Origin of the sequence: Streptomyces sp. NPDC048441 (assembly GCF_043200235.1) — a bacterium.
GTDB lineage: Bacteria > Actinomycetota > Actinomycetes > Streptomycetales > Streptomycetaceae > Streptomyces.
This window is the reverse complement of sequence record NZ_JBICXM010000018.1, coordinates 1-55,654: the sequence shown is the minus strand read 5'-3', so window position 1 is coordinate 55,654 and position 55,654 is coordinate 1. Positions and strand designations below refer to the sequence as shown.

Annotated in this window: 54 protein-coding genes and 2 pseudogenes (1 of these 56 cut by a window edge); 36 read left to right on the top strand and 20 right to left on the bottom strand. The window is 70.9% G+C overall.

From position 1 onward, the window contains the following. The 5 genes from ACGFSB_RS33395 to ACGFSB_RS33375 all read left to right on the top strand — a co-directional run. Positions 1-1,112 carry the 3' portion of a M81 family metallopeptidase gene (locus ACGFSB_RS33395; protein WP_393407147.1) on the top strand. The gene continues 454 nt to the left of window position 1, outside the view, so only the last 1,112 of its 1,566 coding nucleotides appear in the window; its start codon lies off the left edge, out of view; the stop codon is at positions 1,110-1,112. A 98-nt stretch (positions 1,113-1,210) separates the two neighbouring features. Continuing rightward, entirely contained in the window at positions 1,211-2,041 is an 831-nt protein-coding gene (locus tag ACGFSB_RS33390) for a transporter substrate-binding domain-containing protein (protein WP_393407144.1), read from the top strand. Between the two features lie 83 nt (positions 2,042-2,124). Further along, a complete protein-coding gene (locus tag ACGFSB_RS33385; protein ID WP_393407141.1) occupies positions 2,125-3,630 on the top strand; it encodes a hypothetical protein in 1,506 nt (501 codons plus the stop codon). Positions 3,631-3,677: 47 nt separating this feature from the next. After that, positions 3,678-4,742, top strand: coding sequence for a caspase family protein (locus ACGFSB_RS33380; RefSeq protein WP_393407138.1), 1,065 nt, complete (start codon positions 3,678-3,680; stop codon positions 4,740-4,742). A gap of 58 nt (positions 4,743-4,800) precedes the next feature. Next, positions 4,801-6,159, top strand: a complete 1,359-nt coding sequence (locus ACGFSB_RS33375) for a hypothetical protein (RefSeq protein ID WP_393407135.1) — start codon at positions 4,801-4,803, stop codon at positions 6,157-6,159. A gap of 126 nt (positions 6,160-6,285) precedes the next feature. Here ACGFSB_RS33375 and ACGFSB_RS33370 read toward each other — a convergent pair whose 3' ends face one another. The 3 genes from ACGFSB_RS33370 to ACGFSB_RS33360 form a co-directional block, all read right to left on the bottom strand. Further along, positions 6,286-7,137 (bottom strand): BTAD domain-containing putative transcriptional regulator, encoded by an 852-nt coding sequence (locus tag ACGFSB_RS33370; protein ID WP_393407132.1) that lies wholly within the window; start codon positions 7,135-7,137, stop codon positions 6,286-6,288. A 125-nt stretch (positions 7,138-7,262) separates the two neighbouring features. Then, positions 7,263-10,097: an AAA family ATPase gene (locus ACGFSB_RS33365; protein ID WP_393407129.1), complete on the bottom strand. Its 2,835-nt coding sequence runs from the start codon at positions 10,095-10,097 to the stop codon at positions 7,263-7,265. A 155-nt stretch (positions 10,098-10,252) separates the two neighbouring features. After that, a complete protein-coding gene (locus ACGFSB_RS33360) occupies positions 10,253-10,453 on the bottom strand; it encodes a hypothetical protein (RefSeq protein WP_393407126.1) in 201 nt (66 codons plus the stop codon). Positions 10,454-10,654: 201 nt separating this feature from the next. Here ACGFSB_RS33360 and ACGFSB_RS33355 point away from each other — a divergent pair, with 201 nt between their 5' ends. Both ACGFSB_RS33355 and ACGFSB_RS33350 read left to right on the top strand, forming a co-directional pair. After that, on the top strand, positions 10,655-11,638 hold the full coding sequence (locus ACGFSB_RS33355) for a GlxA family transcriptional regulator (protein ID WP_393407123.1): 984 nt from the start codon (positions 10,655-10,657) through the stop codon (positions 11,636-11,638). Between the two features lie 23 nt (positions 11,639-11,661). Next, complete coding sequence (locus ACGFSB_RS33350) at positions 11,662-12,264, top strand: isochorismatase family protein (protein WP_393407121.1); 603 nt, start codon at positions 11,662-11,664, stop codon at positions 12,262-12,264. 6 nt (positions 12,265-12,270) lie between these two features. On the opposite strand, the gene argG is transcribed toward ACGFSB_RS33350, so the two are convergent. Continuing rightward, positions 12,271-13,731: an argininosuccinate synthase gene (argG, locus tag ACGFSB_RS33345; protein ID WP_393407118.1), complete on the bottom strand. Its 1,461-nt coding sequence runs from the start codon at positions 13,729-13,731 to the stop codon at positions 12,271-12,273. Positions 13,732-14,015: 284 nt separating this feature from the next. Next, positions 14,016-15,374: an FAD-dependent oxidoreductase gene (locus ACGFSB_RS33340; protein ID WP_393407115.1), complete on the bottom strand. Its 1,359-nt coding sequence runs from the start codon at positions 15,372-15,374 to the stop codon at positions 14,016-14,018. A gap of 195 nt (positions 15,375-15,569) precedes the next feature. On the opposite strand from ACGFSB_RS33340, the pseudogene ACGFSB_RS33335 reads away from it, so the two are divergent. After that, positions 15,570-15,866: pseudogene (locus tag ACGFSB_RS33335) on the top strand (DUF6214 family protein); the annotation flags it as partial. 72 nt (positions 15,867-15,938) lie between these two features. Here ACGFSB_RS33335 and ACGFSB_RS33330 read toward each other — a convergent pair. Next, a complete protein-coding gene (locus ACGFSB_RS33330) occupies positions 15,939-16,592 on the bottom strand; it encodes a DUF305 domain-containing protein (protein ID WP_393407112.1) in 654 nt (217 codons plus the stop codon). Positions 16,593-16,768: 176 nt separating this feature from the next. Between ACGFSB_RS33330 and ACGFSB_RS33325 the strand changes: the two genes are divergently transcribed. Beyond that, positions 16,769-18,271 (top strand): LVIVD repeat-containing protein, encoded by a 1,503-nt coding sequence (locus ACGFSB_RS33325; RefSeq protein WP_393407110.1) that lies wholly within the window; start codon positions 16,769-16,771, stop codon positions 18,269-18,271. Here the strand turns inward: ACGFSB_RS33325 and ACGFSB_RS33320 are convergent. Next, positions 18,237-18,902, bottom strand: a complete 666-nt coding sequence (locus tag ACGFSB_RS33320; RefSeq protein ID WP_393407108.1) for a TetR/AcrR family transcriptional regulator — start codon at positions 18,900-18,902, stop codon at positions 18,237-18,239. The genes ACGFSB_RS33325 and ACGFSB_RS33320 overlap by 35 nt on opposite strands. A 194-nt stretch (positions 18,903-19,096) precedes the next feature. On the opposite strand from ACGFSB_RS33320, the gene ACGFSB_RS33315 reads away from it, so the two are divergent. Both ACGFSB_RS33315 and ACGFSB_RS33310 read left to right on the top strand, forming a co-directional pair. Further along, on the top strand, positions 19,097-19,342 hold the full coding sequence (locus ACGFSB_RS33315) for a DUF2630 family protein (protein ID WP_393407106.1): 246 nt from the start codon (positions 19,097-19,099) through the stop codon (positions 19,340-19,342). Positions 19,343-19,378: 36 nt separating this feature from the next. Beyond that, positions 19,379-19,825: a (4Fe-4S)-binding protein gene (locus ACGFSB_RS33310; protein ID WP_393407103.1), complete on the top strand. Its 447-nt coding sequence runs from the start codon at positions 19,379-19,381 to the stop codon at positions 19,823-19,825. Between the two features lie 4 nt (positions 19,826-19,829). Here the strand turns inward: ACGFSB_RS33310 and ACGFSB_RS33305 are convergent, their stop codons facing one another. The 4 genes from ACGFSB_RS33305 to ACGFSB_RS33290 all read right to left on the bottom strand — a co-directional run bounded on the left by ACGFSB_RS33305 (position 19,830) and on the right by ACGFSB_RS33290 (position 23,099). Next, complete coding sequence (locus ACGFSB_RS33305; protein WP_393407101.1) at positions 19,830-20,540, bottom strand: HAD family hydrolase; 711 nt, start codon at positions 20,538-20,540, stop codon at positions 19,830-19,832. A gap of 58 nt (positions 20,541-20,598) precedes the next feature. Continuing rightward, positions 20,599-21,306, bottom strand: a complete 708-nt coding sequence (locus ACGFSB_RS33300; RefSeq protein WP_393407098.1) for a phosphatase PAP2 family protein — start codon at positions 21,304-21,306, stop codon at positions 20,599-20,601. Between the two features lie 102 nt (positions 21,307-21,408). Continuing rightward, positions 21,409-22,344 (bottom strand): M56 family metallopeptidase, encoded by a 936-nt coding sequence (locus tag ACGFSB_RS33295; RefSeq protein WP_393407095.1) that lies wholly within the window; start codon positions 22,342-22,344, stop codon positions 21,409-21,411. A 173-nt stretch (positions 22,345-22,517) separates the two neighbouring features. Beyond that, the gene (locus tag ACGFSB_RS33290; RefSeq protein ID WP_393407092.1) at positions 22,518-23,099 is read right to left on the bottom strand and encodes a DUF5134 domain-containing protein; all 582 of its coding nucleotides are present in this window, start codon (positions 23,097-23,099) and stop codon (positions 22,518-22,520) included. A gap of 193 nt (positions 23,100-23,292) precedes the next feature. On the opposite strand from ACGFSB_RS33290, the gene ACGFSB_RS33285 reads away from it, so the two are divergent. After that, a complete protein-coding gene (locus ACGFSB_RS33285; RefSeq protein ID WP_393407090.1) occupies positions 23,293-24,996 on the top strand; it encodes an FUSC family protein in 1,704 nt (567 codons plus the stop codon). A 36-nt stretch (positions 24,997-25,032) separates the two neighbouring features. Further along, positions 25,033-25,626 carry a MarR family winged helix-turn-helix transcriptional regulator gene (locus tag ACGFSB_RS33280; RefSeq protein WP_393407088.1) on the top strand — a complete coding sequence of 198 codons (594 nt, stop codon included), beginning with the start codon at positions 25,033-25,035 and terminating at the stop codon, positions 25,624-25,626. Between the two features lie 18 nt (positions 25,627-25,644). Here the strand turns inward: ACGFSB_RS33280 and ACGFSB_RS33275 are convergent, their stop codons facing one another. Then, positions 25,645-26,421, bottom strand: coding sequence for a FadR/GntR family transcriptional regulator (locus tag ACGFSB_RS33275; protein WP_393407086.1), 777 nt, complete (start codon positions 26,419-26,421; stop codon positions 25,645-25,647). Between the two features lie 168 nt (positions 26,422-26,589). Between ACGFSB_RS33275 and ACGFSB_RS33270 the strand changes: the two genes are divergently transcribed. The 7 genes from ACGFSB_RS33270 (at position 26,590) to ACGFSB_RS33240 (ending at position 32,743) form a co-directional block, all read left to right on the top strand. Further along, positions 26,590-27,840, top strand: coding sequence for a M20 family metallopeptidase (locus ACGFSB_RS33270; RefSeq protein ID WP_393407084.1), 1,251 nt, complete (start codon positions 26,590-26,592; stop codon positions 27,838-27,840). Further along, positions 27,837-29,279, top strand: a complete 1,443-nt coding sequence (locus tag ACGFSB_RS33265) for an aldehyde dehydrogenase family protein (RefSeq protein ID WP_393407082.1) — start codon at positions 27,837-27,839, stop codon at positions 29,277-29,279. The genes ACGFSB_RS33270 and ACGFSB_RS33265 overlap by 4 nt, the downstream gene beginning before the upstream one ends. An 86-nt stretch (positions 29,280-29,365) precedes the next feature. Continuing rightward, positions 29,366-30,169 carry an SDR family NAD(P)-dependent oxidoreductase gene (locus tag ACGFSB_RS33260; protein ID WP_393407080.1) on the top strand — a complete coding sequence of 268 codons (804 nt, stop codon included), beginning with the start codon at positions 29,366-29,368 and terminating at the stop codon, positions 30,167-30,169. 30 nt (positions 30,170-30,199) lie between these two features. Next, complete coding sequence (locus ACGFSB_RS33255; RefSeq protein ID WP_393407077.1) at positions 30,200-30,532, top strand: DUF3311 domain-containing protein; 333 nt, start codon at positions 30,200-30,202, stop codon at positions 30,530-30,532. Beyond that, a complete protein-coding gene (locus ACGFSB_RS33250; protein WP_393407074.1) occupies positions 30,529-32,073 on the top strand; it encodes a sodium:solute symporter in 1,545 nt (514 codons plus the stop codon). The genes ACGFSB_RS33255 and ACGFSB_RS33250 overlap by 4 nt, the downstream gene beginning before the upstream one ends. Further along, positions 32,070-32,546, top strand: coding sequence for a penicillin acylase family protein (locus ACGFSB_RS33245; RefSeq protein WP_393407072.1), 477 nt, complete (start codon positions 32,070-32,072; stop codon positions 32,544-32,546). The genes ACGFSB_RS33250 and ACGFSB_RS33245 overlap by 4 nt, the downstream gene beginning before the upstream one ends. Then, complete coding sequence (locus tag ACGFSB_RS33240) at positions 32,507-32,743, top strand: penicillin acylase family protein (protein ID WP_393407070.1); 237 nt, start codon at positions 32,507-32,509, stop codon at positions 32,741-32,743. Before ACGFSB_RS33245 ends, ACGFSB_RS33240 begins: the two co-directional genes overlap by 40 nt. Here the strand turns inward: ACGFSB_RS33240 and ACGFSB_RS33235 are convergent. From ACGFSB_RS33235 to ACGFSB_RS33225, 3 genes are all read right to left on the bottom strand, one after another. After that, a complete protein-coding gene (locus ACGFSB_RS33235) occupies positions 32,704-33,792 on the bottom strand; it encodes a DUF917 domain-containing protein (RefSeq protein ID WP_393407067.1) in 1,089 nt (362 codons plus the stop codon). The genes ACGFSB_RS33240 and ACGFSB_RS33235 overlap by 40 nt on opposite strands. Next, positions 33,785-35,365 (bottom strand): hydantoinase/oxoprolinase N-terminal domain-containing protein, encoded by a 1,581-nt coding sequence (locus tag ACGFSB_RS33230; RefSeq protein ID WP_393407064.1) that lies wholly within the window; start codon positions 35,363-35,365, stop codon positions 33,785-33,787. Before ACGFSB_RS33230 ends, ACGFSB_RS33235 begins: the two co-directional genes overlap by 8 nt. Positions 35,366-35,653: 288 nt before the next feature. Next, a complete protein-coding gene (locus ACGFSB_RS33225) occupies positions 35,654-37,045 on the bottom strand; it encodes an NAD(P)/FAD-dependent oxidoreductase (protein WP_393407061.1) in 1,392 nt (463 codons plus the stop codon). A 270-nt stretch (positions 37,046-37,315) separates the two neighbouring features. Between ACGFSB_RS33225 and ACGFSB_RS33220 the strand changes: the two genes are divergently transcribed. Continuing rightward, complete coding sequence (locus ACGFSB_RS33220; protein WP_393407058.1) at positions 37,316-37,957, top strand: hypothetical protein; 642 nt, start codon at positions 37,316-37,318, stop codon at positions 37,955-37,957. Positions 37,958-37,971: 14 nt separating this feature from the next. On the opposite strand, the gene ACGFSB_RS33215 is transcribed toward ACGFSB_RS33220, so the two are convergent. After that, a complete protein-coding gene (locus ACGFSB_RS33215; protein WP_393407055.1) occupies positions 37,972-38,358 on the bottom strand; it encodes a VOC family protein in 387 nt (128 codons plus the stop codon). A gap of 92 nt (positions 38,359-38,450) precedes the next feature. On the opposite strand from ACGFSB_RS33215, the gene ACGFSB_RS33210 reads away from it, so the two are divergent. Further along, positions 38,451-39,002, top strand: coding sequence for a GNAT family N-acetyltransferase (locus ACGFSB_RS33210; protein WP_393407052.1), 552 nt, complete (start codon positions 38,451-38,453; stop codon positions 39,000-39,002). 22 nt (positions 39,003-39,024) lie between these two features. Here ACGFSB_RS33210 and ACGFSB_RS33205 read toward each other — a convergent pair whose 3' ends face one another. The 3 genes from ACGFSB_RS33205 to ACGFSB_RS33195 all read right to left on the bottom strand — a co-directional run bounded on the left by ACGFSB_RS33205 (position 39,025) and on the right by ACGFSB_RS33195 (position 40,673). Next, the gene (locus tag ACGFSB_RS33205; RefSeq protein WP_393407049.1) at positions 39,025-39,708 is read right to left on the bottom strand and encodes a glycerophosphodiester phosphodiesterase; all 684 of its coding nucleotides are present in this window, start codon (positions 39,706-39,708) and stop codon (positions 39,025-39,027) included. A 75-nt stretch (positions 39,709-39,783) separates the two neighbouring features. Next, positions 39,784-39,918, bottom strand: coding sequence for a hypothetical protein (locus ACGFSB_RS33200; RefSeq protein ID WP_393407046.1), 135 nt, complete (start codon positions 39,916-39,918; stop codon positions 39,784-39,786). 77 nt (positions 39,919-39,995) lie between these two features. Continuing rightward, entirely contained in the window at positions 39,996-40,673 is a 678-nt protein-coding gene (locus ACGFSB_RS33195; protein ID WP_393407043.1) for a helix-turn-helix transcriptional regulator, read from the bottom strand. 79 nt (positions 40,674-40,752) lie between these two features. Between ACGFSB_RS33195 and ACGFSB_RS33190 the strand changes: the two genes are divergently transcribed. The 11 genes from ACGFSB_RS33190 to ACGFSB_RS33140 all read left to right on the top strand — a co-directional run bounded on the left by ACGFSB_RS33190 (position 40,753) and on the right by ACGFSB_RS33140 (position 53,230). Next, positions 40,753-42,276 carry a bifunctional phosphatase PAP2/diacylglycerol kinase family protein gene (locus ACGFSB_RS33190; RefSeq protein ID WP_393407041.1) on the top strand — a complete coding sequence of 508 codons (1,524 nt, stop codon included), beginning with the start codon at positions 40,753-40,755 and terminating at the stop codon, positions 42,274-42,276. Between the two features lie 70 nt (positions 42,277-42,346). Beyond that, positions 42,347-43,066, top strand: a complete 720-nt coding sequence (locus ACGFSB_RS33185; protein WP_393407038.1) for a M23 family metallopeptidase — start codon at positions 42,347-42,349, stop codon at positions 43,064-43,066. Continuing rightward, positions 43,066-44,877 (top strand): glycoside hydrolase family 15 protein, encoded by a 1,812-nt coding sequence (locus ACGFSB_RS33180; RefSeq protein ID WP_393407035.1) that lies wholly within the window; start codon positions 43,066-43,068, stop codon positions 44,875-44,877. Before ACGFSB_RS33185 ends, ACGFSB_RS33180 begins: the two co-directional genes overlap by 1 nt. Positions 44,878-44,991: 114 nt before the next feature. Then, a complete protein-coding gene (locus ACGFSB_RS33175; protein ID WP_393407033.1) occupies positions 44,992-46,128 on the top strand; it encodes a PQQ-dependent sugar dehydrogenase in 1,137 nt (378 codons plus the stop codon). A gap of 139 nt (positions 46,129-46,267) precedes the next feature. Then, positions 46,268-47,437: an LLM class flavin-dependent oxidoreductase gene (locus ACGFSB_RS33170; RefSeq protein WP_393407030.1), complete on the top strand. Its 1,170-nt coding sequence runs from the start codon at positions 46,268-46,270 to the stop codon at positions 47,435-47,437. Then, positions 47,434-48,438, top strand: a complete 1,005-nt coding sequence (locus ACGFSB_RS33165; protein WP_393407027.1) for an alpha/beta hydrolase — start codon at positions 47,434-47,436, stop codon at positions 48,436-48,438. The genes ACGFSB_RS33170 and ACGFSB_RS33165 overlap by 4 nt, the downstream gene beginning before the upstream one ends. A gap of 81 nt (positions 48,439-48,519) precedes the next feature. Next, positions 48,520-49,935 (top strand): DUF6421 family protein, encoded by a 1,416-nt coding sequence (locus ACGFSB_RS33160; protein WP_393407025.1) that lies wholly within the window; start codon positions 48,520-48,522, stop codon positions 49,933-49,935. A gap of 26 nt (positions 49,936-49,961) precedes the next feature. Continuing rightward, the gene (locus ACGFSB_RS33155) at positions 49,962-50,702 is read left to right on the top strand and encodes an SDR family NAD(P)-dependent oxidoreductase (RefSeq protein WP_393407022.1); all 741 of its coding nucleotides are present in this window, start codon (positions 49,962-49,964) and stop codon (positions 50,700-50,702) included. 29 nt (positions 50,703-50,731) lie between these two features. Then, entirely contained in the window at positions 50,732-51,802 is a 1,071-nt protein-coding gene (locus ACGFSB_RS33150; RefSeq protein WP_393407020.1) for a threonine aldolase family protein, read from the top strand. Between the two features lie 86 nt (positions 51,803-51,888). Beyond that, positions 51,889-52,482, top strand: a complete 594-nt coding sequence (locus tag ACGFSB_RS33145) for a transglutaminase domain-containing protein (protein WP_393407017.1) — start codon at positions 51,889-51,891, stop codon at positions 52,480-52,482. Between the two features lie 61 nt (positions 52,483-52,543). Continuing rightward, positions 52,544-53,230 carry a B3/4 domain-containing protein gene (locus ACGFSB_RS33140; protein ID WP_393407015.1) on the top strand — a complete coding sequence of 229 codons (687 nt, stop codon included), beginning with the start codon at positions 52,544-52,546 and terminating at the stop codon, positions 53,228-53,230. A gap of 5 nt (positions 53,231-53,235) precedes the next feature. On the opposite strand, the gene ACGFSB_RS33135 is transcribed toward ACGFSB_RS33140, so the two are convergent. After that, entirely contained in the window at positions 53,236-53,964 is a 729-nt protein-coding gene (locus ACGFSB_RS33135; protein WP_393407012.1) for a lysophospholipid acyltransferase family protein, read from the bottom strand. A 200-nt stretch (positions 53,965-54,164) separates the two neighbouring features. Between ACGFSB_RS33135 and ACGFSB_RS33130 the strand changes: the two genes are divergently transcribed. The 3 genes and pseudogenes from ACGFSB_RS33130 to ACGFSB_RS33120 all read left to right on the top strand — a co-directional run. Further along, entirely contained in the window at positions 54,165-54,551 is a 387-nt protein-coding gene (locus tag ACGFSB_RS33130) for a TlpA family protein disulfide reductase (protein ID WP_393407010.1), read from the top strand. 283 nt (positions 54,552-54,834) lie between these two features. Continuing rightward, positions 54,835-55,344, top strand: a complete 510-nt coding sequence (locus ACGFSB_RS33125; protein WP_393407007.1) for a flavin reductase family protein — start codon at positions 54,835-54,837, stop codon at positions 55,342-55,344. 229 nt (positions 55,345-55,573) lie between these two features. Next, positions 55,574-55,654: pseudogene (locus ACGFSB_RS33120) on the top strand (electron transfer flavoprotein subunit beta); the annotation flags it as partial.

The following is a 55,654-nucleotide window of genomic DNA, read 5'->3' as shown; positions in this document are numbered from 1 at the left end:
GGTTCGCCGAGCCGATCGACCTGCTCACGGCCCACCGCCTCGCCCCGCACGAGGACGCCTGGGAGACCCGCGAGCGCGCCGCGCGCAATCTCGTACGCTGCCTGCGCGAGGGCACCCGGCCGCACCGCGCCTGGGTGCAGGTGCCGGTCCTGCTGCCCGGCGAGAAGACCAGCACCCGCCTGGAGCCCGCCAAGTCCCTGTACGCCTCGCTCGCCGACATCGAGAAGCTGCCCGGCATCCTCGACGCCGCGCTGTGGGTCGGCTACGCCTGGGCGGACGAGCCGCGCTGCAAGGCCGCGATCGTCGTCACCGGGGACGACGCCGAACTGGCCGCGGCCGAGGCCGAGAAGCTCGCACACCGCTACTGGGACGCGCGCCGCGACTTCGTTTTCGTCGGCCCGACCGGCGGCGCCGAGGAGTGCGTCGAGCAGGCGGTGGCCTCGACGAAGCGCCCCTTCCTGATCAGCGACTCCGGCGACAACCCCACGGCGGGCGGCGCGGGCGACCTGGCGTACATGCTGGGCAAGCTCCTGGAGAACGAGGAGATCCGCTCCGGGAAGGTCACCGCGGTCCACCCCGGCATCACCGACCCAGTCGCCGTCGCCCGCTGCTTCGACGCCGGAGTGGGCGCCGATGTCACCCTGAGCGTGGGCGGCAAGGTCGACGCGAACCACGGCGGTCCGTACGAACTCACCGGCACCGTCGTGGCGTTGCAGCGCGCCGCTGAGCAGAAGGACCGGGCGGAGGGCGGCGCGTACGACCGGGGTGTCGACATGGCGGCGGTGCGGACCGGCGGCGTGACCGTGATCCTGGTCGAGCGCCGCAAACCCTTCCACACTCTCGCGGACTTCATGGGCCCGGCGGACGGCGGCCTCGGCATCGACCCGCGCACCTTCGACCTGGTGGTCGTGAAGATCGGCTACCTGGAGCCCGAGCTCTATGACATGGCCGCCGACTGGCTGCTCGCCCTCACCCCGGGCGGTGTCGACCAGGACCTGCCGCGGCTCGGCCACCACCGGGTGGAGCGCCCGCTCTACCCGTTCGACGAGGGCGCGTACGACACCGGTGCGGGCCCCGATCTGACCGCGGCTCAGCTGGCGCCGCTCGCCTGATGAGCCCGGTGATCGCCTGATGAGAAGGGGCTTCACCTGCCAGAACGGTTCTGCGAAGGTGATCCCTTCGAGTCGCGAACCCGTCCGGAGGAGCCCCCGTGAAGCGTGCCGTCACCCTGTCCGCCCTGGTCTGTCTCCTTGCTGTCACCGCTGCCGCACCCGCGTCGCCAGACACGGGGCGCGGCAAGGACCGCCACCACGGCAGCCTGCTGGACTCCGTGCCGAAGGCGGGCGTACTGAAGGTGTGCACGACGGGCGACTACCGCCCGTTCACCCACCTGGACCCCGCCGAAGGAACGTACAGCGGAGTGGACATCAAGATGGCGGAGGACCTCGCCAAGAGCCTCGATGCCAAGCCCTCGTACGTCGCCACCACGTGGGCGAACCTGACCAAGGACGTCGCGGCGGGCCGCTGCGACATCGCGGTGGGCGGCGTCTCCATCACCCTGCCGCGCGCCCGCCAGGTCTACTTCAGCGAGCCGACCCGCGAGGACGGCAAGACGCCGATCGTGCGCTGCGCGGACAAGGACAAGTTCGGCGACGGCACGCTCAAGGACATCGACAAGCCGGGCACCACCGTGATCGTCAATCCCGGTGGCACGAACGAGCAGTTCGCCCGCGCCAACATCAAGCAGGCCACCATCAAGGAGCACCCGGAGAACACCACGATCTTCCAGGAGATCATCGAGGGCCGCGCGGACGTGATGATGACGGACGCCAGTGAGACCCGCTACCAGTCCAAGATCCACCCCGAACTCTGCTCCCTGCACCCCGAGAAGCCGTTCACCTTCTCCGAGAAGGCGTACGCCCTGCCGCGCGGGGACGAGCAGTTCAAGGAGTACGTCGACCAGTTCACGCATCTGGCGACGCACGACGGGACGTACGCGGCGTACGAGGCGGAGTGGATGGGCGCCACCTCGGATTCCTAGTGGTTCCTGGTCCTTCCTAGTCAGGGTTATCCCTGAGCTGGTCCCGGAGGCCGAGGCGGCGGGGCCGTCCTACCTTCCTGGGCATGGCTTCCTTCCGTGAGCGGTGCATCCACAGCCGGCAGGGTGGTCGGCTCGCCTCGACCACCACCGCGGACATCGACGAGCTCGTGGCCCGTCTCAAGGACCGCCCGCGCGTCGTGCTGCACTTCCACGGCGGACTCATCGACGACACGCTGGGGTTCGCCACCGCCGAGCGGCTCATGCCGCTGTACGAGGCGGCCGGTGCCGATCCCGTCTTCTTCGTGTGGAGCAGCGGCCTGCTCGATACCTTGCGGGGCAACCTCCCGCAGATCCTGAACGAGAGCGTCTTCCGTACGCTCCTGAACAGGGTCACCCGGTATGCCACCGGCGTCGTGTTCAAGCAGCCCGGTCAGCGGGCCCTCGGGGTGGTGACCACCCCTACCTCGAGGGCTGTCGGTGCCGAACTCGCCCAGGTACGGGACGGGTTGGAGCCGTACGCGCGGCTGACCGCCCCGCCGGACGTGCTGCCGCTGAGCGAGTCCGAGCAGCAGCAGATCGCCACCGGGCTCGCGGCGGACACCGAACTGGCCGAGCGCACCCGGGAGATCGTGAACTCGGCGCTCCCGCCGACCACAGAGCCGGCCGCCGCGGCGCGAGACGTCATCGGGGGGCGTGCCGCGGCGGCCACACTGATGTCACCGGACGTGGTGGCCGAGCTGGCCGCCAGGTCCGGTGGCCAAGGTGATCGCGCGCTGGTCAGCACGGCGCTCCTGGTGCGCAAGACCGTGCGTGTCGTGGGCGCCGTCGTCGGCCGCTACCGGCAGCGCACCGACCACGGGCTCTATCCGACAGTCGTCGAGGAGATCCTCCGCGAGTTCTACCTCGCCAATGTGGGGGCGGCCATCTGGGACGCCATGAAGCGGCAGACCGACGAGACCTTCACCGCCGCGGCCGACAACGAGGTCCGCGCGGGACGCTACTTCCTCGACCGGTTCGCCGAGCTGCTCGCCACGGGCACCCGCCCCGAGGTGACCGTCGTCGGCCACAGCGCGGGGGCCGTCTTCATCAGCAACCTCCTCGACGACCTCGCGTGCAGGCGCGACGCGGACGACGATCCCCTGCCTCAGGACTTCCGGATCCGTGACGTGGTGCTCCTCGCGCCCGCCTGCACGGTGAACAAGCTCGTGCCCGTCGTGCGCCGCCAGGCCGAACTCTTCGACCGGTTCCGGATGTTCACCATGTCCGACCAGGCGGAGCAGGCCGACCACCTTCTGTCGTTCCTCTACCCCAGGTCGCTGCTCTACTTCATCTCCGGAGTCCTTGAGCGCGGTCCGGAGAACCAGTCCGCCGTCACGCCGATCGCGGGCATGCAGCACTGGTACCTCGACGCGGCAGCCGTCGGGCCCGACTCCGAGGATCTGCGCGGCTTCCTGCGGGCGGACCCCGCACGCACCGTGTGGTCGCCCGGCGACGGCGGCCCCGGACTGCGCGCGGGGGCCCGCAGCCACACCGCGTTCGACGACGACCCGCAGGTCCTCGCCAGCGTGGCCGACATGCTCGCCGACTGACGGCGCGATGACTGACGGCGCGTGGACCGACAGAGGGGGAGAGCACGATGAACGACCTGCACTACGCCGTGGTCGTCGGCATCAACCGATACCCGGCCATCGTCGACCTGCAAGGGGCGCGGGGCGACGCGGGCCGGTTCCGCGAGTGGCTCGTCGATCCCGCGGGCGGAGCCGTGCCGGAGGCCAACGTCCGGCTCGTGACCGCCACCAAGGAGGACGAGCTCACCGCCGACGTCATGAGCGCCGTACCGACCAGGGAGAACGTCAACCACGCGCTCTACCACTCGCTGCGCGCGGTCAGGCACGCGGTCGCGGACCGGCCCGAGGGGGAACAGCTCACGGCATGGCGCCGCACCCGCCTCTATGTCTTCCTCGCGGGGCACGGGATCGCGCCGTTCGGCGGTGACGCCGCGCTGCTCATGGCCAACGCCGCGATGGACCTGCTGGGCAATCACATCGCCGTACGCCAGTACCTGAACTGGTACGAGTCGGCCTCCCCGTTCCACGAGGTGGTCTTCTTCGCCGACTGCTGCCGTACCCGCTTCGGCGGCGTGGCCGCGTTCGGGCCGCCCTTCACCGACACCACAGAGGCGCCCGAGGAAGTCGACTGTCTCGTCGGGTTCGCCACCTCGCTCGGCGACCCGGCGTACGAGGAGCAGAACCCCGACCCCGACCTGGCACGCGGGCACTTCACCACCGCGGTCCTCGAAGGTCTTCGAGGGGCGGGCGCGACACCCGAGGGCACGGTCACATCCGACAGCCTCGCCGACTACGTCGTACGGCACGTCGTGGACCGTACGCAGGGACTGATCCCCCAGGAGGCGAGGTTCATCAGGGGCACCAGCGCGCCCATGGTCTTCGCGCGGGGTCTGGAGACAGGCATGTTCCCCGTGACGCTGCGGTTCCCCGACGGGTTCCGCGGCTGGGTGCAGCTGCGGGGCGGCAATCCCGGCGGGGTGCCGCTCAGGCTGCACATCGACGCGGGGGAGAGCGTCGAGAAGCTCAAGCCCGGGTTGTACCGCGCCACTCCGGAGAGTGTGAACGCGGCGGATTTCAGGGACGGCGGATTCTTCGAGGTAGTGACGGGCGGTGGGAATGGTGTCCAGCTTTGAAGAGGGGCGACGCTCACGAGGAGAGGGGCGACGCTCACGAGAGGACGCGGCGGAGCGGGTGCCGTTCGTCGTCATACCGGACACCCATTCGGTCCTTGTCACCGTCACGGACTCCGCGTTCCGCGAGGTGGCCCACGCGATGGGCACCATCGACACCACGCTGCCGCCCGGCATCTACCGCATAGAGCAGCGGTTCGGCGGTGAGGTGGAGAGCCGGCTGGTCGAGGTCGGCACCGAGGCGTTCACGGAACGGCTCGCACTGCCCCGTATGCCCACGCCCACCCCCGTCGAAGGCACGCCCACGACCCGCGAAGACCATCGCGAGGCCGCCACGCGCTGGAGCACCCGGTCGACGCACGGCGAAGGCCCGCCGACCCTGATGGTCCTGATCCGCAATCTGCGCCGGGGCTGGCAGCTCGACCCGTTCGCCCTGGAGATCGCCGACGGGACCGGTGCGGCCGTGGACGGCGGCGCTGGCGGCTGGGAGCCGGCCGGTGGCCAGGAGTGGTCCGCCTGGAGCTGCCAACTGCCGCCCGGCGGCTACCGGTTGAGGCTGCGCAGGCAGCCCGCCGACGGATTGCCGCTCGCGCAGGCACTGCACGTCCTCGACGGGTGGACCACCCTGGTGTTCGTGAGCAACGGACCGCAGGGCCCGCAGCCGCAGTTCGCCTCGATCCAGATGGTCCGCCAGGGCGTCGGCTGGCAGCCGACGGACCGCACGCACGACCTCGCCATGGAAGCCGCGCTCTCGGGTCTTCGGCAGGGGATCGACCTCGTCTCGACGCGGCAGCTGCTGCGGCTTTTCGACTCCAGGAGCGTCTCCGGGAGCGTCAATCCCTTCGTCGGCACCATCGGCGTCCACGCCCTGCTGCTGCACCCGGCCCCGGATCTGGAGCGGATCGGCAGCATCCTGGAGCATCTCGTCCCCTACGCGCCCTTCCATCCGGACATCGCCGCGCTGTGCACCCTGCTCGACGAGCCGGTGCCGCCCGTCACGTCGCCGCCCATGCTCGCCGCCTCCTGCCGCCTCCTGGTCAGGGCGGACGCGGCCGACCACGGGATCCTCCAGGACGGTTCGGTGGCGGAGAGCGCGGCGGCGCACCTCGTCGGGCGCGGCGTCTGGACCACCTGGCTCGAGCAGGAGAGGCGGCAGGGCGCGGCCCGCGGCGGCCCCGTCCCGCGGGCCGCGGGGGAGGCGGGGGACGCGGGCGGTACGAGGCGATCATCCCGGGCGGCGGCAGCCGATCCGGCCGACCGGGTCAAGCGCTATGTGAGGGAGATCGCGAGCGTCGAGGACAAGAGCGTCGACGACGTACTGAGCAGCATGGAACCGAAGGACCTGTGCCGCAGGACCGGTCTGCCGCACAAGGCGGTGGACCAGGCCATCGAGGAACTCAGGAGCCCACAGGGGGAGTGAGGCGGCGCCCGCAGGGGGCGTGCGGCAGCGGCGGCCGGGAGGTGTTCCCTCCCGGCCGCCGCTGTTTCCCCGTCCTCATGGCGTTCCGCCGCGCTCGACACCCCCGTGCCCGAGCGTGGCGGAACGTCACGGGGCCTGCCGGCCGCGTCCCCCAACACGGCCGGCAGGGGCGGATGGGACGACGACCTGCGGCCCGTGCACCCCCGAGCGCGCGCGGACAGGCAGGCCGGCGCGCGTCAGCGCGTGCCGCACCATCGTGCAGAACTGCTCCGAGGGTTCGATGCCGAGCTCCGTGCGGAGCAGGCCGCGGAACGCCTTGAAATGGCGTACCGCCTCCGCGAGATTGTTCTCGGCGAGGTGCACCGTCACGACGGCCCGGTGCGCGCTCTCGCGCAGCGGGTCGACGCGGGTGCTCTCCAGCGCGGCATCGAGCGCGGGAGCATACTGCTCCCGCACGACGAGCCCCGCCGACAGCGCTTCGAGCGCGTGCAGCCGCAGCTGGTGCAGCCGCTCACGCTCGAACACCACCCAGTCCTGGTACCAGCCGGGCAGTAGCTCACCCATCCCCATGAGTGAGGCGCACGCGGCCCCGGTCCCCTCTGCCGAGGTCGCGAGTATGTGGTGTGCGGTGACGGTGAAGTCCTGGATGTCCAGCCGGACGTACCCGCTTAAGCCGAGCGCCCCGGTCCGGGTGTCGCAGATGGCCGAACCCGCGCCGTTCAGGCGCCAGATGGCGGTACGGAGGCAGGCCCGCGCCCGCTCCTCCGTGACGTCCGGCCACAGCGTCCCGGCGAGCATCGAGCGGGTGGCGGGGCCGCGGAGGCCGAGCAGGGCGAGCAACTGCTGCCCACTGGCGGACACGTCGACATGACTGCCGCCGTCGCCCTCGCCGCGGCTGAGGTGGAACCCCCCGAGCAACCGCAGACGCAGGGCCGGTGGCGCGTCGTCGCATACCGCCGGACATTCCGTGACAGCCATCTGTGCACCCCCAGTTGTGCGGCCCGTCCCCTGACCTGGCAAGAACTTACGCCGGGCACCGGCTGGGGTGCCTCAGGGAACCGCCCAGGGATAACCCCGGTGTGCGGGGGTCCGGCCAGGGGTGGCTACGACGACCTTCGTCGGTCCTGCGGGGCGAAGTAGGTCACGAGCCCGATACGGGAGGTGATGCCGAGCTTCGTGTACGTGTGGCCCAAGTGGTACTCGATGGTCTTGACGCTCAGCGCGAGCGCGGTGGCGATCTGCCGGTTGGTGAAGCCCTGCGACGCGAGGCGCGCCACGGCGAGCTCCTGCGGCGTAAGTCCCTCGGCGGCGGAGTCCACATCCGCCGGATCGTGCGCGGGCCGCGGGGGTGCCGCACGCCCGCAGGCGTCCAACTCCCTTTCGCACCGCGCGAGATAGGGGGCCGCGTCCAGTTCCCTCATCGTCGTGTACGCCGATTGGAGCTGGGTCACGGCGACCGAGCGGCGGCCGATCCTGCGCAGGAACGAGCCGTGGTCGAGCTCCACGCGGGCGCGGGCGAAGGGGGAGGGGACCTGCGCCGCCTGGTTGTGGGCGCGCAGGAACGACGCCTGCGCGCGGTCCGTCTCCCGGCGCGCCGCGTGCAGATTGCCGCGCACCCGCGCCGCCGCGGAGAGCGCCGAGTGCTGCCCGCGCGCCGAGGCCCGCTCCTCGTAGGGCCGGAGCACCTCCTCCGCCTCGTCGAGTTCGCCGAGCTGGATCAGTGCGTCGACAAGGAGTTCACGCCAGGCCACCACGCCCGGTTCGTTCACCCCGTCGTGCGAGGCGAAGTCGAGCAGTGGACGCAGTGCCTCGACGACCCGCTCCGGCTCCGCGCGGGCCTCGGCGAAGTGCCCGTGCGCGGACGCCGCGTACGCGAACGCGAGCGCGCTCTCGTCGCAGCCGGGAGCGTCCAGGGCGAGCCGCAGATGCACCGAAGCGCGGTCCCAGGTGCCGCGCGCCGCGAGGATCCAGCTGGCGATGGCGTGCGTGACGGGCTTCAGCCACGACTGCTCGCTGTCGTCGGCGATCGACGCGGACGCCTCGGCGTGGATCAGGGCCTCGTCCCAGTCCCCGAGCCGGTGCAGGGTCTGGGCGAGCGCGGAGGCCGAGAGAAGCCGCAACGGCACAGTGCCCCTACGGCAGTTGGCCACAGCGCCCAGCAAGTCGGCACGTGCGCCCGGCAGATCGTCCGACCAAAGCCGCAACTGCCCGCGTGCAAGCAGCAGATCGATGCTCGCAGGCGGTACGAGGAGAGGGTCGGGGAGATCTCCGGCGAGCTCGATGCCTTTCTTGGCGAAGCCGCTGAGGCCAAGCGCGAGGAGATGGTTGAAGCGCAGCATCCGGCTCGGCCCCTGGAGGGTGGAGAGCCGCTGCGCACGCTCCGCCCACCGGGCGGCGTCGGCGGACCGCCCGCGCATCACGGCGGCGTAGCTCAACTGCTCGGCCGCCCGCGCGGCCAGCGAGGGATCGCTCTCGTGATCGCACTGGTCCCAGGCGTCGACGAGCAGCGTCTGTGCCTGCTCCATCCGCCCCTGCACCCGCGCCACATATCCGCGTACGTAGCCGCGCAACGCCGGATCGGAGCTCTCCGGCAACCCGGCCGCGAGCTCGGCCGACTCGTGCACACGGCCGTCGAGCAGCAGCGCCTCGACCGCCTCGACGGCGAGCCTGTCGCGCTCCAGGTCGGTCGTCGCCACCCGCGACGCATGACGCAGATGCGTACCGGCGACCGCCCACTGCCCGGTGGCCGCCTCACGCCTGGCACATGCCGCCAGGGCGGCGGCGAGGTGTTCGTCGGGGCCCGTGGCGGCGAGCACCCGGTGTCGCAGGCTCGCGTAGTCGTCCTCGACCAGCGCGGCGGCCCGCGTGTGCAGGGCGGCCCGGTGCGCGGGTCCGATGTCCTGGTAGACCGCGGCATGGACCAGCGGATGGGGGAACGCGATCTCGGGCGCGGCGCCGGGGTGTGTCTCCCTCAACAGGCCTGCCTTGACGGCCCGTTCGAGGGCGGGCAGTGGCGCGGGAACACGCGCGAGCGAGGCGGCCACACTCAGGGGGCAGGAGAGTCCGAGCACACTGACCGCCTGGACGAGCCGCAGCGCCTGGGACCCGCACTCCGCGAGGTTGGCGAGCACCAGCATGGCGTACGAACGGGGCGCGGGCAGCGGCGTGGCGACGTCCCGCAGGACGTGCGCGGGCACCTGGTCGAGGAGGGCGCGGGCGTGCAGTGGATTGCCGTGCGTATGGTCGTGAAGGCGTACGGACGCGGAGCGGGGGAGCAGGTCGGCCCCCAACTGGGCGCTGAGGGACCGTAGTTCATCAGGATTCAGCCCGTAGAGCGGGATCCGTCGGGTGCGGACGTCGGTGAGCAGCCTGCGGATGCCTTCCGGCAGTTGGGGCGCCTGCGGGTCGCGTGCCGTCACGATCGCCAGGACCTTGTCGACGCGCAGCCGCCGCAGCGCGAACGTCAGGGCGTTCAGGGAGGCGGAGTCCGCCCAGTGGGCGTCGTCGAGCACGAGGATCACAGGCCCCTTGTCCTGCAACTCGCTCAGCAGGTCGAGCAGCCCGAAGCCGGCCGCGAGCGGCGGCAGGGTGCCGGGCGCCGAGCGGGGGACGCGGACCAGCGAACCCAGGCAGTCGGGCAGCGGGATCGGGCTCTGCCCCACGAACTGGGCCAGCACCCCGCAGGGCAGCGCGCTCTCGTTCTCCTCGCCGCTCGCCTGTAGCACGCAGGCCTCGTCGCCCGACGTGTCCAGGAACCTGCGCACCAGCGCGGTCTTGCCGATGCCGCCGGGCCCGTCGATCAGGACGAGGCGCGGAACACCGTCACATGCCTGCCCGAACTCCTCCTGGAGCGCGGCGAGTTCGCGCGTGCGCCCGGAGAACGCCTCAGGGGGCGCCGGGGTGTGGATATGGCCGTTCACCGTGCCGCCGGACGTCATCACCGCCCCCATATGTCGGCACCCGGCACGGGCGCCAGGACTGTGACGGCTGCCCGTGCCGGGCACATGGCCCGGAACGTCCACGATGATGCCGAAACCGCTCTCGATACAAGCAGATTCCCGACACCTGAAGAGCCATTTCCCACGCGGTCGGATCAGGCGTCACAGGAGTCGCCGTCCGCCGCATGGGAGGAGCCCGTCGCCGGGTCCTCCTGGGGCGGCTCGAGGAGCGAGAGCAGTTCGAGCCAGCCGTGAAACGGTGTACAGGGACCCGGGTCCTCGTTCCCACCACCCTCGTCCACGACGTTCCCGTGCACGCCGTCAGGCGAGCGGTACACCTCGATGACGTAGCGCACAACGCCCTCCCGCGGGCCGGTAGTGGCCCGGAACCGTGATCCATCGCGACAGCGCCAACGTACGAACTCCTGTACGGCCCCCGCTTCGGGGACTTACCTGGGGATGTCCCCAGTCCTCGACCCTGGGGGTGCCCGCCCCATGGCCGGATGTGACAGACAACCGTCATTGCGGTCATCGACTGCTGCCGTGACGATGGACCCATGCCCACTCCCCACCGTGTCGTCATCGCGGTCTTCCCGGATGTCGACCTGCTCGACGTCACAGGACCGGCCGAGGTCTTCGCCCTGGCCAACCGGGAGACCGGCGGCCGTGCGGGCTACGAGGTCCGCCTCGCGGGACCCGACGCGGGGCCGGTCGTCACGTCGGCCGGGGTGCGCCTGGTGGCGGACCTGACCTTCGTCGACGTGGGCGCCGCGGTGGACACACTCCTGGTGCCCGGCGCGGTGGACATGCGGCCGGAAGGTCCGGTGGCCCGGGTCGACGAGGCCGTGGTCGAGTGGGTGAAGGCCACCGCGCCGCACGCGCGGCGGATCGCCTCGGTGTGCGTGGGCGCGCACCTGCTCGCGGCGGCCGGACTCCTCGACGGGCGGCGGGCGACCACACACTGGTCGACCGCGGCGCAGCTCGCGGCCGAGCACCCACGGGTGAGGGTCGACGCCGACCCGATCTTCGTGCGCTCGGGCCGGGTGTGGACCGGCGCGGGCATCAGCACCTGCATGGACCTGGCGCTCGCCCTGGTGGCGGAGGATCACGGCGAGGATCTCGCGCTCGCCGTGGCCAGGCAGTTGGTGATGTACCTCAGGCGGCAGGGCGGCCAGAGCCAGTTCAGCGTGCCGCTGAGCCGGCCCGCCGCGGCCCGCAGGGACATGGATGAGCTGCGGGTGTTCATCACCGAGCACCTCGACGGCGATCTGTCGGCGTCCGCGCTTGCCGGGCACGTGTGCCTGAGCGAGCGCCACTTCGCCCGGGTCTTCCGCCAGGAGACCGGCACGAGCCCGGCCGTCTATGTGGAGGCTGCCAGGGTCGAGGCGGCCCGCCGCCTCCTGGAGACCACGGACGCGACGCTGGAGCAGATCGCGGAGACCACCGGGATGGGCTCGGTGGAGACGCTGCACCGGGCCTTCCGTAAGCAGATCAACACCACGCCGGCGTCTTATCGCCGACGCTTCCGCACTACTTCTTGATACGGGAAAGGCACCTTTTACCCATGAATGCTGCTAAGACCTTGCGCGACGTCATAGGCCTCGACAACACGCTGCCCCGCCTCGCTGACGCCACCCTGATCATGATCGATTTCCAGAACACCTACCGCTCCGGCGTCATGACCCTCGACGGCGCCGAGCCCGCCCTGGCCGCGGGGACCCGCCTGCTCGCCGCCGCCCGCGCGGCGGGCACACCGGTCATCCACATCATCAACGACGGGGGCGAGGGCACCCCCTACGACATCCGCGCCGAGATCGGCGCCATCAGCCCCGAAGTGGCGCCTGCCGAAGGCGAGCCGGTGGTGGTCAAGCAGTTCCCCGACTCTTTCCACGGGACCGACCTGGAGAAGACGCTGCGCGACCTGGACGCCGGACCCGACCTGGTGCTCGCCGGGTTCATGACCCACATGTGCGTCACCTTCACCGCCCAGGGCGCCTTCAACCTGGGCTATCGGCCCACGGTCGTCGCCGAAGCCACCGCCACCCGCTCGCTGCCCGCGCCGGACGGTGGCACCGTGCCTGCCGCGACGCTCCAGACGGGAAGTCTGACCACCATCGCGGACCTCTTCGGCACGGTGGCACCGACGGTCGGGCACCTCACCGGCTGACCGGTCTCAGTCGGTGCCGGACTCCATCGCGGCACGGTCCAGCATCGACTCCTCGGCCGTGGCCTCGCCACGCGATGCGATCGCCTCGGCGCCGCCCTGGTCCATGGCGCCGATCAGGCCGGTCGATGCCGCCTGCGCGGCACCGATCGGCGTCGCGTGGCCCCCGCCGGCACCACCGCCGACCAGGCCCATGCCCGCGTACTGCTCGAGCCGCGCGCGGGAGTCGGCGATGTCCAGGTTCCGCATGGTGAGCTGGCCGATCCGGTCCACCGGGCCGAACGCCGAGTCCTCGGTCCGCTCCATGGAGAGCTTGTCCGGGTGGTAGCTGAACGCGGGGCCCTGGGTGTCGAGGACCGAGTAGTCCTCGCCGCGCCGCAGCCGCAGAGTCACCTCGCCGGTGATCGCCGCGCCGACCCAGCGCTGCAGCGACTCGCGCACCATCAGTGCCTGCGGGTCAAGCCAGCGGCCTTCGTACATGAGGCGGCCCAGGCGCCGGCCCTCGTTGTGGTACGCGGCCACGGTGTCCTCGTTGTGGATCGCGTTGACGAGACGCTCGTAGACGATGTGGAGGAGGGCCATGCCGGGCGCTTCGTAGATGCCGCGGCTCTTGGCCTCGATGATCCGGTTCTCGATCTGGTCGGACATGCCGAGGCCGTGCCGACCGCCGATCGCGTTGGCCTCCATCACCAGGTCGACGGCGGAGGCGAACTCCTTGCCGTTGATGGTGACCGGGCGGCCCTGCTCGAAGCCGATCGTCACGTCCTCGGTGTCGATCTCCACCGCGGGGTCCCAGAACTTCACACCCATGATCGGGTCGACCGTCTCCAGGCCGGTGTCGAGGTGCTCAAGGGTCTTGGCCTCGTGGGTGGCGCCCCAGATGTTGGCGTCGGTGGAGTACGCCTTCTCCGTCGAGTCCCGATAGGGCAGCCCGTGCGCGACGAGCCACTCCGACATCTCCTTGCGGCCGCCGAGCTCGGTGACGAAGTCCGCGTCGAGCCAGGGCTTGTAGATCCGCAGGTGCGGGTTGGCGAGCAGCCCGTACCGGTAGAACCGCTCGATGTCGTTGCCCTTGAACGTGGAGCCGTCGCCCCAGATCTGCACACCGTCCTCGCGCATGGCCCGCACCAGGAGCGTGCCGGTCACGGCACGGCCCAGGGGCGTGGTGTTGAAGTACGTGCGCCCGCCCGACTTGATGTGGAACGCGCCGCAGGCCAGCGCCGCGAGCCCTTCCTCGACCAGCGCGGCACGGCAGTCGACGAGCCGGGTGATCTCGGCGCCGTACGCGGAGGCACGGCCGGGCACGGAGGCGATGTCGGGCTCGTCGTACTGGCCGATGTCGGCGGTGTACGTGCACGGGACGGCGCCCTTGTCGCGCATCCAGGCGACGGCGACAGAGGTGTCGAGACCGCCGGAGAAGGCAATGCCGACGCGCTCGCCGGAGGGGAGTGAGGTGAGGACCTTGGACATAGCAATAGTATGCATCACGACGCATGGTCATGCAATGCCGCAGGGGGAGCGCCTCGTAGGGAGCGCCCCGTAGGGGGCGCGCGGGCCAGTAGCCGCACACGAGCATGGGTGCCCCGCAGGGGCGCGGGGAACTGCGCGCTCAGCCCCCACAGGCGCGCGGGCTGAGCGCGGTGACGGCCCACGGCCCAGAAGAGGCGCGTGGGCACCCTGCAAGGGGCGCGGGGAGCCGCGCGGCCCGCCCCAACGGCCCGCAGACCCCTCACCGCACCGTCCCCGGTGAAACGCTAGGCGCCCCGAGCCGCGGCAAGCAGCCCAGCCCAGTCCGGAATCTTCACTACCCCCCGGCCGAGCGCCGCGCCCAGCTCCGCCTCCGCACGCTCGATCGACAGCCAGCCCTGCCACTCCACAGGGCGCAGCCCAGCGTCGCGCAGCGCGGAAAGCGGGTCATCGGGCACATCCCTCTGTACGAGGGCGGGGGCGTCGTCCAGCAAGGACTGCACCGTCTCCTTGGCGCAAGGACGGTTGGTTCCGATGACGCCGGTCGGGCCCCGCTTGATCCACCCCGCCACGTACTCGCCGGGCGACGCGGCCCCCGCCCGCAGCACCCGCCCCGTCAGATGCGGCACCGTGCCGAGCCCGGCGTCGAACGGCAGCCCGTCGATCGGCACTCCCCGGTAGCCCACCGAGCGCAGGACCAGCTGCGCCGGGATGTCCTCGTACTGTCCGGAGCCCGTCACCCCGCCCCGCCCGTCCGGCAGCGTCCGCTCGAACCGCACCCCTCCGACGCGCCCCACCGCATCCGACACGGCCACGGGGCGGAGGAAGAAACGGAGCCGGATGCGGCGCGGCAGGTGCTGCGCGGGACGCTCGGCCCAGCCGCGCATGACCTCGACATTGCGGCGGCCCGCCGCGGGCAGCCCTGAGGGGTCGGCGTACGCGGGATCGAGCGCCAACTCAGCGGGATCCACGATGACTTCGGTGTCCGGCAGCGAGCCGAGCTCACGCAGCTCCTTGGTGGTGAAGCGCGCCTGCGAAGGTCCGCGCCGCCCCACCATGTGGACTTCGCGGACCCGGCTCTCGGCCAGTACCCCGAGCGCCGCCTGCGGCATGTCGGTGGGCCGCAGTTCGTCCACGCCGCGGGCCAGCATCCGCGCGACGTCCACCGCGACGTTCCCGACGCCGATGACCACGGCGGACTCCACGCCGCCGACGAAGCCGCTGCCCACGAAACCGTCGGCCGCCGCGTCCGGGTGCGCGCTGTACCAGGACACGAACTCCGTGGCCGAGTGGCTGCCCGGCAGGTCCTCGCCCGGCACGCCCAGCTTGCGGTCGGCCGCCGCGCCCACGCAGTAGACCACCGCGTGGTAGAGGCCGAGAAGCCGCGCGACGGGGAAGCCGCCGGGGCCGATGTCGATACCGCCGAGGAAGCGGACACGGTCGTGCTCCAGGACCGTACGCAGATTGTTCTGGAGGGACTTGATCTTCTCGTGGTCGGGTGCGACGCCGTAACGGACGAGGCCGTAGGGGCAGGGCAGCCGGTCGATGACGTCGACGCGCACCCCCGGCACGCGGTCCTGCTGGACGAGGGACTGCGCGGTGTAGACCCCGCTCGGGCCCGATCCGACGACGGCGACCTGCAGCACGGCGGTGCTCCTTCCGCGAGGCGGCCTCGGGGGATGCATTCAGCATCGCACTCCGGTGCGTCGAGGGGGAGATGCGGTGAGGGGCGCGTTGATCCGGGGGCAGCTCCAGGGGGGGGGCGGCCCGAACCACCTCAGAGCTGCGCGTCGCGCGGCCTTGTGTGCCGTTCGTGACCTTGTGCGATCGCACGGCTACCTTTGATTGCGCTCGAGAGCCCCTTTCTCGGTGTTTCCGCGACGCGCGGGCCGTGGTGTCGGAAGGGCGGATCGCCCTGGAGGGCCTGCACACCGAGCCGCCGCACGAGCCGGGCGACGCGCCCGCCCCCCCCGTGGCCGCGCGGGCGTGAGGGGCGGCTGGCGGCGGCCCGGGAGTACCGCACGGCGCAGGTCGAGGGCCGGGATCCCGCGCTCGCCGTGATGCACGCGACCGGCCACGGCCGCCGCGGATCCCTCAAGCTCATCGCGTCGGCCCGAGACGCCGACGCACTGCCTCCACGCCACAACCACTGCCAGCCCGTGCCCGGTGCGCTGATCGCCGCACCGGCCACCCCACCCCGCTGCCGCACCTCACATCTTGCGCATCCGGCTGATCTCCGCCGTCTGCTGCGCGATCACGTCGTTCGCCATCTCCTCGGCCTGGATGTTGTTGCCGTCGGAGAGCAGGTCCGTCGCCATCGTGACCGCGCCGTTGTGGTGAGTGATCATCAGCTTCAGGAAGAGCTCGTCGAACGACTTCCCCTTCGCGGCGCGCAACTGCTTCAACTGCCCGTCCGTGGCCATACCCGGCATCGTCCCGTGGTCGTGCCCCGGCTGCTTCTTTGCTCCGCCGTGGCTCTTGAGCCAGCCCTTCATGGCGCCGATCTCCGGGCGCTGCGACGCCGCGATACGGTCGGCGAGGCGCTTGACCTTCGTGGACTCGGCGCGCTTCGGGGCGAGTTCGGTCATCTTCAGGGCCTGGCCGTGGTGCGTGATCATCATCTGGGCGTAGGTGAAGTCCGCCGAGTTGGGGGTGTCGTCGTCGGTTCTCTTCTTGGCCGCGTCCTCGGCGGACATGGTGGCGGCCGTCTCGCCGGGCTTTCCCGGTGCGATCACGGACGGGCCGGGGGCGGCCTTCTTGCCCGGCTCCGAACCGGCGTCGGAACCGCCTGAGTCGCAGGCGCCGAGCGCCAGAACGGCGGCCGTGAGGAACACGGCGACGGCGGGCGTACGACGATGGTGCACGGCTGCCTCCTGTGGCGCGCGGGGGAGTTGGGGACCGTCCTAGCACGCTTACGCGCGAGAGCGATCAATAACTTTCATTACAGGTGCGTTGCCATCTGTTGATCTGTGCATGATGAGCACGATACTGCGGGTGTCCGTGAACCGTTCGACTACGAACGGCGACTAGGGAGGACGCAGTGACCCTGTTGAACAATCCCCGAACACGGCGCAGACGCTTCGGCGTCGGCGCGGCCGCGCTCGGTCTGATCGCCGCGCTGTTCAGCGCGGCGCCCGCCGGAGCGACGCCCGACCCGGGCGACTCGCCCGCCGCGCCCAAGAGCGTGTCGAAGAGCGACGCCGCCGACGCGAGGGCGGCCGTCAAGAGCGGCGAGATACCCGCGCCTGACGAGATCGTGCACTCGGACAACATCAAACATCTCGCCAACATCCCCAAGGACGCGTTGCCGGGGTTCAACACCGACCTCGCCTTCCAGGGGAAGTACGCCTTCGCGGGCAATTACGACGGCTTCCGCATCTATGACATCAGCAACCCGAAGAAGCCGCGGACCGTCTCCCAAGTCCTGTGTCCCGGTTCGCAGAACGACGTTTCTGTCTCCGGGAATCTGCTCTTCCTCTCCACCGACTCCTCGCGCAGCGACAGCTCCTGCAACAGCACCACGCAGCCCGCGACCGAGAAGTCCTCGTGGGAGGGCATGAAGGTCTTCGACATCAGCGACAAGGCCAACCCGAAGTACGTCTCCGCCGTCGAGACCGCCTGCGGCTCGCACACGCACACCCTGGTGCCGGAGAAGAAGAACGTCTACGTGTACGTCTCCTCGTACTCTCCGAGCGCGACGTTCCCGGACTGCCAGCCTCCGCACGACGGCATCTCCATCATCAAGGTGCCCCGCAAGGCCCCGCAGAAGGCGGCCGTCATCGACTTCCCCGTGCTGTTCCCGGGGGAAGGCCCCGACGGCGGCGGCAACCCGGGCGGGCCCACCAACCCGGGTGTCTCCAAGACCACCGGCTGCCACGACATCACCGTGCTGCCCTCCAAGGACCTCGCGGCGGGCGCCTGCATGGGCGACGGGATTCTCTTCTCCATCGAGAACCCCGAGAAGCCCAAGGTCATCGACCAGGTCCAGGACAACAAGAACTTCGCGTTCTGGCACTCGGCGACCTTCAACCAGAAGGCCGACAAGGTCGTCTTCACCGATGAGCTCGGCGGCGGTGGCGCCGCCACCTGTGACGAGGCGACAGGACCGGAGCGCGGCGCCAACGGCATCTACGACGTCACCGGCAAGGGCGATGACCGCAAGCTCGTCTTCAAGAGCTACTACAAGATCCCGCGCCACCAGGCCGCGACCGAGAACTGCGTTGCCCACAACGGCTCGCTGATCCCGGTCAAGGGCAAGGACCTGATGGTCCAGGCGTGGTACCAAGGCGGCGTCTCCGTCTGGGACTTCACGAACTCCTCGAAGCCGAAGGAGATCGGCTACTTCGAGCGTGGCCCTCTCTCCACCGACGCGATCCAGACGGGCGGTTCCTGGTCGGCGTACTACTACAACGGCTATGTCTTCTCGAACGACATCGCCAAGGGCTTCGACGTCCTGAAGATCGACGACAAGCGGACTGATCCCGCCGAGCGGGTCCGCGTCCGTGAGCTCAACGTCCAGAGTCAGCCGGACTACTTCGACTGACCGGATCCACTCGTGCATGTGTCCCGCCGGGCGGCTCGTCGCCCGGCGGGACCCCGAGCTCCCACGCGAGCCCGTACCGCTGGAAAAGCTCCGCCCGCAGTCTGCCCGCCGGCATCGGCGCCCCCGGCAGCAGCACCGCGAAGACCGCGCCCATCAACAGGGCGCGCAGCAGCGGATAGTCGGTGTCCACATCGAGCTTCCCATGGCGTACGACGGTCTCGCGGAGCAGCTCAGCGAGACGCTGCTGCTCCGGGCATTGCACGAACCCGTCCGCCTGGAGGATCCCCGCCATGTGGGTGCGCATGAGGACGGGCTGATCCCTGGCCAGGCCCAGGATCGCGTCGATGGCACGGGCGAGGCGCTCCTGCCCGTCATCGGAGCACGGCTCCCGCTCGAGAGCGGCCTCCAGCGTGCGGTGCATCAGGCGGTGCACCGCCGACTGCAATAGCTGCCGCTTGCCGGGGAAGTAATAGGAGACCAGGCCGCGCGCGGAGCCCGCCCGTCCTGCGATGTCGGCGAGGGTCGTCGTTTCGTAACCGTGCTCGCCCACCAGCTCGACCGTGGCCTGTAGGAGCCGCTCGCGAGAACGCCTTCGCAACTCTTCATTGACCGACGGACTACGCGGGGACATCCCGTAACTCCTGCGTTGACTGGCTTTGAGCCAGTATACTCGGGGCGTCTCGGACCAAGGTCCTCCAGTGGGCCTTGCACGGTCCGGCGCAGCCTGGGGCAGGCAGCACCGCGGGGGAGTGTTGCCTGCCCACGGTGCCGATCGGCCGAACCCTCCTTACAGTGGGCCGCAGGGGGCCGAGGAGGCGTACTGAGATGGATCAAGAGCAGATTCTGTCCCGGATCGCGTCGATGGTCGACGACGAGCGGACCCTGCGGGATTCCCTGGCCACGGGAGCGATCGACGAGACCACGGAGCGCGCGAGGCTCGGTGTGATCGAAAGCGAACTCGACCGGTGCTGGGACCTGCTGCGCCAGCGGCGCGCGAAGTCCGAGTTCGGTGAGAACCCGGACGACGCGCGGGCGAGGCCGACCGCCGAGGTCGAGGGCTACCAGTCGTGAGCAGCGATGAGCAGCCATGAGCCCGGGAAGTGAGCCATGAGCAGCCATGAGCCCGGAGCTGAGCGGGGCAAGCCCTACCGAGGCGACCTCATCACCGTGACCTTCGACGCCCGGCGGTGTCTGCACGCCGCAGAGTGCGTACGACGGCTGCCGCAGGTCTTCGACACCGGGCGCCGCCCCTGGATCTCCCCCGACGCGGCCCCCGCGGACGAGGTCGCAGAGGTGGTGCGCCGCTGCCCGTCAGGGGCGTTGCAGTACGAGCCGGCCGACGGGACTGCGGAGCTGCCGACCGCCCCCACCACCGTGGAGCGGCGCGGCGACGGCACGCTCGTGCTGCGCGGCGATCTGCTGATCATGGCGGCGGACGGCGGGGACGTGCGGGACGTGCGGGAGACGCGCGTGATGCTGTGCGGCTGTGGCGCGAGCGGCAACCAGCCGTACTGCGATCACTCGGGTCCGTGCGGAGTGGTCGGCGAGGCCTGACCTCTCATCCCAGGTCGCCTCCGTCGACGAGGCCGAGCACGGGACGAAGGCCGTCCGGGCGCCGGTCCACCGGCAGGTGGTCCACGAAGTGCACGGCGCAGCCGAGCGTGGCCGCGCCGCCGTCCGCGTGCCGGTCGTCGCCGACCATCAGGACGTCTCCCGGATCGACGCCGATCGCCTCGCAGGCACGTGCGAACAGGCGAACGTCCGGCTTCTGGATCTCGTGCTCGTACGACAGGACGTACGCGTCGACGTACGGGTCCAGGCCGTGAGCGCGGAAGACGGGGCGCAGATCCCACCCGATGTTGCTGACCACGGCGACCCGAATGCCCCGCGCGCGGAGCCCGCTGAGGACCTCGGCCGCATCGGCGTAGGGGTGCCAGGCCTCCGGCGTCATCTGGCGGTCGTACAGGGCGTCGTGCAGGCGCGGATCGGGGAGCGTGACCTCGTGGGACAGGCCCGTGTACGCGGCCCGGTGCTGCTCGGCGCTGCTGTCGCGCCGGGCCCACAGCTCGGTGAGATGGCCGGGCACGGCGACCGGACTCGCCCCGCCCGCCAAGGCCCCCGCCTGCTCCAGTTCGGCGGCGAGGCGCTCCAACTCCGGGTCGGGAAGCGAGAGCCGAGCCTCCTGGAGCACCGCACGCAGCCATGTCCCGGTGGGCTCGATGCGGAACAGCGTCCCGGAGAAGTCGAAGAGCGCGCCCTTGATCGTCATGGGACGGATCCTCCGGGACCGGCGGACGGGCGGTCAAGCGCGGTCGGCCGCAGGCGGGTTATGTGGTGGTGTCCATACGCGAACTTGTGCGGGCGCCCGGCCGGTAGGCGTACGTCGCGATCGCGAGCGCCACCAGCAGCGCGCCGAGCAGCCAGCCGCCGACGACGTCCGACGGCCAGTGCACGCCGTTCCAGATCCGGGTCACGCCGACCCCGACGACGGAGACCACGGCGATGGTCAGGCCCGTGCGCCACACGGCCGGCCCGACGCCGTACACACGGAGCAGCCACAGGAGGAGCCCGCAGACCACCGTCGCCGTCATGGCGTGCCCCGAGGGGAAGGCCGTGTACCGCGCGGAGTCCACCGGGTCGGGCCACGCGGGGCGCGGACGGTCGATCGCCGCCTTGAGCGCCTGCTGCACCACTGTGCCGATCGCGGAGGTGGCCGCGAGCCACAGTGCGAGCCACCATGCCTGGCGGAACGCGAGCCACACCACGGCCACGGTGCACAGCGCGCGCATCGTCCACGGGTCCCACACCCAGTCGGTGAGGATGCGGCTCGCATGGGTGAGGCCGTCGTGCGCGACGGCCCAGCGGTGCGTGGTGCGCGCGATGTCGCCGTCGAGGGTGAGAAGCGGACGCCACTCCAGCTCGACCAGGAGGATCAGCAGGGCCGATGGGACGCACAGCAGCGCGGCGGTGAGTGCGGCCCGGGAGCCGGGCGGGCGGGGTGGGCTCGGCGGTGAGGCGAGTGGGACGGGGTGCATGGGGTGATCCTTGCCGACGGGCGGCGCCGATGGCCATCCTGGGGGCGCTGTCCTGGGGTGCGTCCTGGCGGCTGCTCCTGACGGGGGAGCCGACGCTGCGGGCTATCCCAGCGCCCGCAGCCCCGGCACGAACGTCACCAGGAGCGGAACAACAGGAACCAGTGCCGCGGCGGCCGTCAGGCGCAGCCTGCGGCTCGCAGTGAGCCGTGGCCGTGCGGACAGGAGCCGGTGCACCCGCTGCGGCACATGCGCCTGCGGGGTCGGGCAGGGGCCGAACACGCCCCGTTCCTCGTTGAGTTCGACCAGGGCGAGGGCGATCGTCAGACGGCCGAAGCGCCGCGATGCCACGTCGTCGGCGGCCAGTTCGATCAGGCGGTGCATCTCACCCTGGAACGCGGCGAAGACCGGCACCTGCGGGAACCCCGCGGCCAGGGCGCCCGAGCAGTGCAGCAGCCAGTCGTGCCGCGCCTGCGCGTGCCCCTGCTCATGGGCGAGCACGGCATCCAGCTGACGCCCCTTCAGGCGGCGCAACGCGGCGGTGGTGATGACCAGTTGAGGCGCGGCACCCGGCAGCCACCAGGCGTCGGGGCGCTCGCCCTCCAGGACGACGAGACGGTCGGCGCCGGGCTCCTCGCCGGGCAACTGCGGGGCGCGCAGAAGAAGTTCGGCACGCCGCTTGCGACGCCGGGTCCGTGCTCGCGCGATCTCCCGGGTCAGCATCGCCGCGGTCCACGCACCGCCGAGTGCCAGTGTCACGGCTGTCGCGGGTGCCCATGAGCCTCCGGCCCCGAGTGCGTACGCCTCGACCACATCGCGCGGCGCGGGCGCGAAGACGTGGCCGCGCACGGCCTGCCACGCGGCGGCGGCGCTCAGGGTCATCGACAAGGCGCAGCACATCAGGACACCCGCCACGACGCACTGCCACACCCACAGCGCGACCACCGGTTCGCGCTCCGGCCAGTCCGCCCGTGCGAGGAGGCGCGGGGCGACGACGGCGGTGAGGGCGCCCAGCAGCAACAGCGCAACGGGGAGCAACATGCGTCAAGACTATGAGGGTGGCGCCGTCGGAGGGTATGGACTATCGCCTCAAGTGACGCACGCCACGGTCCGCAGAGGGCGGGTGCGGCGCGGATACCAGCGGATACCAGCAGGTATTGCGGGCGTCAGCGGGTATCGCGGGTGTCAGCGGGTATCGCGGGTATCAGGGGTCATCACAAGGTCAGCAGCATCGCGATCATGGCGATCCCCATGGACAGACGGCACGCCATCGCCAGCTCCGGCCGGTCGGCCCACCCCACGACAGGACCACCGCCACCGCCGACGCTGCCGCCACCCCCTTCCGCCGTCGCGAGCGTCGCCGCGGGCAGGAGGCGGACCCCCGCCCCGAGCACGTACGCGGCGAAGTACAGCAGCAGCGCACCGGTGAGCGCCGGTGTGCCCCCGCCGCCGTGGCCCGCGTGCACGGCGGGTGTCGCGGCCATGGCCACCGCCATATAGACCATGGCGCAGGCGCCGACCAGATGGTGCAGATGGTGCGGATCCCGTCGCGCGGCCCAGAGCGCGCGGAGCGCTGCCGCGCCGAACACGGACGCATAGCCGAGCCAGGCCCACCGCGGCGGAGTCAGTACGACGGCGGGCAGGGCCATCAGCGCCATCCCGAACCCCATGAGCGCCTCGCCGCCCGCCGACCGGCGCTGTTCCTCGATCCTGCTGCGCGTCCGCAGCAGACAGTAGGACCCGGTCGCCGCGCACAGCACGACGAGCAGCCAGCCGGCCTGCGCCGGTCCGTGCACCGCACACCTCCCCGATCGACGGCGTCGTCGGGTCGATGCCCTCGCACAGGGAGGTGTATGCGAGCGCACGGGGGTACGCCGGGGGCGCGGTAGGGGAGTGGGCGGCCCGTCCGCCGTCCGGAACGGTCGCCGCCCGGCCGCACCAAGTCTCACTAAATCGTTTTCGAGTAAAACACTTGCTAATGTTCTAGGCATGAGCAGTACGCCGCCCCCCTCCTCGCACCCGTCCTCGCCCCCCTCGATCCCGTCTCCGTCCCGTCCCTCCCGTGTCCGCAGGCTCCCGCTGGCCGGTGTGCTGCGTCCTGGCAAGCCGTCCGACATCTGGTTCAAGCCCGCGTCGAGCGTCGTCGTCGCCACCGCGATACCGAATCTGACGCTCCTCGCCATCGGCCGCCTCGACCTCGTGATGTACACGATGGCCGGATCGTTCTGCGCCCTCTACGCGCACAACCTCCCCTACGCCGCCCGTGCCCGCGCCCTGGTCTGGGTCGTCATCGGGATGCTCGCGAGCGTCGGCACCGCCATGGTCGCCGCCTCGCTCACCACGTCCCCGGCGGTGCTCGTGGCCGTTGGCGCGCTGCTCGCCGCCGCTCAGAAGACCCTCTGCGACGCGACCCGCATCGGCCCGCCCGGCCACCTCATCTTCACGTTCATCAGCTCCGCCACGCTGTTCGCACCGCAGGCCATCGGCCAGGTCCCCGGTCACCTCGCCCTGACGCTCGGCGCGGGCGCCGTGGCCTGGCTCGTCGGCATGGCCCCCGCCCTGGTGCGACCGCACGGCCCCGAGCGCCGGGCCACCGCGCGGGCCCTGTATGCGGCAGCCGCGTACGCCGATGCGGCGGGCCCCGGCCGGGAGCGGGCACGACCGGCGGCGGCCGCGGCCGTCCACGCGGCCTGGCAGTCACTGCTCGCCACCGGCTCCCGCACGGCGGCGCGCCGCGCCCTGGAGCGCCTGGTGATCCGCGCCGAGGACGCCCTGGCGGAGCCGTCGGCGGCGGACCCCGCCCTGCTGCGCTCCTGGGCGGCGGGCCTGCGCGGCACGAGCGCGGTGCCGCGCCCCGGCGACGTACGGCCCGAAGCGGACGACGAACTCCTCGGAGTAGAGGCCGAGTTGGCGTCCGCACCCAAGCCCGTATCTCTGTGGCGTCGCCTCGGCCCCGGATCGCCGCTGCTGCCCATCGCGCTGCGGACTGCCCTCGGCTGCGCGCTCGCGGGGTACGCGTCCCTGGCCCTCGGCGTCGGCCGCCCCTACTGGGCCCTCGTCACGGCGGCCTCGCTCTACCAGGCCAACGTCACGCTCACCTGGAACAGGGGAGTGCAGCGGGTCGTCGGCAACCTCATCGGTGTGCTCGCCTTCGCCGCGATCGTCCCGCTGGCCCACTTCAACCAGGCCGCGCTCATCGTCTGCTGCCTGGCACTCGCCTTCGGGGCGGAGGCCCTGATGGCCCGCAACTACTGGCTCGGCAGTGTGTGTGTCACGCCGATGGCGCTCCTCGTCACCGAGTTCGCCAGGTTCCAGCAGCCCGGAGGGCTGATCCTCGACCGGGTCGTGGACACCGTCGTGGGCGCACTGCTCGGCATCGTCGCGGCGATCGCGGTCACCAACCGCCGCGCCGCCGACCACATCGAGCTGGCCATCGACGCCACCGACCGGGCCCGCGCCCACGCCGAGCGGACCCTCGCCGCCCCGACCCGCACACCGGGCACCCTGCGGCAGGACCGCCGCAGCCTGACGGCGGCGCTTGTCGACCTGCGCACCGCGCACGACGCGGCGGCGGGCGAATGGTGGCAGCGCGCCCTGCCGGAGCAGCGGGTGATGGTCGCCGAGCAGGCAGGACACCGTACGCTCGCGGCGACGGTACGTGGCATGGAGTCGGGCGAGCGCGCACGCGTGTGACGAGCCGGGCGACGCGGAAGGGCGAGGACGGGAAGCATGAGGAAAGGGAACGAAGGCGGCGCCGCTGGTGCGCAGAGCGATGGCTCAGGAGTGCGCTCGGGAGTTCGCTCCGGAGCGCCCAGCGACACCGTCGCCGCCGTCGTGCGGCAGTGGCAGACGGTGCGGCCGGACATCGACACCGCTCCGATGGAGGTCATCGGCCGCATCAACCGCTGCGCCGCCCTCCTGCAACAGGCCGAGGACGCACCGCTGCGCCGCGTGGGCCTGACCCGCCCCGAATTCGACCTCCTCGGCGCGCTGCGCCGCACCGGCCACGAACTGACCCCCAGCGAGCTGGCCCGCGAGACCTTCTCATCGGGCGCCGCCGTCACCAAGCGCCTCAAGCAGCTCCAGGAGCGCACCCTGGTCGACCGCCGCGTCGACTCCCGGGACCGCAGGGTCTCGCACGTCCGCCTGACCGACGCGGGCCGGGACCTGGTCGACTCGCTCCTGCCCGACCAGCTCGCGTACGAGACGGTGGTCCTCGCAGGTCTCGACGAGAGTGGGCAGGGTCAACTCAGCGCACTGCTCGGGGAGTTGCTGGGGCAGTTGGAGGGGCGGCTCGGGCTTTCTCCGGGGCTCCGGGGCTGACGGGGGCGCCCGGAGTCGTCAGTGGTCCTCGACCGACGCCGCGAGCAACTCCCGTGTCTGAGGCTCCACATGCTCCGCGTAGTACTCGTGCAGCGCCGTGCGGCCCAGGCGGCCCGCGAGGGGGCCGTCGCCCGCGCTGATCGCCGCGAGGACCTCGCGGTGATGGGCTATGGAGCGTTCCATCCAGGCCGTGCTGTCGGTGACTCCGGCGATCTTCTTCTCGATGACCTCGACCACCGCCTCGTGCACGGCGCGTGCGCACAGGCCGAGGAGGGAATTGCCGCTCGCCTCGGCGATCGCGCGGTGGAACAGCGCGTCGGCCTCGCTGAACGCATGCAGGGACGCGGGGCCGCGGCCGGTGAGGGATTCCATGCGGGTGATCTGTTCGCGCATACGAGTGAGGTCGGCCTCGGTGTGAAGACGGGCGGCAAGGCGGTTGCTCTCGGCGTCGAGCACCATGCGGAACTGCACCAGTTCGCCGAGTGTCGCCACGCTGGAGCGGGTGAGGCGGCCCAGGGCCTGGCTGAGGTTGTCGGGTGTGACGCCGAGGACCTCGGCGCCCAGCGGGTCGCCGGGGCGTGAGCGGATCAGGCCCGCCGACTGAAGGACGCGCAGCGCCTCGCGGACCGTGGAGCGGCCGACGCCGAAGCGGTTGACAAGATCGCGCTCGGCGGGCAGCCGGGAGCCGGGCGGCAGATCGCCGTTGAGGATGCGCTCCTCGATCTGCTCCGCCACCCGCTGATAGGCGCGGACCGGTGTGACCGGCCGGAACAGGTCGGTGTCGTCGGCGGCCATCGGCCCGCCCCCTCCACGGTGTGTAGCTGATGTGCAGCTGATACGGGACGTCGGCGCGGAAAACCAAGATCTGGTGGTTGACCCGGCCGTGAACGTGGAGGCAGAGTACGGGAACTCAACTGGTCTGACCAGTCGACTGGCCTCGTGTCCGGCCGACTTGGAGGTTCCATGCATTCCAGCTCAAGCGCGTCCGCCGGCTCAAGCGCGACCGTCGCCGTCTCGGAGTCCGACTCCGCCGCCGCCGTCGCCTTCACCCAGGATCTGGTCCGGCTGCGTACCGTCAACGCGGCCGGAGCCACCGAGGTCGAGCGGCCCGCCGCCGAGCTCGTCGCCCGGCTCTTCACCGAGTTCGGCTGGACGTACGACGTGGTGGAGGTCGCGCCAGGACGGCCCAACACCGTCGCCGTCATCGAGGGCGGGGGCGGCCAGGGGCCGACCCTGATGTTCGAAGGCCATATCGACGTCGTCACGGAGGGGGATCCCGCGGACTGGAGTGTCGATCCCTACGGGGCCGAGATCTGGGACGGCAAGCTGTGGGGGCGCGGCTCCGCCGATATGAAGTCCGGCGTCGCGGCGATGATCTACGGGGTACGGGCACTTCAGCTCGCGGGGCCCTTCCCCGGCCGCGTCGTCGTAGGCGTGCTGTGCGACGAGGAAGGGCTGATGCTCGGTGCGAAGGCGTTCGCGGCCACGCCCCTCGCCCGTGAGGTGGACGGTGTCATCGTCTGCGAGCCGGAGGGGTACGAGGTCTGCACATCGGCCCGCGGCGGCATCCGGCTGCGGCTCGATCTCGACGGGGTGATGGCCCATGGAGCTATGCCCCAGGAGGCCAAGAGCCCGATCGTCGCCGGTGCACGCATCGTCGAGGCGCTCGCCCGCGTCCAGGCCTGGGCCGAAGAGCGGTACGGCACCCACCCGCACGCCGGGAGCGTGACGGTCACGCCGACCGTCCTGCACGGCGGGGACCCCGACCAGCTCAACGTCATCCCCGCGCACGGGCTCGTCGGCATCGACGTACGGACGATTCCCGGCACCGATCACGCCGAACTCATCGAGCGGGTGCGGGAGTTCGCGGTCGAGGCGGCCGGGACCGTGGGCGTGGGCGTCGGGCTCACCGTCGTCGACGACCGGCCCGCCATCGAGCTGCCCGAGGACCATCCGGTGGTCGCCGCCCTCGTCGAAGGGCATCGCCAAGTGCACGGCGGACCACCGCCGTTCGGAGCCGTGCCCGGCACCACGGACGGGACCATCCTCACCCGCGACGCCGGTCTGCCGACCGTCGTCTACGGCCCCGGCGGGAAGTGGATCGCGCACCAGAAGGACGAGTTCGTGGAGGTGCACGAGATCATCGAGTACACACGGGTGTACGCCGCCGCGGCCCACGCGTTCCTGAACGGTGCCACCGGGGGTGCGCGATGAGGTCGTGTCCCGAAGGGCTGCCGATCGGGGACGGTTGGGTGACCGCGCCTCGCAGCGAGGCTGTCCGATTCCCGTACGACGGCACCGAGATCGCCGTGGCTCCGGTCGGTGACGAAGACCTCGCCGCGCGGGCCGTCGACCATGCCGCGTCGGTGCGGGTACAGGTGGGCGGGCTGACCGCCGGGGTGCGGCGGCAGGTGCTCACCGGCGTCGCCGCGGCGCTTGCCGACGCGCTGCCCGACCTGGTGGACCTGCTGATCCTGGAGACCGGGAAGCCGCGGGTCGACTGCGGGGTCGAGATGCGGCGGGCCGTGGCCACCTGGCAGGCCGCCGCGGACGAGGTGGCTCATCTGCACGGGGAGACCGTGCCGTTGGACCTCCAGGCGTCCGGGGAGGGCCTGTTCGGCTTCTGGACGCGGCGCCCCGTCGGCGTGGTCGTCGGCATCGCGGGCTTCAACTACCCGGTCCTGCTGGCCTCCCACAAGATCGCCCCGGCCCTGGCCGCGGGGTGCCCGGTGATCGTCAAGCCCGCACCGGCGACCCCGCTCGCCACCTTGCGGCTCGTCCATCTCGTACGGGAGCAGCTCGTGGCGGCGGGCGCGCCCGCCGGAGCGGTGCAACTCGTCACGGGCGACGCGGAAGTCGGCCGTACGCTGACCACGCATCCGGAGGTCGCTGCGGTCTCCTTCACCGGGTCCGCGGCCGTCGGCCACCGCATCGCGCGCGACGCGGCACCCCGCAAAACAGTCCTCGAACTCGGCTCCAACGCGGCGCTCGTCGTGGCCGCCGACGCCGATCTCGACGCGGCGGCCGACGCGGTGGTGCGGGGCGGGTTCTACGCGTCGGGGCAGGCCTGCATCTCCGTACAGCGGGTCGTCGTCGTGGCCGCGGTCGCCGAGGAGTTCGAGAAGCGGCTCGCGGAACGGCTGCCGGATGTGGTGGTCGCCGACCCCCGGGACCCGGAGACCCGCGTCTCGGCGCTCATCGACGAGACGGCGACGGAGCGGGTCCTCGCCTGGGTGGAACGGGCGCGGGCGGCGGGCGCGCGGCTCGTGGCGGGGGGAGTGCGCGATGCGGGCGGCCGGTGTGTCGTCCCGACCCTGCTGGTAGACGTCCCCGACGGCGAACCCGCCTGGGACGAGGAGATCTTCGGCCCGGTCGTCTGCCTGCGCGCGGTGCCGGACCTGGACGCCGCGTACGACGTCGTCAACGCGAGCCGCTACGGCCTGCACGCCGCCGTCTACACCCGCGATCTGCGTGCCGCGCTGCGGGCCGTGGACCGCCTGGAGGTCGGCGGCGTAGTGGTGAACGAAGTCCCCGGCTACCGCAGCGACATCGCCCCCTACGGCGGCGTCAAGGACTCGGGCATCGGCCGCGAGGGCCCGAGGTTCGCGATCGAGGAGCTGACGGTGACGCGGATGGCTGTGATCCGGCCGTAGGCGTCCTTAGGCCCACAAGTCCCAGAGGACCCCAAGTCCCCAAGTCCCGTAGTCCCGTAGGCCCTGGCAAGAGAGGCAGCATCACCATGGATTACGCGAATCTGTTCCGGCTCGACGGCCGCCGCGTCGCGGTCGTCGGCGGCGCGAGCGGCATCGGCCGCGAGGCCGTCCGCGCGCTGGTCGCGCAGGGCGCACACGTCATCGTCGCCGACCGGGACGCGGCGGGGGCGGCTCAGACGGCGACGCTCGCGGCGCGGGAGAGCGAGGCGGCATCGGACCGGCGCATCGGCACCGCAGTCGCCCACCCCCTGGACGTCCTCGACCCCGACGCCGTCCGCGCGGCCGTCGCCGCGTGGGAGCCGCTCGACGGGCTCGTCGTCACCGTCGGGGCCAACGTGCGCAAGCGCATCGCCGACTACGGCCTCGACGAGTTCGACCGAGTCATCGCCCTGAACCTGCGCTCGTACCTCACGCTCATCCAGGCCGCCGCCCCCGGCATGGCCGAGCGCGGCCGGGGCAGCGTCGTCGGGTTCGCCTCGATGCGGGCCTTCCAGGTGGAGCCGGGGCAGGGGCCGTACGCCGCGTCGAAGGCGGGCCTGATCCAATTGTTGCGGACAGCGGCCGCGGAATGGGGGCCGCGGGGCGTGCGGTTCAACGCTGTCGCGCCCGGTGTCGTCCGTACCCCGCTCACCGATCAGATCGCAGCCGACCCCGCATGGTTCGATGCCTACGCCCAGGCCTCCGCGCTCAAGCGGTGGGCTCGCGCCGACGAGATCGCCGGCGCCGTCGCCTATCTCGTGTCGGACGCGTCCACCTTCGTCACCGGCACCGTCCTGAGCGTCGACGGCGGCTGGACCGCGGTCGACGGCCGCTACGACCCCTCGGTGTGACCTTCCCCGCCCCCCCCAAGGAGCCCCCTCATGCCCCCGAAAGACGAAGACAGCGGCGAGCAGGATCCACCGGACCCCGCGGCCTCGCCCCTCGACGGTCTCCCCACCCTCCGCGGCGTGGCTCGCCCCTCCCTCTGGCTGCTCCTCGTCCCCGTGCTGCTCTACGGCCTGGCCCCGCTCGTGGCCAACCGCATCGAGCCGCGCATCCTGGGCGTCCCCTTCCTGCTGGCCTGGGTCATCGCCGCCACGGTGATCAGTCCGCTGGTCATCTGGCTCGCCGCCCGGCTCGACCCGGCGTACCGCACGAACGCCGTCGAGCCCATCCCAGCAGACGATCCCGACCTCGAAGGAGGCCGCCGATGAACGGCAACGCAGCCGTCGCCACCACCGTGTTCGGGCTCGCCATGGTCGCCACCATCGGGATCGGCGTGTGGAGCGCCCGCGGCCGGTCCAAGGGGCTCGCCGAGTGGTCCGTCTCCAGCCGCGGACTCGGCGTCCTCTTCATCTGGCTCCTGATGGCGGGGGAGACGTACACCAGCTTCTCGTTCCTCGGCACGGCCGGCTGGTCGTACTCCTTCGGCGCACCGATCCTCTACCTGGTCGCCTATCTGACCGTCGGCTTCGCCGTCGCGTACGTCGTCGGCCCCGCCCTGTGGACGTACGCGAGCAGGCACGGCCTCATCTCCATCGCGGACATCGCCGAATTCCGGTTCCGCTCACGCCCGGTGGGGATCCTCGTCGCCGTCGTCGCGACCGTGTTCATCGTCCCCTACATCCAGGTGCAGATTCAGGGCATGGGCGTGGTGGTCAACGCCATGACCTACGGCAGCGTCGATCTCAAGGTCGCCGCCGTCATCTCCTTCGTCGTGGCCGAAGTGTTCATCCTCGTGTCCGGCCTGCGCGGCTCCGCGTGGGTGAGCGCGCTCAAGGACATGCTGGTGATCATCGCCGTCGTGTTCCTCGCCGTGTACATCCCGATGCACTACCTCGGCGGCTTCAGCGACTTCATGGAGCGCATGGTGACCGAGAAGCCCGAGTGGCTGACCTTCCCCGGGCACGAGTCCGGCGGGCGCAACGCCATGTGGTTCCTGAGCACCGTCGTCCTGAACGCCGTCACGATCACCATTTTCCCGACCACCGTCGCCGGATACCTGAGTGCGAAGAGCCCGAACGCGCTGCGCCGCAACGCGCTGCTCCTGCCCTGGTACCAACTCCTCCTGTTCGTACCGATGGTGGTCGGTGCCACGGCGCTCTTCGTGATGCCGACCCTGGGCAATCCCGACCTTGCCCTCTTCAGCCTCGTCACCGATTCCCTGCCCGCACCCGTCGTCGCCCTCATCGGTGTCGCCGGTGCACTCTCGGCGATCGTGCCGATGAGCGTCTTCATGCTCTCCATCGGCACCCTGTGGGGCCGCACGATCCTCGGTGGTGGCAACGGCGCCGACCCGCGAGCGCGCCGCCGCGCGCCGGGGAAGCCCGGCGACGCGAACGACATGCGGACGATGCGGCTCTCCCAACTGGTCTGCGTCATCGCGGGGTTGATCGCTCTGGCAGGCAGTCTCTTCTACCCGAACACCCTCGTGGAGCTCTCCGTCCTGTCGTACGAGGGTCTCGCGCAGCTCGTTCCTGTCGTACTGCTCGCCTTGTTCTGGCGGCGGTTGACCGCGAGAGCCGCCGTCGCGGGCATGATCACCGGCCTTGTGGTGATGACGTTGCTGTGGGCCACGGACAACGACCCGTACCACGGCGTGAACGGCGGCATCATCGCGCTCGCCGCCAACCTCGTCGTGCTGCTCGCGGTCGTCTGGCTGGCGCCGGGGCCAGGCCCGGCCGGGGCCATCGTCGCCAAACCGGCTGTACCGGACGAGAGTTCGGCGGTTGCCGCCGCGAAGGAGACCCGGTGACGGACGACACGGACGTCTTCGAGGTGCCAGGTCTCCATGAGCCCGTGGAGATACGGATCGACCAGTGGGGCGTCCCGCACCTGTACGCCGCCTCGCAGGACGACCTCTTCCTCGCCCAGGGATTCAACGCGGCCCGTGACCGCCTCTTCCAGCTCGACCTGTGGCGGCGGCGCGGGCTCGGCCTGCTCTCCGAGGTGTTGGGTGACGAGTACGCCGAACACGACCGTGCGGCACGGCTGTTCCTCTACCGCGGCGACATGGCGGAGGAGTGGCGTGCGTACGGGGACGACACGGAGCGGGTGACGACGGCGTTCGGGCCCGCCCCGGAGTGGGCTTCGGTGGGCCCCGTCCCGCGCGGCGGCAGTGGGGACACCGTGGGGGCCGCCGCATACGGGCCCGGGTCCGGCAGACCGCCGGGGCCACGTTCCGGATCGTGGTGGACGTCGGCTCCTGGGACGACTCCGTGGCGATGAACTCGCCGGGCCAGTCAGACGTTCCGGGCAGCCCGCACTACGACGACCTGTTCGCGAGCTGGGCCGCCGACGGTTCCTTTCCCCTTCTCTACTCCCGCGATGCGGTGGAGAAGCACACGCGGCGGACGATCACCCTGCGACCGCCCGCCCCGACGGCTCAGAGTCGGGCCTCGAGCGCCGAACCGAACGGCACGTAGGCCATCTCGTACCCGAAGTACCGGGGCCCGGTCAGCGCGAGACCGCCCGGAGTGATCCAGCGGGGATCGCAGCGGGCGGCCAGGACGCTGACGCGAAGCCCGTAGCGCAGGCCCTCCGTGGTGACCGGATCGCCGGTCGCGCTGTCCAGGACGCAGATCAGATCGGGCGTCGTCGCCACCGTCGCACCGTCACGCGTGGCGATCAAGTGCTCGTTCTGAAACCCGAGTTCGAGCACTTGCCCCCCATCGTCGCCGATCCCTTCGACCCGGGCGCGACCGCGCGCGAAGCCGCCCTCCGTACGGCGGCTCACGTCGGTCACCTTGCCCGTCAGAAGGGGAACGCCCGCAAGGACCGCCCGCGCCGCGGCCACCGGATCGGTGTGCGCGGCACGCGCCTCGCGCACCGCCGAGCCGAGGTGCTCGGCGAGCGTCAGCGTCGCGGGGACCAGGCCGTCGGGGAGCTGATCGCCGCGCAGCACCGTGTCCGCGCAGCTGATCTGGCAGCCGAGCTCCACGCACACCGCGCGCGCGATCCGCTCGGCGGCATGGTTGTCGACGGCCACCACGATGATCGTGTTGCCCTTGTCGTCGGCGAGCGCCATCGGCGAGTTGGTGACCCCGACAAGGCCGGGAAGCACCATCTGCGCCTCGGGGAACGCCCGCCCCATCGCGTCCCCGTCCACGAGGGGAAGCCCCGCCCGCGCGGCACACGCGATCGGCAGCATCGAGTTGACCCCGCCGACCTCCAGGGGCACGAGGTGGGTGGCCCGGCGACCCAGGTGTTCCTCCAAAGCGCGCAGCGCGGCCAGTTCCTCGTGACCGCCCGGCACACGCTCGAGGAGGACGGTGGGCGCGCCCATGCCGGAGATGGGGACGACGGTCGCGTCGGCGTCGACCGCGTCGATGCCGACGACCGGCACCGGACCGTACGAGCGGATCGCCTCGCGGGCGAGCAGCTTGCCGATGTACGGGTCGCCGCCGCCACCCGTGCCGAGGATGCCCGCGCCCCGGGCTATGTCGTCGAGGTTGTCGAGCGTGATCTCATGCATCGGCGCTCACTCCGACGCTACGCGCCACTGCTTCGGTGAGCCGCCCCAGGTCGAGATCGCCGACCACCTTCACCCGGACACGGGTCGCGCCGCCCGGCAGATAGGCGAGCGGCACCTCCTCGATGTCGACGACGCGTACGGTGCCGGGGCGGGCCCCGGCGTCCTGCGCACGCCCGACTGCCTCGTCCCGAGCCTCGGCGAGCACGAAGTCCCGCCGCCCGTCCGGTACATGGAAGACCCGGTCGACCTCGCCCCCGACCTGGGCGATCGCCGCGCCCACCGCGTTGGCCACGTCGAAGTGCGCTGGGCGACGCACATCGCCGAAGCCGGGCAGGGCTCGGGGCAGGAGGACGGAGCCGCCGCCGACGGCGACCACCGGCGCGGCGGCCGCCGAAGTCCGCATCCGGTCGACGCTCTCGGCGAGCCGCTCGGCGATCCTGTCCAGGGCGCGTGCGGTGAACTCCCTCCCAAGCCGGGCCACATGGGAGCGGTCCCCGATGTCCGCCCGTCCATCGGCGACGGCGAGGTCGGTCGCTGTCAGCGTCGTACCGCCGAAGACGAGAGCTTCGTCGGTGATCCGGTGACCGACCGACCGCGGCCCGGTGTCGCCGTCGCCTGACACCAGGGACCCGCCACCGATGCCGAGTGAAAGGACGTCAGGGATACGGAAGTTGGTACGAATCCCCGCGGCTTCGCTCTCGCCCGCCGCCTCACGCGGAAACCCCCCGGTGAGAATCCCCACGTCAGCTGTCGTACCGCCGACATCGACGACGGCGCAGTCCCCGAGGCCGGAGAGAAGAGCCGCGCCCCGCATCGAGTTGGTGGGACCCGAAGCGAACGTCGCGACGGGAAACGTACGTGCGAAGTCGACATCCATCAGCGTTCCGTCGTTCTGCGACAGGAAGAACGGCGCGGTGATGGACACCTCGGCGAGCGCCTTCCCGAACGACTCGACGATGACGGTCGCCAGGTCCCGCAGCGCCGCGTTGATGATCGTGGCGTTCTCGCGGGCGAGCAGCCCGACCCGGCCGAGATCGTGCGAGAGCGAGAAGTGCACGCCCCCGCCGAGCTCGGCCCGCAGTATCTCGGCGGCGCGCCGCTCGTCCGCCTCCGCGACCGGCGAGAACACCGACGACACGGCGACCGAGGTGAGCCCGCGCGCGGCGATGTCGGCGGCCACCCGCTTCAGCTCGTCCGGATCGAGCGGTGACAGCGGCCGCCCGTCGAACTCCCGCCCGCCGTGGCAGAGATAGCCGTGCCCGCCGACAGCGGCCCGCTGCCGTGCGGGCCAGTCCGTCATGGGTGGCAGGGCGGCCGTGGCGGGAAGGCCGAGGCGTACGGCCGCGACGGGAGTGAGCCGGGCGCCCTCGACGAGCGCGTTCAGGAAGTGGGTGGTGCCGATCATCACCGCGGTGACGGACTCGACGGGCGGGCCGAGTACCCGGATCGCGTCGGTGACACCAGAGGTGATGTCGTCGGTGGTCGGTGACTTGGCGGCCGCGAGCACGCGGTCGTCGTGGCCCAGGAGGGCCGCGTCGGTGTTGGTCCCACCGACATCGATGCCGATACGCATGGTGGTGGAGTCCTTTGTACGGGGGCGAGTGACGCGTAGTACGGACGGGACGCACGCCGTGATCAGACAGGCGCCGGGACGGCTCGTTCTGACGTCGGGACGGCCCCTTTCGGATGGCGCCCATCGACCGCCTGACGGCGGCATCGACCTTCAGACGGCGACGGCGGCATTCCGGAGCCCTGGACGTCTCCGTCCTTGGGACAGTTGAATGTTGAGAGCTGCGCTACCCCACCACTGGTAGTCGCCGCTCAGCTGTCCGACCAGCCGATCGACCGGCCATGTTCGCGGCTACTTCTTCAGCCGCGGCTTCTCCGGGGCCATCGACCGCCCCGCCACCACCGCCGTCACCCGCGCGTGAATCTCCTCCGCGGAGAGATAGGCATTCGTCTTCTCGAAGTCGGCGAGAGTGGCGGGCCGTTGGGACTGGAACCCGGTCCGTACGTAGTCGTCGCCCGCCACCGCGTGGAGCCCCCAGTTCGCGGCGGTACGGAAACGTGCGGTGAGGGTGCGCAGCGCCCCCAAGTGGTATCCACGCGCCACCAGTTGGGCGGGTAGCCCCGTCAGCTGTACGCCCAGCGGCTTCGATACGGCCTGGATGCCGCCGAGGTCGACGACCAGGCCCATGTCCTTGTGCCGGTAGTCGGTCAGCGGCGCGCCCCGCAGCGCGGCGGTGACGTTCTTCGCGGCGGCCCAGCCCTGCCGCATGGCGTGCTGGGCGGTCGGCGGGCAGATCGCGTCGCCGCCCTTGACGACGTCCGGCACGGCAGCCGCGTCGCCGAGCGCGAACACACCGTCCAGACCCGGCACCGTCAAGTCAGGGCGCACGACGAGGCGGCCTCGGTTGGTCTCGGCGCCCAAGGTCGCGATGAGCGGGCTCGGCGCCACACCGGCCGTCCAGATCAGCGTCCGGCACGGCAGTACGCGCCCGTCGGTGAGCGTGACGGTCGCCTCGGTCGCCTCGGCCACCGAGACCCCGAGCGACACATGGACCCCACGCCGCTCCATGATGGCGAGGGCCTTCTCCCCGAGCCGGTCGCCGAGCTCGGGCATCAACTTCGGTGCGATATCGACCAGATGCCACTTGATCTGCGACGGATCGAGCCCCGGATACCGCTCCACGGCGGCACTGGTGAGTCGCTGCAGATACGCGGCTGTCTCAGTCCCCGCATACCCCCCACCGACGACCACGAACTGCAGCCGCGACTCCCGCTCCACCGGGTCGGAACTCGCCGCCGCCAGGTCGAGCTGCGAGATCACGTGGTCACGGATCCAGGCGGCCTCGGCCAGGGTCTTCACGCCCACGGCGTACTTGTCGACTCCGGGGATGTCGAACTGCCGGGTCACACTGCCCGGCGTCAGCACGAGATAGTCGTAGCGCTCCACGACCTCCTCGCCATTGATCTTCCGTACGATCACGGCCTTCGCGTGCGGGTCCACACCGACCGCCCCGCCCGGGATGATCGCCGTGCGGCGCAGCATCCGGCGCAGTGGCACCGCGACCGACTGCGGGGTGAGTACGCCCGACGCGACATGCGGGAGCAGCGGCAGATAGAGCTGATGGTCCTGCGGACTGATGAGCCGCAGCTCGGCGTCGTGCGCCCCGAGCGACCGCTCCAGCTTGTGCGCGCACTCCATACCGGCGAATCCGCCGCCGACGATCAGGATCCGGGGAGGTTGCATACGAGATCTCTCCAGGGTTGGGCTCACCTGCGTGGACATACGGGTCTCCTCGGAGAGGGGTCCGGTTCATCCTCCGACGAGGGATGCCATGGCGCACGTCGGATGCGCCGGGCGGGGCCATGGAGCACCTCCAAACTCTCGGATCAGCCGTGTGCCCCGCTGAGCGCGGGATAGTCCCCTGGGCCATGAGCAAATGAGTCGTGTTGCCGGTCCCTATGTTGCGTGAAAGGCTGACAACAGGTATTGGAATGTCCGGATCGGAGGATTCCGATGCGCCTTGGACCATTGACGGGCCTGGTGGCCGTTGTTCTGATTGCCGTCGCTTTCGTTATGGGTGGCGATACGCCGGATGTCGGAGATTCCGGGGTGCAGATCAAGCAGTTCTTCCAGGAGCACGACACGCAGCAGGCGGTTTCCATGTACCTGCTGGTCCTGGCCGGAGTCTTTCTGGTTTTCTTCGCCGGTAGTCTCCGGCACCACCTCGCGGAGTCCGACCGGCACGGCTGGCTGCCCCAAGTCGCTTTTGCCGGAGGGATATTGTCGGCCGGGGGTTTCTGGGTCGCAGCGGGCGTGACACTCGCGCTGATCGACGCAAGCGACGAACGGAAAGTCGGCGGTTCGGCCCTCCAGGCCATGAACGCCATCGGCAACGACTTCTTCATTCCGTTCGTCGGCGGAATCGGCATCATGGTGCTCGCCGCCGGCCTGGGTACAGCGCGCAGCGGAACCCCCTTGCCGCGCTGGCTGGGCTGGGCCGGAATCGTGCTCGGCGTGCTGGTGTTCATCCCCTGGGTCGGCTTCTTCGCCTTCCTCGTGTCGGGGCTGTGGATCATCGTCGCCAGCGTGCTGCTCGCCCGGCGGCCGAATGCCCCGGACGCATCACCGGCCCCGCCCATCTCGGCTATGGGCTAGATGCGGTTTCCGGGTCATGGGCGATACCGCAACGGATGGTCCGCCGGGACCTCGACGACGGCGATCCTGACACCGTCCGGATCCGCGATCCACATCTCGATCAGTCCCCAGGGCTCCTTCACCGGTTCCCGCACCACCTCCACGCCCCGCTCCACGACCTCATCGTGCGCCGCCCGCACGTCCGCCACCTGCAGCCACAGTTGAAGGCCCGGCGCGGGCGGGGTCTCGGAGCGGCCGGAGACCTCAAGGAAGCCGCCGCCGAGGAAGTAGACCGTGCCCCGCTCGGGGCCCGTACCGAACTCGCGGTAGACGGCGAGGCCGAGTGCCTCGCCGTAGAAGGTCCGTGAGCGCTCGGGGTCGGTGGGGCGGAGAAGGGTCCTGCTACTGAGTACATGCACCATGCGGCCGCACTTTAGTGGCGGGTTACGCTCGGCGGTGCCTCGCCCACGCCGCGCCGGACGGCGACGGGCCGGAGAGATCGGAGAACCCGCCCATGGACACCGCACCGCGCCCCAGCACGAGCGACCTCACCTTCCGTGATGCCACCGACGCGGACGTCGACGCGCTCGTCGAACTCATAGAGTCGGCGTACCGCGGTGACTCGAGCCGCGGCGGCTGGACCACGGAGGCGGACATCCTTCAGGGGCAGCGGACCGACCCGCAGGGTGTCGTCGACGTCATCAAGTCGGCCACGAGCCGACTGCTCACGGTCGAGCGCAGCGGCGAGATCGTGGCCTGCTGCCAGCTCGAACACCGCGGCGAGCACGCCTACTTCGGGATGTTCGCGGTGAGCCCGGCGCTCCAGGGCGCGGGCCTCGGCAAGGTGATCATCGCCGAGGCCGAGCGGACCGCCCGCGAGGCGTGGGGTGTGACGGAGATGCACATGACCGTGATCTCCGTACGCGAAGACCTCATCGCCTGGTACGAGCGGCGCGGCTACCGCCGTACGGGAAAGATGACCCCCTTCCCGTACGGCGACGAGCGGTTCGGCATCCCGCAGAGGGACGACCTTCAGTTCGAGCTCCTGGTCAAGCCCCTCGCCTGAGAGCCGGGCGAGGGGGCGCGTCCTACGCCGTGAAGCGGCCCGTCCGCTTGATCTCCGGGTAGTCCGTGGTCGCGCCGTCGAGCTGCAGCGCCCGCACGAGCCGCAGATCGTCCTGCGTGTTCACGACCCAGCCGATGATCCGCAGGTCGGCCTTCCTGGCCCGCTCGACGATCTCCAGGGTCAGGCGCCTGATGTTCAGTACGAGAGTGGTGGCGCCGACCGCCGTGGCGCGCTCCACGACGTCGGTGCCGAAGCGGCTCGCGACGAGCGCGGTGCGTACCCCGGGGACCAGGCGGGCGATCTCGGCGATCGCCTCGTCGTGGAAGGAGATCACCTCGACGCGGCCGACCAGGTCGCGCCGGTGTATGACCTCGGCGAGGGCACGCGCGGCGGCCACGTCCTTGATCTCGGCCTGGAGCGGCGCCTGCACGGCGTCCAGGACCTCTTCGAAGACGGGGATGCGCTCGCCGCGGCCCGCGTCGAGTTCCCGCAGCTCGGCCAGGGTCTTCTCGGCGATCGGCCCCTTGCCGTCGGTCGTACGCGTCACGTCGGGGTCGTGCATGACGACGAGGGCGCCGTCCTTGCTCAGATGCAGATCCAGTTCGATGAGGTCGAGGCCCGCGGTTTGCGCGGCGATGAAGGACCGAAGGGTGTTCTCGGGTTCGACACCCATGACCCCGCGGTGACCGATGGTGAGGAAGTTCAAGGTTCACTCGCTTCCGTCGAGGCGGCTCGGCGGCCACGCGGCGATGACGGTAGGGCCACGCGGCAATGTCGCAGCCTAACGGCCCGCCTCCGCGAAGGAACCGCCCGTACGGGGGTGCCCCGAAGAATCGGAGTCGTCCGCTCTGGTTCCCAGGATCCCGAGAAGCAGCCCGGTGATGACGGCGGCGACAAGGACGGCGCGGGTGCTCACAGGTGCACTGCTCCAGATGGCGGGGTCGGCTGGCCCCGCCCGTCCTACCGCTCGGAGGCCCACTGCCGCGAGCCACGTCACCCGTGGGTGGGCGAGTCCTTCGGAGGTTGACCGGGGAGAGCCGAGGGCCCGGCCGGATCCCCGGCCTCGGCCAGATCGGCCAGATCGGTCAGCATCGCCTCCGCCAGCTCCATCTCCGCCTCCAGACGCCGCACGCTCCACCGCAGCGCGATCTGCGGATGCGCCCACGTCTCGACCCCGTCCGCGCGGGCCAGCGCGTCACGTACGTCCGTCAGCTCGCCCCGCGTCCGCGCGATGTGCTCCGTAACCATGGCCCGCAGGTGATCCGGCGCCGCGAGGTGCCCGAGCCAGACCCGCAGGAGCAGCGGGTGCTTCAGGACCGGCGGTCCCGCGTCATCGGCGCTCCCTGCCCAGCCGGCGAGTGCGGTCCTGCCCTCGCCGGTGATGGCGTACGAACGCTTCGCGCGGGGCTCGTCGGGTTCCGAGCGCCGCGACGTGACGTAGCCGAGCGCTTCGAGGCGGCGCAGTTCGGCGTAGATCTGGCTGATGGCGGGTGACCAGTAGAAGAAGCGGAGCGAGGCGTCCGCCCACTTCTTCAGCTCGTACCCGGTCCGCTCCCCGGGGAAGGAGAGCAGGCCGAGGACGGCCCACGCGGTCGGCGGCAGATCGTCGGGCCGCCGGGACCGGGAAGAGCTTCCGGAGCGCTGGGGCGAGGTGGGGCGACGGGCTGGCATGTGGCTGATTGAAGTGAACCTCGTGGTCCCGGCGCAAGATCCGTGCGGTGCTCAGGGCGCTCGGGGGTATACGGGGTTCATGAGTGATCTACCCGAGCCGCGCGTCCGCCGACTGCTCAGTGCCACCGACCGGTTGGCGTTCCACCGTGTGGCCGCACGCTCCTGGCCTGCGGCGGAGCCCGTGCTTCCACGGCTGAGCCGGGCCGCCGACCACGGGCTGCTCTGGTACGGCATCGCCGCGGGCATGTGGGCGTTCGGTGGCGTACGCGGCAGGCGGGCGGCGGTGCGCGGCATCACGTCCCTTGCGCTCGCGTCGGCCACGGTCAACACCCTGGGCAAGGGCGCGGTCCGCCGCTCCCGCCCTGTGCTCGATGCCGTGCCGGTGATACGGCACCTCGCCCGGCAGCCGGTCACCAGCTCCTTCCCCTCCGGGCACTCGGCATCGGCGGCGGCCTTCGCCACGGGTGTCGCGCTGGAGTCGCGGGGTCTGGGCGCGGTTGTAGCCCCGGTCGCGGCGTCGGTGGCCTTCTCCCGCGTCTACACCGGAGTGCACTACCCCAGCGATGTCCTGGTCGGGGCGGCTCTCGGCGTGGGCGCCGCCTACGCGGTGCGCGGCATGGTGCCCTCGCGCGCCCAACTGCCACCGCCGGCCCGGCCCCGGACGGATGCCCCCGTGCTGCCGGACGGCGAGGGTCTCGTCGTCGTGGTGAATCCTTCCTCCGGGGCCCAGCCGCAACTCCTCGATCCGGTACGGCAGTTGAAGACCGCCCTGCCACGTGCCGAAGTGGTGCTCTACGAGGACGACGCGGGGCCGCTGCCCAAGGTGCTCGAGGAGGCGGCCAGGGACGCCGCACGGCGCGGCGGAGTCCTCGGCGTGTGCGGGGGCGACGGCACGGTGAACGCGGCCGTGCCCCAGGCCCTGCGGTTCGATGTGCCGCTGATGGTGCTGCCCGGCGGAACGTTCAACCACTTCGCCGCCGACCTCGGCGTCGACACGGTCGCCGACGCCTGCGTGGCCCTCGCCGAGGGCAGCGCGGTCCGTGCCGACGTCGGCCGGATCAGGCCGCTGACCGGGAGCGGCCCTGACGGCGGGACATTCTCCGAGCCGGTGTACTTCCTGAACACGTTCAGCCTCGGCGCCTACCCCGAACTCGTACGCATCAGGGAAGAGTGGTCCCCGAAGATCGGCGGACCGCCCGCCGCCCTGCTCGGCGCCACCCGGATCCTGCGCACGGGACGCCCGTTGCGCGCGGTGGTGAACGGCAGGCTCCGTTCGATGTGGCTGCTCTTCGCGGGCAACGGGGCGTACCGCAGCGCGGGCATCGCCCCGGTGCGCAGGCACGACCTGGCCGACGGTCTTCTCGACGTCCGTATCGCGCACGCCGGGAGCTTCGCGCGCAGCCGCCTGCTGGTCGCCGCGCTGGCCGGTCAGCTGGCCAAGACCCGTGTGTACGCGTCCGCCAAGGCCCAGCGTCTGGTCATCTCCGGCCTGCCGGACGACACACAGATGGCGTACGACGGCGAAATCGCCCCCGCGCCTCCCGCCTTCCTCCTCGACAAGCTCCCCGAAGCGCTCACCGTGTACCGGCCGAGCGCGCACTGACGACGGCGCGAGCGGCATCGGCATCGGCATCGCGAGGGTCACGAGCATTACGCCAAGCGGAGCATTCGGAGTGCGCGCCGGGCCCGTCGACAGTGTGCTGGCGGGCATGGGCTACGACATAGACAGCCCGCGTGAAGCGGGCACCACACGACGTGACGTACTGAGCGTCGCCGCGGTCCTCATGGCCGGCGGCGCCTTCACCGTGGCGGGACCGGCGCCGCACGCCGCCGCGGAATCCGACACCGAATCCGGCACCGAAGCCGCCGCGGAAGCGGACGGCGGCTGCGGTGTCGGCTACGACGAGGAGTTCGAGCGGGAACTCGCCGAGGCGGACGAGGCGATCCCGGAGACCCGCGCCCTCGCCCCGCAAGGACCTCCCGGCAGGTTCGCCCTGCCGCTGCGCAGGCGCTTCCGCGTCACCGCGCGCTACGGAGTGCGCGGCAACTGGATCGCCGGGCACCACACAGGCATCGACCTCGCCGTCCCCCAGGGCACCCCGGTGCACGCGGTCGGCGGTGGCACGGTGGTCCTGGCCCGCTGGTCGGGGGCGTACGGCAAGGCGGTGACGGTGCGGCTGCGTGACGGTCACTACGCCGTGTACGCGCACCTCTCCCGCATCGCGGTACGCCAAGGGGCCCGCATCGGCACCGGCGACCGGGTCGGCAGCAGCGGAGCCACCGGGCGCGCCACCGGACCCCACCTGCATCTGGAGATCCGGGCCCGGCGCGGCTACGGATCGGACATCAATCCCGTCGCCTATCTGGCCAGGAGAGGGGCCAGACTCCTGTAATGCCGTCGCACATCGAGGACTACGCGCTGATCGGGGACCTGCTGACCGCAGCCCTCGTGGGCAGGGACGGCGGTCTGGACTGGCTGTGCCTGCCCCGCTTCGACTCGGCGGCGTGCTTCGCCGCGCTTCTCGGTGACAAGGACAACGGCCGCTGGCGCATCGCCCCGGCAGCGGCCGACGACGGACAGCCGTGCACCCGCCGCCGGTACCGGGGCGACACCCTCGTCCTGGAGACGGAGTGGGAGACAGAGACCGGCTGGGTCCAGGTCACCGACTTCATGCCGCGCCGTGACGGCGCCCCGTGCGTCGTACGGATCGTCGAAGGGCTCTCCGGCTGCGTCGACATGCGGATGGATCTGCGGCTGCGCTTCGACTACGGGAACGTCGTGCCCTGGGTGCACCGGGTGGAGGGCCAGTTCGCCGCGACCGCGGGGCCCGATTCCGTCTGGCTGCGGACCCCGGTGCGGCTCACCGGCCGCCACGGCACGCACACCGCCGACTTCCGGGTCACGGACGGCGAACAGATCCCGTTCGTGCTGACCTGGCATCCCTCTCATCTGCCGGCTCCCGAAGCCACGGACGCCTTCGACGCGCTGCGCCGCACCGAGGCGTACTGGGCCGACTGGCTGGGCACCTGCTCGTACGAGGGCTCCTACCGCGAAGCCGTCGTGCGCTCCCTCATCACGCTCAAGGCCCTCACCTACGAGCCGACCGGCGGCATCGTCGCCGCCCCCACCACCTCGCTCCCCGAGCGGATCGGCGGCGAGCGCAACTGGGACTACCGTTACTGCTGGCTGCGCGACGCCGGAATGACCCTGGAGGCGCTGCTCCGCAGTGGCTTCACCGCCGAGGCCGACGCCTGGCGCGGCTGGCTGGAGCGGGCCGTGGCGGGGCGGCCGCAGGACATCCAGATCATGTACGGGATCGCGGGGGAGCGGCGGCTGCCGGAGTGGGCGGCCGACTGGCTCGCCGGATACGAGGACTCGCGGCCGGTCCGCATCGGGAACGCGGCGGTCGCTCAGCAACAGCTGGACGTACCGGGCGAGTTGATGGACGCCCTGTATCTGACCCTGCGCAGCGGACTGCGCCCCGAGCGGCATCTCGTCTCCCTGCGGCGCATGGTGCTCGACCACCTGGAGAAGACCTGGTCGGCACCGGACCAGAGCCTGTGGGAGATGCGGGGCGCACCGCGGCAGTACGTGCACTCGAAGGTGATGTGCTGGGTCGCCTTCGACCGCGCGGTGCGGATGGCGGAGGAGCATGGGGACCCCGGGCCCGTGGAGCAGTGGCGGGAGATCCGGGACCGTATCCACCGCGAGGTCTGCGACCAGGGCTTCGACCAGGCCCGCGGCACCTTCACCCAGTCCTACGGCTCACCGGAGCTCGACGCCTCGCTCCTGCTCATCCCGCGGACCGGGTTCCTGCCGCCCGACGACCCGCGCGTGATCGGCACGGTCGAAGCCGTCCAGCGCGAACTGGTCGTCGACGGCCTGGTGTTGCGCTACCCCGTAGGAGGGGACGGCTCACCGGACGGACTCGCCGGGGGTGAAGGCGCCTTTCTGGCCTGCTCGTTCTGGCTCGCCGACGCGTTGCGCCTGATCGGCCGTGAGGAGGAGGCCCGCGCACTCTTCGAGCGGCTCCTCGCCCTGCGCAACGACGTGGGGCTGCTCGCCGAGGAGTACGACCTACGGTCGGGCCGCCAACTGGGCAACTTTCCCCAGGCGTTCACGCATGTTCCGCTGATTCGCGCGGCGTACGAGCTGGACAGCCACGCGGTGCATGTCACGCGGCGTGGGGCGACGGGACCGTAGGGCGCTCCTCCCCGGCAGATGGATGCGGCCTTGGTCTATACCAGCCACCCCTGTCCCCGTATTCTCACCTGTGCCCAGCAGCGCACCATCCTCGTCGCCCCCAGGAGGATCACGGTGAAAGTTCGCACCAGAAGCTCGGCGATCATCGCCACCATCAGCCTCGTCGCTTGCCTCGCCCTGACCACCGCGTCAGCCGAAGAGCCAGCCGCCCCACCCCGAGCGGCGAAGGTCGCGCTCACGAAGGTGGCCACGGCCAAGAATCCCACCGCCGGTGCCGCCGGGCCCGGAGGTACGGTCTGGATAGCCGAACGCGCGGGCACCGTAAGGGTGTTGGACGCCAAGGGCCTCGGCGAGCCCGTCCTCGACATATCCGCCGAGACCACCACCGACGGCGAACGCGGTCTCCTCGGCGTCGCGTTCGACAAGAAGTTCGCGCACTTCTACATCTCGTTCACGAACCTCGAAGGCACAAGCACCGTCGACGAGTTCGCCGTACGGCACGGCAAGATCAGGCCGGACACCCGGCGCACCGTCCTCACCCAGACGCAGCCCTACGCGAACCACAACGGCGGCGACATCAAGTTCGGCCCCGACGGCTACCTCTACATCGCGTTCGGCGACGGCGGCTCGGGCGGCGACCCGCACGGCAACGGACAGAACCTCGACACGCTGCTCGGCAAGCTGCTGCGGATCGACCCGAGGGGTGCCGAGCCGTACGCGATCCCGAAGGACAACCCCTTCGTCGGCGACCCGAAGGCGAAGGACGAGATCTGGTCGTACGGGCTGCGCAATCCGTGGCGGTTCTCCTTCGACGCGCGCACGGGCGACCTGCTGATCGGTGACGTCGGGCAGAGCGCCTGGGAGGAGATCGACTGGGCTCCGGCGAGCAGCGAGGGCGGCGAGAACTACGGCTGGTCCCAGATGGAGGGCAATCATCCCTTCCGGGACGGCACGGAGCCCGCGAACCACGTGCGGCCGGTCCACGAGTACGACCGCACCGGGCTCGGCTGCTCGGTGACCGGCGGATACGTCTACCGCGGCAAGGCGATCCCGGACCTCAGGGGCCAGTACGTGTTCAGCGACTACTGCGACGGCACCGTCCGTGCGCTGCAGATGGAGGACGGCAAGGTGACCGGCACGAGCGACCTCGGAGTCAACGGCGGCGAGGTCATCTCGTTCGTCCAGGGCGGCAAGGGTGAGCTGTACGTGCTCGACATAGGCGGCAGCGTCTCCCGCATCGACCCGGCGTGACCTTCAGGACGCGGAGGAGCCCGTGAGGGGCTGAGAAGAGCCCGTGCGGAAGCCCTTGTTTCTTCACCATGTGACGACTAGTCATATGACTGATTGAAACAAGGGCTATGCCGCAACGGCTCAACTCCCTGGAGGCAGCGTGAAGTTCTCCGTCATCTTCGAGGCGCAGCTCGCCGACCCCACCGTCGAGCGGGAGCACCAGCTCTTCCGCGACAGCGTCGAACAGGCCGTGCTCGCCGAGGAGATGGGGTTCGACCGGATCTGGGCGGTCGAGCACCACTCCCTCAAGTGGTACGCGCACATGAGCGCCCCGGAGATCTTCCTGACCTGGGTCGCCGCGCGCACAAGCACCATCCGGATCGGGCACGGCGTCGTCTGTATGCCGTTCAACTTCAACCATCCGGCGCGGGTCGCCGAGCGCGCCGCCACGCTCGATCTCCTCTCCGGCGGGCGGCTCGACCTGGGCGCGGGGCGCGGTGGCACGGAGCAGGAGACCTCGCTCTGCGGCGTCGACAGGGACCGTACGACGCAGGAGGTCGAGGAGGCGCTGCGGATCATCGGGAAGGCCTGGCAGGAGGAGGAGTTGGAGCATCACGGGCCGCTTCTCGACATCGGCCCCCACCCGATCCTGCCGCGCCCGAAGCAGACCCCGCACCCGCCGCTCTTCCTCGCGTGCAGCAGGACCGAGACCCTGACGCAGGCCGCCGAACTGGGCGTCGGCGCCCTGGTGATGGGCTTCGCAGGACCCGATTCGATCGCGGAGATGCGCCGGTCGTACGACGCCGCCATCGCGGCCCGCGGCGAAGCACGCCTCGTGTCCGGCGTCGTCAACGACCACTTCTCCGTGCTCTGTCCGACGATTGTCCTCGACGACCGGGACACCGCTCAGCGCGTCGGCATCCGCGGGCAGCGGTTCTTCGCGCAGTCCATCGGGCACTGGTACGGGGGTGCGGGCATCCCCGACGAGGCCGTCGTCGAAGGCGCGGACGAGGCGGCCGCGATGCGCGAGGCCGCCGAGCAGGTCGTCGCGCGGCTGCACGAGCAGAGCATTCCGGTACGGCCCACCTCCACGGCCACCTTCAACGCCGACCACGCCTATGGAACCGCCGACGACGCCATCGCGTACGTGGAGCGGCTCAGGGACGCGGGCGCCGACGAGATCATGTGCCTCATCCAGATGGGCACGGTCCCGCAGGAGGCCTGCCTGGAGACCCTGCGGCAGTGGGGCGAGAAGGTCATCCCGTACTTCCGCTCCCAGGAGTCCCAGGAGTCCCGGGGGTCTCATGGGTCCCAGGAGCAGGTGGTGTGAGCGTGGCCGCGGAGACCGATCGCCTCGCCCCCGCCGCCCGGCCCCTCGTCGACGCGCTGAGTGCCGCCTTCCCCGACGTCGGCGGCGCCGTCACCGACGCGGCCGAGGCCCGCCGCATCCTCGCCGCCGCTCCCGCCACGGGCAAGGCCGCGCCGCCCGTGGGTGACGTGGAGGACCGGACCGTCCCGGGGCCGCCCGGAGCTCCCGACCTGCCCGTACGCGTCTACACCCCGGAGCGGGCGGGCGGCCCCCGGCCCACCGTCGTCTTCTTCCACGGCGGCGGCTACACCCTCTGCGGCCTCGACACCCACGACGCCACCGCCCGCACCCTCTGCGCCGAGTCCGGTGCCGTCCTGGTCTCCGTCGCCTACCGCCTCGCCCCCGAACACCGCTTCCCGGCAGCCGCCGACGACGCGTACGCGGCGCTGTGCTGGGCGGCGGCCGAAGCGCGTGCGGGGGCGCTCGGCGGTGATCCCGGCGCGGTCGTGACGGCGGGGGACAGTAGCGGGGGCGGGCTCGCCGCGGTCGCCGCCCTGATGGCACGGGACCGTCGGGGCCCGGCCGTGGCGTCGCAGGTGCTGATCTATCCGCTGCTCGACGCCGGGCAGCGGAGCGACTCGTATACGGCGAACGCGACGGGCTACTTCCTGACGGCCGCGCATCTGCGCTGGTTCTGGGAGCAGTACCTCGGACCGGACGGCGACGGCACGCACCCCTACGCCTCGCCCCTGCGCGCCGATCTCGCCGGGCTGCCGCCCGCGCACATCGTCACGGCGGGCTGTGATCCGCTGTGCGACGAGGGAAGCGCGTACGCGTCAAGGCTGCGCATTGCGGGGGTGCCGGTGACGCGGGGGCACTATCCAGAGATGTTCCACGGCTTCCTGGGCTTCCCGCGGCTCCTGGAGGATGCGCGGGCAGCGGTGGCTTATGTGGCAGAAGCGGTCGCATCAACGGGATGCGGCAGGAAAAACAGCGGTGATGTTGGGGGTGGCGCAGGATAATTTCCCGCGACTCCTCTTGTGGTGGAGAACCTCGCACGCATACGGTGTCCTTACGCGTGTTTCTCCCGTGGAGGTTGACAAGTGACGGAAATTCTTGTGCAGAGGGTTACGGAGGAGGCGGTTCCTCCCGCGAGTGGGGGTGCCCCCATCGCAAGGGTCGTGGAGCACCCGGCTTGGCCGATGCTCAAGGACGCCGTGGAAGAGATCCGTCCGTGGCAGTCGGCTGACGGCTCGATCGACTTCGACGCGGAGGGTGCCCCGGCGAAGTCCGTGGCCGAACTCGCCGTCGACCATGCGATATCCGCGATCGACGAGATCGCCCCACTCCTGCCGCACGACGCCGCGTACCACCAGGCGCTCGTCGCGGACCTGCGGCGCTGGGCGGACGACGGCTTCCTGGTGCCGGACTTCCTCGACTCGCTGCTCGCCTTCCAGCCCGCGGCGCACCGCGAGGACGGCCTGCAGCACCTCGTGGTCTTCCCCATGTACACGCAGAACGGCAACCCCGACCGCAACTTCGAAGCGGTCGTCCTGCGCATGGTCTGGCCCGAGTGGCTGGCCGATCTCGAGCGCACGCGCTACGACAACCCGCTGTTCTGCGGCATCACCTTCGAGGACTTCACCGCCGGGTACGACACGAACTCGGCCGTGCTCTTCCCGGAGACCATCGCCGTGCGCAAGGCCCCCGAGCGCTTCAGCTGGGGCGGCATCTTCTGTGACCGCGAGGCCGCCCGCTTCCGCCGTGTCACCGAGGCGTCCGTCGACATCCTCGGCCTCGAACTCCCCGACGACATCCGCGAGATGATCGGCGACCAGGACCGCTGCCAGCAGGCGTTCGTCCTGTGGGACATGGTGCACGACCGCACCCACAGCCACGGGGACCTGCCCTTCGACCCCTTCATGATCAAGCAGCGGCAGCCGTTCTGGATGTACGGCCTTGAGGAGCTGCGCTGCGACCTCACCGCCTTCAAGGAGGCCGTGAAGCTGGAGGCCGAGGGCGTCCCGCAGGCGCGTGACGTGCAGTACGCGGTGCTCTTCGACCGGATGTTCCGCTTCCCGGTCACGGGCGACCGCGTCAAGAACTACGATGGTCTCGGCGGCCAGTTGCTCTTCGCGTACCTCCACAAGCACGACGTCGTCCGCTGGACCGACAACAAGCTCAAGATCGACTGGGAGCGCGCGCCGAAGGTGACCAACCAGCTGTGCTCCGAGATCGAGGAGCTCTACCGCGCGGGCATCGACCGCCCCAAGCTGGTGCACTGGTTCGCCGCGTACGACCTGGTGTCCCAGTATCTCGCCCCGCACCCCGGATCACGCTGGGCCAAGGGCCCGGACGCCCTGGACGTGCAGCTTCCGCCCCGTAAACTTGTGGACGACGTGCTTCCTGACGAGTTTCCGCTCAGCATGTTCTATGAGGCGCTGTCCAAGAAGCTCAAGCATGTGATCGCCTCAACCAAGGGGATCACCGCGACGAGCGCCGAGCAGGTCGCCGCGTGAGCGCCCACAGCAAGGAGGCGAGGACGATGTCCGCACTCGATGGAGCCGTGGTCGCGGTCGCGGGGGCAGGCGGTCCCGCGGGCCGTGCCACGCTGCTGCGACTCGCGGAGGCCGGTGCCACGGTCGTGGGATCCGACGCCGACGCGGCGCGCCTCGCGGAGGCCGTGGACGCCGCGCGGTACGCGCACGGCGGAGCCACCGTCATAGGCGACACAGTCGACCTCCTGGACCTGGACGCGACCCGGGAGTGGGCCACCCGCACGGAGAAGGAGTTCGGGCGGATCGACGGCCTGGTCCACCTCGTCGGCGGCTGGCGCGGCAGTGCCACCTTCGCCGAGACCGACCTCGCCGACTGGGACCTCCTCGAAAAGCTCCTGATCCGCACGGTGCAGCACACCTCGCTCGCCTTCCAGGACGGCCTGCAGCGCAGCGACCGCGGCCGCTACCTCCTGATCAGCGCGGCCGGCGCCTCCAAGCCGACGGCGGGCAACGCGGCGTACTCCGCGGCGAAGGCCGCGGCCGAGGCCTGGACCCTCGCCCTCGGCGACGCCTTCCGCAAGGCGGGGGGTGAGCAGGGCCTGACAACGGCGGCTGCCATCCTGGTGGTCAAGGCGCTGGTGCACGACGCGATGCGCGCGGAGCGGCCCAACGCGAAGTTCGCGGGCTTCACGGACGTCACGGAGCTGGCCGAGGCCATCGCCGGGGTCTGGGAGCGGCCCGCCGGGGAAGTGAACGGAAACCGCCTGTGGCTGACCGAGAAGCCGTGACCGCTCGCGACACACGCGACAGAGAGCCCGTGAACCCTCCGAAGACCGACGCCCGGCGCCACCACGACCCGGACGTACGGGGGTTCGCGAGCGACAACTACGCGGGCGCCCACCCGGAGGTCCTCGCCGCCCTCGCCCTTGCCAACGGCGGTCACCAGATCGCGTACGGCGAGGACGACTACACGGCCAGCCTCCAGCAGGTCATCCGCGGCCACTTCGGGCCCACGGCCGAGGCGTTCCCGGTCTTCAACGGCACGGGCGCCAACGTCGTCGCGCTCCAGGCGATCACAGACCGCTGGGGCGCGGTGATCTGCGCCGAGTCCGCGCACATCAACGTGGACGAGGGCGGCGCCCCCGAGCGCATGGGCGGCCTGAAGCTGCTCACGGTGCCCACGCCCGACGGCAAGCTCACCCCCGAGCTGATCGACAAGCAGGCGTTCGGCTGGGACGACGAGCACCGGGCGATGCCGCAGGTCGTCTCGATCGCGCAGAACACCGAACTCGGCACGCTCTACACGCCCGACGAGATCCGCGCCATCTGCGAGCACGCGCACGGCCTCGGCATGAAGGTGCACCTCGACGGATCGCGCATATCCAACGCCGCCGCGTCCCTCGACGTCCCGATGCGGACGTTCACGAACGCGGTCGGCGTGGACATCCTGTCCCTGGGCGGCACGAAGAACGGCGCGCTCTTCGGCGAGGCGGTCGTCGTCCTCAACCAGGACGCCGTCAGCCACATGAAGCACCTGCGCAAGTTGTCCATGCAGCTCGCCTCCAAGATGCGTTTCGTGTCGGTTCAGTTGGAGGCCCTGCTCGCCAAGGACCTGTGGCTGCGCAACGCGCGGCACGCCAATGAGATGGCGCAGCGCCTCGCCGAGGGCGTGCGGGCCGTCCACGGCGTGGAGATCCTCCACCCGGTGCAGGCCAACGCGGTCTTCGCGCGGCTGCCGCACGACGTGAGCGAGCGGCTGCAGAAGCAGTACCGCTTCTACTTCTGGGACGAGGCGGCGGGCGACGTCCGCTGGATGTGCGCGTTCGACACGCGCGAGGAGGACGTCGACGGGTTCGTGGCGGCCCTCAAGGAAGAAATGGCGCGCTAGAAGGCCCCTTCCAGACTATGCATAGATATGCGATCGACCGTAAAAGCATTGACTAGCGGTCGGTCGCATTTCTATGCTCCCGTGTCATGCAGCTGATCCAGGAAACCCCTGACCTGTCCGCCTACTTGGCTGCGGACGACGTCATCGATCATCACCATCCGCTCGTACGCGAGACGGCCGCGCGCCTCGCCGGGCAGGCCGCCGATTCATATGCATACGCTCGCGCGGCCTACGTGTTCGTACGGGACGCCATTCCGCACTCCGCCGACAGCGGTGACCCGCGGGTGACGTGGCGCGCCTCCGACGTCCTGGAGAAGGGCACGGGCATCTGTCACGCCAAGGCCCACGCGCTGGCCGCGCTGCTGCGTGCCGAGGACATCCCCGCCGCGCTCTGCTATCAGCGGCTGACCCACGACGCGGGCACGGGTCATGCCCTGCACGGTCTCGTCGCCGTCCGGTTCCACGGCGCCTGGCACCGGCAGGACGTCCGGGGGAACAAGGAGGGAGTCGACGCCCAGTTCTCCCTCAGCGGTGAACGGCTCGCCTTCGCGGTGGATGTCGAGTCCAGTGAGGTGGACTATCCGGTACTCTGTGCTGTACCGCACCCGGCGGTTCTCCGCGCTCTGAAAGACGCTCCGGACCGGCCGTACCTGTGGGAGCACCTACCCGACGCACTCTGAACCGCCGCGCCCCGAACACGCCGCACCTTGAACGTGCCGTACCCCGAACACGAGGCAGACCATGACCTTCCAGATCACCGTGTCCGATGAAGTGCGTGCCATCGCGCCCGGCTTCACCCACGTCGCCATCGAGGCGTACGGGCTCGTCAACGCGCCCAGTACCGAAGGCACGTCCGCCCTCCTCGACGAGGCCGCGCGCCGCCTCGCCGAGCGTCTCGGCGGCAGCGCCCCGCACGAGGACCCGCACATGGTGGCCTGGCGCGCGGCCTACACGGCCTTCGGCGCGAAGCCGTCCCGCACCCGCAACTCAGCCGAGGCGCTGGCCAAGCGAGCACTCGCCGAGGGTGGTCTGCCGCGGATCAACACCCTCGTCGACGTCTACAACGCCATCAGCGTCGCCCATCTGATCCCGGTCGGCGGCGAGGACCTTGACCAGATCAAGGGCGGTATGCGCCTGGTGCGGGCCACCGGCACCGAGGACTTCGTCACGCTGGCCGCGGGGGAGCGGTCCGTCGAGCACCCGGATGCGGGCGAGGTCGTCTGGTGCGACGACGAGGGCGTCACCTGCCGCCGCTGGAACTGGCGCCAGGGCCCCCGCACCCGCCTCACGGAGGAGTCGGTCAACGCCATCTTCCTGCTGGAGGGGATGGGTCCCGGCTCCGGTGCCGAAGCGGCGGGCGCCGAACTGGCCGAGCTGCTCGAGAAGTTCAGCCCCGGCGCGCGGCTCACCGTCCACGCGCCGGAGTAATCGATTCAGCTGGCCTCGGCGGCCTTCACCTCGGCGGCGGTCGGCGCGGTGCCGCCGAGGTGTGCCGGCATCCACCACGTGTCGTCCGGGCCCTTGGGGCGTACGGGATAGGCGCGCTGCGCGGCTTCGAGGAGCTCCTGGCAGCGCTCGCGAAGACGCCGCGTGATCGCGCCCGCGAACTGGTCCTTCGGAGCCTCCATCGGCTCACCGACCCGGATCATGACCGGGATGTGGCTGCGCTTGAAGTTGCGCGGGTGCCCCTTGGTCCACAGCCGCTGCGTGCCCCACAGGGCCATCGGGATCAGCGGGACCCCGGCCTCCTGCGCCAGGCGCGCGGCACCCGACTTGAACGTCTTCAGCGTGAACGACGGCGAGATGGTCGCCTCGGGAAAGACACCGATGATCTCCCCGGAGCGCAGCGAGTCGAGCGCGTGCTGATAGGCCGCCTCACCCTGCTTGCGGTCGACGGGGATGTGCTTCATGCCGCGCATCAGCGGACCGGAGATCTTGTGCCGGAACACCGACTCCTTGGCCATGAAGCGCACGAGCCGCTTCTGCGGCAGAGCGGCGAGGCCGTCGAAGATGAAGTCCAGATAGCTGATGTGGTTGCTGACGAGGACCGCGCCGCCGGAGCGTGGGATGTTCTCCGTCCCTTTGCAGTCGATCTTCAGGTCCCATGCCTTGAACAGGGTTTTCGCGGCACCGATGACCGGAGGGTAGACAAGCTCTGCCATGGGTGGGGATGACCCTTCGTTTCTGCCTGGGGAGGGGGTTCCCGGCGGGAAGTTACGCAGCCGTAGGTTTTTCGGCGTTGCGCAGATCGTGCCCCAAGAACGGACGACTGGCCACCCATCGTGCCCCGAGGCCGCGAGATTCTCGTCACGTTGGGAATGTCTGGGAGCGGGCGGGCGCTGAAGTCGGGGACGGTCGGATCATGACGGAGGGGCGGGAGGCTCAGGTGCGCGTACGCGACGCCGGGGAGCGGCTCGACGCGGCGGAACCGGGGCGGAGTCTTGGCGGGATGCTGGGGGCGGAACCGGGCAGAGAGCTGGGGGAGCGCGCCACGCTCGTGCAGTTCTCCAGCGCCTTCTGCCAACCTTGCCGGGCGACCCGCAGAGTCCTCGACGAGGTGGCCGGCATGGTCCCCGGCGTGTCCCACGTGGAGATCGACGCCGAGGCCGAGCTCGATCTCGTACGCGAACTGCGCATCCTCAAGACCCCGACGGTCCTCGTGCTCGACGCGGAAGGACGGGTCGTGCTGCGCGCGACCGGGCAGCCGCGCAAGGTCGACGTGATCGCCGCCCTCGGCAAGGCCGTGTGAGGCGGCATGACTCGGGGGAGGGGCGTCGTGACGCGAGGGCGGGCCGTCGTGACGAGGTATGAGCAGGACGTCATGAGGCGTGGTCAGAGCAGTGCCAGGCGTCTTTCACATCGCGGAACGGACTTGACTGCACCCGGCACCTATCGTCAGCCTGCTCCCATGCCTCCGGAGCTCCTTCTCTTCGAGCGTGTCCACGTGGACCTCGCCCGCCATGCAAGTGCGCGCTGTCCGGGCTGCTGAGCAGCCACGGAACCGCTCGTACCTCCTGCAGAAGGACAACTCCATGACGGCCTCGCCCGATCTGCGTACACCCCAAATCGCCTCCCCCGACCTCCTGCGCTCCGTCTTCCGGCAGCACGCTGCCGGGGTCGCGGTCATCACCGCTCAGGGCCCCTCGGGACCGGTCGGCTTCACCGCCACCTCGCTCGTCTCGGTCTCCGCAGAGCCTCCGATGCTCTCCTTCGGTATCGGTACGGGGGCCTCCAGCTGGCCCGCTGTCTCCGAGGCCGAACACGTCGGAGTCCACATACTCGGCGAGCACCAGCTGGACCTCGCCACGACCTTCGCGCGCAGCGGCGCCGACCGCTTCGGCGCGCCCACCCGGTGGCACGAGGGGCCGGAGGGCGTGCCCGTGCTCGACGGCGCGCTCGCCTGGCTGGTCTGCGGGGTCGCGGCGCGGGTGCCTGCCGGTGACCACCGGATCGTCCTCGCGGAGGCGGTCGTGGGGGACCTCGCGGGTGTGGGGCGGCCGCTGCTCTACCACCAGGGTCGCTTCAACGCGCTGCGCGACTGAGAGTTCCCGTACGGCCCTCCTCGCGCCGATTACAGAGCGTTGGGAAGGTCACAGTTCAAAGCGCTTGCTCAGTGGGAAAGTACTGGGTGTACTGGCGAGTAATATTCTGGTCGGAGCGCGGGCCGCCCCGACCGGGATCCGCCCCTTCAGGCGCCTATGCTGCCTGCAAGAAGGCAGTGGCCCAGAGCGAGGCAGCAGCCCGTAAAGACGATGCAGTAGGAGAGCCGGCGTGAGCTTGAGGATCGTTGTCTGTGTGAAGTACGTGCCCGACGCCACCGGCGACCGGCACTTCGCCGATGACCTGACCGTG

Bases quoted from the DNA above. Each gene is read 5' to 3' on its own strand.
- ACGFSB_RS33310 (WP_393407103.1), top strand. From the start codon at position 19,379: ATGAGCAGCCATGAGCCCGGAGCTGAGCGGGGCAAGCCCTACCGAGGC.
- ACGFSB_RS33350 (WP_393407121.1), top strand. From the start codon at position 11,662: ATGAATGCTGCTAAGACCTTGCGCGACGTCATAGGCCTCGACAACACG.
- ACGFSB_RS33385 (WP_393407141.1), top strand. From the start codon at position 2,125: ATGGCTTCCTTCCGTGAGCGGTGCATCCACAGCCGGCAGGGTGGTCGG.
- ACGFSB_RS33225 (WP_393407061.1), bottom strand. From the start codon at position 37,045: ATGCAACCTCCCCGGATCCTGATCGTCGGCGGCGGATTCGCCGGTATG.
- ACGFSB_RS33145 (WP_393407017.1), top strand. From the start codon at position 51,889: ATGCAGCTGATCCAGGAAACCCCTGACCTGTCCGCCTACTTGGCTGCG.
- ACGFSB_RS33315 (WP_393407106.1), top strand. From the start codon at position 19,097: ATGGATCAAGAGCAGATTCTGTCCCGGATCGCGTCGATGGTCGACGAC.
- ACGFSB_RS33295 (WP_393407095.1), bottom strand. From the start codon at position 22,344: ATGTTGCTCCCCGTTGCGCTGTTGCTGCTGGGCGCCCTCACCGCCGTC.
- ACGFSB_RS33250 (WP_393407074.1), top strand. From the start codon at position 30,529: ATGAACGGCAACGCAGCCGTCGCCACCACCGTGTTCGGGCTCGCCATG.
- ACGFSB_RS33305 (WP_393407101.1), bottom strand. From the start codon at position 20,540: ATGACGATCAAGGGCGCGCTCTTCGACTTCTCCGGGACGCTGTTCCGC.
- ACGFSB_RS33275 (WP_393407086.1), bottom strand. From the start codon at position 26,421: ATGGCCGCCGACGACACCGACCTGTTCCGGCCGGTCACACCGGTCCGC.
- ACGFSB_RS33125 (WP_393407007.1), top strand. From the start codon at position 54,835: ATGACGGCCTCGCCCGATCTGCGTACACCCCAAATCGCCTCCCCCGAC.
- ACGFSB_RS33220 (WP_393407058.1), top strand. From the start codon at position 37,316: ATGCGCCTTGGACCATTGACGGGCCTGGTGGCCGTTGTTCTGATTGCC.
- argG (WP_393407118.1), bottom strand. From the start codon at position 13,731: ATGTCCAAGGTCCTCACCTCACTCCCCTCCGGCGAGCGCGTCGGCATT.
- ACGFSB_RS33355 (WP_393407123.1), top strand. From the start codon at position 10,655: ATGCCCACTCCCCACCGTGTCGTCATCGCGGTCTTCCCGGATGTCGAC.
- ACGFSB_RS33300 (WP_393407098.1), bottom strand. From the start codon at position 21,306: ATGCACCCCGTCCCACTCGCCTCACCGCCGAGCCCACCCCGCCCGCCC.
- ACGFSB_RS33215 (WP_393407055.1), bottom strand. From the start codon at position 38,358: ATGGTGCATGTACTCAGTAGCAGGACCCTTCTCCGCCCCACCGACCCC.
- ACGFSB_RS33230 (WP_393407064.1), bottom strand. From the start codon at position 35,365: ATGCGTATCGGCATCGATGTCGGTGGGACCAACACCGACGCGGCCCTC.
- ACGFSB_RS33210 (WP_393407052.1), top strand. From the start codon at position 38,451: ATGGACACCGCACCGCGCCCCAGCACGAGCGACCTCACCTTCCGTGAT.
- ACGFSB_RS33190 (WP_393407041.1), top strand. From the start codon at position 40,753: ATGAGTGATCTACCCGAGCCGCGCGTCCGCCGACTGCTCAGTGCCACC.
- ACGFSB_RS33280 (WP_393407088.1), top strand. From the start codon at position 25,033: ATGAGGAAAGGGAACGAAGGCGGCGCCGCTGGTGCGCAGAGCGATGGC.
- ACGFSB_RS33235 (WP_393407067.1), bottom strand. From the start codon at position 33,792: ATGCATGAGATCACGCTCGACAACCTCGACGACATAGCCCGGGGCGCG.
- ACGFSB_RS33180 (WP_393407035.1), top strand. From the start codon at position 43,066: ATGCCGTCGCACATCGAGGACTACGCGCTGATCGGGGACCTGCTGACC.
- ACGFSB_RS33140 (WP_393407015.1), top strand. From the start codon at position 52,544: ATGACCTTCCAGATCACCGTGTCCGATGAAGTGCGTGCCATCGCGCCC.
- ACGFSB_RS33270 (WP_393407084.1), top strand. From the start codon at position 26,590: ATGCATTCCAGCTCAAGCGCGTCCGCCGGCTCAAGCGCGACCGTCGCC.
- ACGFSB_RS33260 (WP_393407080.1), top strand. From the start codon at position 29,366: ATGGATTACGCGAATCTGTTCCGGCTCGACGGCCGCCGCGTCGCGGTC.
- ACGFSB_RS33130 (WP_393407010.1), top strand. From the start codon at position 54,165: ATGACGGAGGGGCGGGAGGCTCAGGTGCGCGTACGCGACGCCGGGGAG.
- ACGFSB_RS33155 (WP_393407022.1), top strand. From the start codon at position 49,962: ATGTCCGCACTCGATGGAGCCGTGGTCGCGGTCGCGGGGGCAGGCGGT.
- ACGFSB_RS33195 (WP_393407043.1), bottom strand. From the start codon at position 40,673: ATGCCAGCCCGTCGCCCCACCTCGCCCCAGCGCTCCGGAAGCTCTTCC.
- ACGFSB_RS33365 (WP_393407129.1), bottom strand. From the start codon at position 10,097: ATGACGTCCGGCGGCACGGTGAACGGCCATATCCACACCCCGGCGCCC.
- ACGFSB_RS33265 (WP_393407082.1), top strand. From the start codon at position 27,837: ATGAGGTCGTGTCCCGAAGGGCTGCCGATCGGGGACGGTTGGGTGACC.
- ACGFSB_RS33285 (WP_393407090.1), top strand. From the start codon at position 23,293: ATGAGCAGTACGCCGCCCCCCTCCTCGCACCCGTCCTCGCCCCCCTCG.
- ACGFSB_RS33380 (WP_393407138.1), top strand. From the start codon at position 3,678: ATGAACGACCTGCACTACGCCGTGGTCGTCGGCATCAACCGATACCCG.
- ACGFSB_RS33370 (WP_393407132.1), bottom strand. From the start codon at position 7,137: ATGGCTGTCACGGAATGTCCGGCGGTATGCGACGACGCGCCACCGGCC.
- ACGFSB_RS33320 (WP_393407108.1), bottom strand. From the start codon at position 18,902: ATGTCCCCGCGTAGTCCGTCGGTCAATGAAGAGTTGCGAAGGCGTTCT.
- ACGFSB_RS33255 (WP_393407077.1), top strand. From the start codon at position 30,200: ATGCCCCCGAAAGACGAAGACAGCGGCGAGCAGGATCCACCGGACCCC.
- ACGFSB_RS33135 (WP_393407012.1), bottom strand. From the start codon at position 53,964: ATGGCAGAGCTTGTCTACCCTCCGGTCATCGGTGCCGCGAAAACCCTG.